The organism is Ectopseudomonas alcaliphila (assembly GCF_900101755.1).
Classification (GTDB): Bacteria; Pseudomonadota; Gammaproteobacteria; order Pseudomonadales; family Pseudomonadaceae; genus Aquipseudomonas; species Aquipseudomonas alcaliphila.
The window spans coordinates 483,926-540,114 of the sequence record NZ_FNAE01000002.1; the positions used below are offsets into that span (position 1 = coordinate 483,926).

Annotated in this window: 52 protein-coding genes (2 of these 52 running past the window's edge); 36 read left to right on the forward strand and 16 right to left on the reverse strand. The window is 64.3% G+C overall.

What is annotated here, in order from left to right; all coding sequences use genetic code 11:
• The 11 genes from BLR77_RS10970 to glcD form a co-directional block, all read right to left on the reverse strand.
• Positions 1-46, reverse strand: the start of a protein-coding gene (locus BLR77_RS10970; protein ID WP_074677664.1) for a hypothetical protein. The gene continues 422 nt to the left of window position 1, outside the view; the window shows 46 of its 468 coding nt (coding positions 1-46); it begins with the start codon at positions 44-46; its stop codon lies beyond the left edge, outside the window.
• The gene (locus BLR77_RS10975; RefSeq protein WP_074677666.1) at positions 43-879 is read right to left on the reverse strand and encodes a winged helix-turn-helix domain-containing protein; all 837 of its coding nucleotides are present in this window, start codon (positions 877-879) and stop codon (positions 43-45) included. Before BLR77_RS10975 ends, BLR77_RS10970 begins: the two co-directional genes overlap by 4 nt.
• Before the next feature lie 353 nt (positions 880-1,232).
• Positions 1,233-2,144: a lateral flagellin LafA gene (gene lafA / locus BLR77_RS10980; protein WP_074677668.1), complete on the reverse strand. Its 912-nt coding sequence runs from the start codon at positions 2,142-2,144 to the stop codon at positions 1,233-1,235.
• A gap of 139 nt (positions 2,145-2,283) precedes the next feature.
• Positions 2,284-3,123, reverse strand: a complete 840-nt coding sequence (gene lafA / locus BLR77_RS10985; protein ID WP_074677670.1) for a lateral flagellin LafA — start codon at positions 3,121-3,123, stop codon at positions 2,284-2,286.
• Between the two features lie 241 nt (positions 3,124-3,364).
• Positions 3,365-3,532: a rubredoxin gene (locus BLR77_RS10990; RefSeq protein ID WP_003242223.1), complete on the reverse strand. Its 168-nt coding sequence runs from the start codon at positions 3,530-3,532 to the stop codon at positions 3,365-3,367.
• Between the two features lie 139 nt (positions 3,533-3,671).
• Entirely contained in the window at positions 3,672-5,372 is a 1,701-nt protein-coding gene (locus tag BLR77_RS10995; protein WP_074677672.1) for an L-lactate permease, read from the reverse strand.
• Between the two features lie 290 nt (positions 5,373-5,662).
• A complete protein-coding gene (locus tag BLR77_RS11000; protein WP_074677674.1) occupies positions 5,663-7,840 on the reverse strand; it encodes a malate synthase G in 2,178 nt (725 codons plus the stop codon).
• 111 nt (positions 7,841-7,951) lie between these two features.
• Positions 7,952-8,350, reverse strand: coding sequence for a heme-binding protein (locus BLR77_RS11005; protein ID WP_074677676.1), 399 nt, complete (start codon positions 8,348-8,350; stop codon positions 7,952-7,954).
• Positions 8,351-8,439: 89 nt separating this feature from the next.
• Positions 8,440-9,657, reverse strand: coding sequence for a glycolate oxidase subunit GlcF (gene glcF, locus BLR77_RS11010; RefSeq protein WP_074677678.1), 1,218 nt, complete (start codon positions 9,655-9,657; stop codon positions 8,440-8,442).
• 3 nt (positions 9,658-9,660) lie between these two features.
• Positions 9,661-10,716 (reverse strand): glycolate oxidase subunit GlcE, encoded by a 1,056-nt coding sequence (glcE, locus tag BLR77_RS11015; protein ID WP_074677680.1) that lies wholly within the window; start codon positions 10,714-10,716, stop codon positions 9,661-9,663.
• Positions 10,716-12,215: a glycolate oxidase subunit GlcD gene (gene glcD, locus BLR77_RS11020; protein WP_074677681.1), complete on the reverse strand. Its 1,500-nt coding sequence runs from the start codon at positions 12,213-12,215 to the stop codon at positions 10,716-10,718. Before glcD ends, glcE begins: the two co-directional genes overlap by 1 nt.
• A gap of 239 nt (positions 12,216-12,454) precedes the next feature.
• Between glcD and glcC the strand changes: the two genes are divergently transcribed.
• On the forward strand, positions 12,455-13,228 hold the full coding sequence (glcC, locus tag BLR77_RS11025) for a transcriptional regulator GlcC (protein ID WP_074677683.1): 774 nt from the start codon (positions 12,455-12,457) through the stop codon (positions 13,226-13,228).
• A 51-nt stretch (positions 13,229-13,279) separates the two neighbouring features.
• On the opposite strand, the gene flgA is transcribed toward glcC, so the two are convergent.
• On the reverse strand, positions 13,280-13,984 hold the full coding sequence (gene flgA, locus BLR77_RS11030) for a flagellar basal body P-ring formation chaperone FlgA (RefSeq protein WP_074677685.1): 705 nt from the start codon (positions 13,982-13,984) through the stop codon (positions 13,280-13,282).
• A 192-nt stretch (positions 13,985-14,176) separates the two neighbouring features.
• Here flgA and BLR77_RS11035 point away from each other — a divergent pair, with 192 nt between their 5' ends.
• The 13 genes from BLR77_RS11035 to BLR77_RS11095 all read left to right on the forward strand — a co-directional run bounded on the left by BLR77_RS11035 (position 14,177) and on the right by BLR77_RS11095 (position 26,008).
• Positions 14,177-14,530, forward strand: a complete 354-nt coding sequence (locus BLR77_RS11035; RefSeq protein WP_072423633.1) for a flagellar basal body protein — start codon at positions 14,177-14,179, stop codon at positions 14,528-14,530.
• A 2-nt stretch (positions 14,531-14,532) separates the two neighbouring features.
• Positions 14,533-14,961 carry a flagellar basal body rod protein FlgC gene (gene flgC / locus BLR77_RS11040; protein ID WP_017676466.1) on the forward strand — a complete coding sequence of 143 codons (429 nt, stop codon included), beginning with the start codon at positions 14,533-14,535 and terminating at the stop codon, positions 14,959-14,961.
• Positions 14,961-15,638, forward strand: coding sequence for a flagellar hook assembly protein FlgD (gene flgD, locus BLR77_RS11045; protein ID WP_074677687.1), 678 nt, complete (start codon positions 14,961-14,963; stop codon positions 15,636-15,638). Before flgC ends, flgD begins: the two co-directional genes overlap by 1 nt.
• Before the next feature lie 36 nt (positions 15,639-15,674).
• Complete coding sequence (gene flgE, locus BLR77_RS11050; protein ID WP_074677689.1) at positions 15,675-16,862, forward strand: flagellar hook protein FlgE; 1,188 nt, start codon at positions 15,675-15,677, stop codon at positions 16,860-16,862.
• A 9-nt stretch (positions 16,863-16,871) separates the two neighbouring features.
• Positions 16,872-17,603, forward strand: a complete 732-nt coding sequence (locus tag BLR77_RS11055) for a flagellar basal body rod protein FlgF (protein ID WP_074677691.1) — start codon at positions 16,872-16,874, stop codon at positions 17,601-17,603.
• 207 nt (positions 17,604-17,810) lie between these two features.
• A complete protein-coding gene (flgG, locus tag BLR77_RS11060; RefSeq protein WP_074677693.1) occupies positions 17,811-18,596 on the forward strand; it encodes a flagellar basal-body rod protein FlgG in 786 nt (261 codons plus the stop codon).
• Positions 18,597-18,601: 5 nt separating this feature from the next.
• Entirely contained in the window at positions 18,602-19,264 is a 663-nt protein-coding gene (gene flgH, locus BLR77_RS11065; protein ID WP_074677695.1) for a flagellar basal body L-ring protein FlgH, read from the forward strand.
• Positions 19,265-19,274: 10 nt separating this feature from the next.
• The gene (locus tag BLR77_RS11070) at positions 19,275-20,369 is read left to right on the forward strand and encodes a flagellar basal body P-ring protein FlgI (RefSeq protein ID WP_074677697.1); all 1,095 of its coding nucleotides are present in this window, start codon (positions 19,275-19,277) and stop codon (positions 20,367-20,369) included.
• A gap of 3 nt (positions 20,370-20,372) precedes the next feature.
• Positions 20,373-21,497 (forward strand): lytic transglycosylase domain-containing protein, encoded by a 1,125-nt coding sequence (locus tag BLR77_RS11075; RefSeq protein ID WP_074677699.1) that lies wholly within the window; start codon positions 20,373-20,375, stop codon positions 21,495-21,497.
• Between the two features lie 3 nt (positions 21,498-21,500).
• Positions 21,501-22,868: a flagellar hook-associated protein FlgK gene (gene flgK / locus BLR77_RS11080; RefSeq protein ID WP_074677701.1), complete on the forward strand. Its 1,368-nt coding sequence runs from the start codon at positions 21,501-21,503 to the stop codon at positions 22,866-22,868.
• Between the two features lie 24 nt (positions 22,869-22,892).
• Positions 22,893-23,810 carry a flagellar hook-associated protein FlgL gene (gene flgL, locus BLR77_RS11085; RefSeq protein ID WP_083366058.1) on the forward strand — a complete coding sequence of 306 codons (918 nt, stop codon included), beginning with the start codon at positions 22,893-22,895 and terminating at the stop codon, positions 23,808-23,810.
• A gap of 13 nt (positions 23,811-23,823) precedes the next feature.
• Positions 23,824-24,846, forward strand: coding sequence for a hypothetical protein (locus BLR77_RS11090; protein ID WP_074677942.1), 1,023 nt, complete (start codon positions 23,824-23,826; stop codon positions 24,844-24,846).
• A gap of 379 nt (positions 24,847-25,225) precedes the next feature.
• Positions 25,226-26,008: a type IV pili methyl-accepting chemotaxis transducer N-terminal domain-containing protein gene (locus BLR77_RS11095; RefSeq protein ID WP_074677703.1), complete on the forward strand. Its 783-nt coding sequence runs from the start codon at positions 25,226-25,228 to the stop codon at positions 26,006-26,008.
• A gap of 61 nt (positions 26,009-26,069) precedes the next feature.
• Here BLR77_RS11095 and BLR77_RS11100 read toward each other — a convergent pair whose 3' ends face one another.
• The gene (locus BLR77_RS11100) at positions 26,070-27,050 is read right to left on the reverse strand and encodes a DctP family TRAP transporter solute-binding subunit (RefSeq protein WP_074677705.1); all 981 of its coding nucleotides are present in this window, start codon (positions 27,048-27,050) and stop codon (positions 26,070-26,072) included.
• Between the two features lie 420 nt (positions 27,051-27,470).
• On the opposite strand from BLR77_RS11100, the gene mdcA reads away from it, so the two are divergent.
• The 9 genes from mdcA (at position 27,471) to madM (ending at position 34,855) form a co-directional block, all read left to right on the forward strand.
• Positions 27,471-29,138 carry a malonate decarboxylase subunit alpha gene (gene mdcA / locus BLR77_RS11105; protein WP_074677707.1) on the forward strand — a complete coding sequence of 556 codons (1,668 nt, stop codon included), beginning with the start codon at positions 27,471-27,473 and terminating at the stop codon, positions 29,136-29,138.
• On the forward strand, positions 29,138-30,016 hold the full coding sequence (locus tag BLR77_RS11110) for a triphosphoribosyl-dephospho-CoA synthase (RefSeq protein WP_074677709.1): 879 nt from the start codon (positions 29,138-29,140) through the stop codon (positions 30,014-30,016). The genes mdcA and BLR77_RS11110 overlap by 1 nt, the downstream gene beginning before the upstream one ends.
• A gap of 1 nt (position 30,017) precedes the next feature.
• On the forward strand, positions 30,018-30,317 hold the full coding sequence (locus tag BLR77_RS11115; RefSeq protein WP_072423620.1) for a malonate decarboxylase subunit delta: 300 nt from the start codon (positions 30,018-30,020) through the stop codon (positions 30,315-30,317).
• Positions 30,310-31,161, forward strand: a complete 852-nt coding sequence (locus tag BLR77_RS11120) for a biotin-independent malonate decarboxylase subunit beta (RefSeq protein WP_074677710.1) — start codon at positions 30,310-30,312, stop codon at positions 31,159-31,161. Before BLR77_RS11115 ends, BLR77_RS11120 begins: the two co-directional genes overlap by 8 nt.
• Positions 31,162-31,163: 2 nt before the next feature.
• Positions 31,164-31,970, forward strand: a complete 807-nt coding sequence (gene mdcE, locus BLR77_RS11125; protein ID WP_074677712.1) for a biotin-independent malonate decarboxylase subunit gamma — start codon at positions 31,164-31,166, stop codon at positions 31,968-31,970.
• 94 nt (positions 31,971-32,064) lie between these two features.
• Positions 32,065-32,700 carry a malonate decarboxylase holo-ACP synthase gene (locus tag BLR77_RS11130; RefSeq protein WP_074677714.1) on the forward strand — a complete coding sequence of 212 codons (636 nt, stop codon included), beginning with the start codon at positions 32,065-32,067 and terminating at the stop codon, positions 32,698-32,700.
• Entirely contained in the window at positions 32,697-33,623 is a 927-nt protein-coding gene (gene mdcH, locus BLR77_RS11135; protein WP_074677716.1) for a malonate decarboxylase subunit epsilon, read from the forward strand. Before BLR77_RS11130 ends, mdcH begins: the two co-directional genes overlap by 4 nt.
• 60 nt (positions 33,624-33,683) lie before the next feature.
• Complete coding sequence (gene madL, locus BLR77_RS11140) at positions 33,684-34,085, forward strand: malonate transporter subunit MadL (RefSeq protein ID WP_074677718.1); 402 nt, start codon at positions 33,684-33,686, stop codon at positions 34,083-34,085.
• A 5-nt stretch (positions 34,086-34,090) separates the two neighbouring features.
• Entirely contained in the window at positions 34,091-34,855 is a 765-nt protein-coding gene (gene madM / locus BLR77_RS11145) for a malonate transporter subunit MadM (RefSeq protein WP_074677720.1), read from the forward strand.
• Between the two features lie 159 nt (positions 34,856-35,014).
• Here the strand turns inward: madM and BLR77_RS11150 are convergent, their stop codons facing one another.
• Positions 35,015-35,926, reverse strand: a complete 912-nt coding sequence (locus BLR77_RS11150) for a LysR family transcriptional regulator (RefSeq protein WP_074677722.1) — start codon at positions 35,924-35,926, stop codon at positions 35,015-35,017.
• A 220-nt stretch (positions 35,927-36,146) separates the two neighbouring features.
• On the opposite strand from BLR77_RS11150, the gene BLR77_RS11155 reads away from it, so the two are divergent.
• Positions 36,147-36,599, forward strand: coding sequence for a PaaI family thioesterase (locus BLR77_RS11155; RefSeq protein ID WP_074677724.1), 453 nt, complete (start codon positions 36,147-36,149; stop codon positions 36,597-36,599).
• Entirely contained in the window at positions 36,596-37,612 is a 1,017-nt protein-coding gene (locus BLR77_RS11160) for a zinc-dependent alcohol dehydrogenase (protein WP_074677726.1), read from the forward strand. The genes BLR77_RS11155 and BLR77_RS11160 overlap by 4 nt, the downstream gene beginning before the upstream one ends.
• Before the next feature lie 5 nt (positions 37,613-37,617).
• Here the strand turns inward: BLR77_RS11160 and BLR77_RS11165 are convergent, their stop codons facing one another.
• Positions 37,618-38,085 (reverse strand): MarR family winged helix-turn-helix transcriptional regulator, encoded by a 468-nt coding sequence (locus BLR77_RS11165; RefSeq protein WP_074677728.1) that lies wholly within the window; start codon positions 38,083-38,085, stop codon positions 37,618-37,620.
• Positions 38,086-38,308: 223 nt separating this feature from the next.
• On the opposite strand from BLR77_RS11165, the gene BLR77_RS11170 reads away from it, so the two are divergent.
• The 9 genes from BLR77_RS11170 (at position 38,309) to BLR77_RS11210 (ending at position 53,467) form a co-directional block, all read left to right on the forward strand.
• Positions 38,309-38,914, forward strand: coding sequence for a glutathione S-transferase (locus BLR77_RS11170; RefSeq protein WP_074677730.1), 606 nt, complete (start codon positions 38,309-38,311; stop codon positions 38,912-38,914).
• Between the two features lie 372 nt (positions 38,915-39,286).
• Positions 39,287-42,058, forward strand: a complete 2,772-nt coding sequence (locus BLR77_RS11175; protein ID WP_083366060.1) for a bifunctional glycoside hydrolase/polysaccharide deacetylase family protein — start codon at positions 39,287-39,289, stop codon at positions 42,056-42,058.
• Positions 42,033-45,635, forward strand: a complete 3,603-nt coding sequence (locus BLR77_RS11180; RefSeq protein ID WP_074677732.1) for a tetratricopeptide repeat protein — start codon at positions 42,033-42,035, stop codon at positions 45,633-45,635. Before BLR77_RS11175 ends, BLR77_RS11180 begins: the two co-directional genes overlap by 26 nt.
• A gap of 27 nt (positions 45,636-45,662) precedes the next feature.
• Complete coding sequence (locus BLR77_RS11185) at positions 45,663-46,181, forward strand: penicillin-binding protein activator LpoB (protein ID WP_074677734.1); 519 nt, start codon at positions 45,663-45,665, stop codon at positions 46,179-46,181.
• A gap of 5 nt (positions 46,182-46,186) precedes the next feature.
• Positions 46,187-47,554 (forward strand): PelD GGDEF domain-containing protein, encoded by a 1,368-nt coding sequence (locus tag BLR77_RS11190; RefSeq protein WP_139202948.1) that lies wholly within the window; start codon positions 46,187-46,189, stop codon positions 47,552-47,554.
• Positions 47,532-48,521: a HEAT repeat domain-containing protein gene (locus tag BLR77_RS11195; RefSeq protein WP_074677738.1), complete on the forward strand. Its 990-nt coding sequence runs from the start codon at positions 47,532-47,534 to the stop codon at positions 48,519-48,521. The genes BLR77_RS11190 and BLR77_RS11195 overlap by 23 nt, the downstream gene beginning before the upstream one ends.
• The gene (gene pelF / locus BLR77_RS11200) at positions 48,518-50,044 is read left to right on the forward strand and encodes a GT4 family glycosyltransferase PelF (RefSeq protein WP_074677740.1); all 1,527 of its coding nucleotides are present in this window, start codon (positions 48,518-48,520) and stop codon (positions 50,042-50,044) included. Before BLR77_RS11195 ends, pelF begins: the two co-directional genes overlap by 4 nt.
• Positions 50,045-51,415, forward strand: a complete 1,371-nt coding sequence (gene pelG / locus BLR77_RS11205; protein WP_074677742.1) for an exopolysaccharide Pel transporter PelG — start codon at positions 50,045-50,047, stop codon at positions 51,413-51,415.
• 468 nt (positions 51,416-51,883) lie between these two features.
• The gene (locus BLR77_RS11210) at positions 51,884-53,467 is read left to right on the forward strand and encodes an aldehyde dehydrogenase (NADP(+)) (protein ID WP_074677744.1); all 1,584 of its coding nucleotides are present in this window, start codon (positions 51,884-51,886) and stop codon (positions 53,465-53,467) included.
• A gap of 69 nt (positions 53,468-53,536) precedes the next feature.
• Here the strand turns inward: BLR77_RS11210 and BLR77_RS11215 are convergent, their stop codons facing one another.
• Positions 53,537-54,316 carry an alpha/beta fold hydrolase gene (locus BLR77_RS11215; protein ID WP_074677746.1) on the reverse strand — a complete coding sequence of 260 codons (780 nt, stop codon included), beginning with the start codon at positions 54,314-54,316 and terminating at the stop codon, positions 53,537-53,539.
• Positions 54,317-54,417: 101 nt separating this feature from the next.
• Here BLR77_RS11215 and BLR77_RS11220 point away from each other — a divergent pair, with 101 nt between their 5' ends.
• Positions 54,418-55,842 carry an HD domain-containing phosphohydrolase gene (locus BLR77_RS11220; RefSeq protein WP_074677748.1) on the forward strand — a complete coding sequence of 475 codons (1,425 nt, stop codon included), beginning with the start codon at positions 54,418-54,420 and terminating at the stop codon, positions 55,840-55,842.
• A gap of 102 nt (positions 55,843-55,944) precedes the next feature.
• Positions 55,945-56,189, forward strand: the 5' portion of a protein-coding gene (locus tag BLR77_RS11225) for a YceK/YidQ family lipoprotein (protein WP_049767415.1). It continues 55 nt past the right edge of the window; the window shows 245 of its 300 coding nt (coding positions 1-245); the start codon lies at positions 55,945-55,947; the stop codon falls past the right edge of the window.

Sequence of the window (56,189 nt, forward strand, 5' to 3'; positions counted from 1 at the left end):
TCAGCAACCAGCCGCCGCTGATACCGCACTGTTTGCCCTGGCTCATGGCAGGCACCTGCTCAGTTGGGCATCGGCCACCTGATTCAGCTGGCTTTCGTGCAACATCAGCGAGCGTGCACCACCGTTGGCCTGCAAGCACAGCAGTTCATAGAAACCGCCGCGCAGGCTCAGCACCAGGTTGGCCGGTTTGCTGGCCAGTACCGTAAGCCGGCTGGTCAGGCCGTGCGTCTGCAGAATCAGCTGCTGCAGCCTTTGTGGGTCCTGATCGATGTAGCGCACGTGCAGTGAGCCCAGATTCATTTCGCTGCTGTGCAGATCGTCGGGCTGGCTGATCGTGTACAGCGCCGTGAACAAGGCGATGCCGATGACGCTGAACAGGCTCAGCAGCATCAGCCAGGATGCCCGCTGACGACTGTGGCGGCGCAGAAAGGCTGGCTGCGGCGCCGGCGTATCGAGGGTTTCGCTGACTGCGCCGATGTCGTCGATGTTCGGTGGGTAGACCAGATAGTTGGGGTTCAGCAGATAGCCGCGGCGCGGCAGGGTCTGGATGATCTCGCGGCTCTTTTCGTCGCCCAGTACCTGGCGCAGGGTGTAGATCTGCTGGTTCAGACTGCCCTGGCCGACCACCCGGTCGGCCCAGGCGTGGCTCATAAGCTCCTCGCGCGAAACCACTTCGCCGGGCTCCTGCAGCAAACGCTCGAGCAGACGGCTGCCGGAGTAGCCAAGATCGATCTTCTCTTCGATGCCGCTCTTTACCAGGGTCAGCTGATACAGCGCCGGGTAGAAGTGCGCGTAACAATCACTGCGTCCGGTCCTGATGATCAGGCACGCAATGTTGCTTTCCGGCTCGGCTAGCGGCGTTTCTGGGCTGGTGTTCATGCGGTCCTTGAGGCGAGCGGCAATTCCATGCGGGAAATTTTCCGGCGATAGACGGTCGGCATTCTGGCGCCAGGGGAATGTACTGGCAAGTCTTGTGCCAGCCGCTTGATGCTGGAGGCAGGTGCCGTTCGCTGGGGGCGCTTACTCAATACTAGCCAGTCTGTGGGCGAAGTCGACGATATCGCCGAGATTCGCCGAAGCCGTATCGATCATGTCCAAGCTTGATGACAGTTGATCAATGTGCCTGATAAGACGGCATGGGGCGGGGGCCGCAGACAATAAAAAACGCCCCGCTGGAGCAGCGGGGGCGTTGGGGGGATCGGCGCAATCCTTTGCGCCTGGATGACGCGGGATCAGCCCAGCAGGGACATGACCATGCCCGGCATCTGGCCGGCTTGCTTGAGCATGGAGATGCCCGACTGCATCAGCATGGAGTTCTTGGTCATGTTGGCGCTTTCCTTGGCGAAGTCGGCATCCATGATGCGACCTTTGGCCATGTCGGTGTTGTCCTTCATGTTGCCCAGGTTGTTGGCGGTGTGATTCAGGCGGTTGATGTTGGCACCGAACTGGGCACGCAGTGCGCCGATATCGTCCAGCGCGTTGCTCAGGGTGTCGATCATCGCGTTGGCGGTGGCGTTGGTTGCGGTCGTCGGGTCCTGGGTGCTGGCCAGCTCAGTGCCCGGAGTACCAGGGGTGGTGTAAGTATCGGAAATCCCCGCCAGGGCGGTACCCAGAGCAGTCAGCTTGGCGCTGGCGTCCAGTTCCAGGGTCTCGGCGGAGCTGGAACCGATCTGGAAGTTCACCGCAGCGGACAGCTTGCCACCAGCACCGGTCACGGTAGTGCCGTCGCTGAACAGGTTCTCGCCAGCGTACTTGGTGTTCTTGACGATGTTGGCCATTTCCTTGCCGAGTTCGTCGTACTCGTTCTGTAGGGCGATCAGGTCGGCGCCGCTGTTGGTGGCGTTGGAGGCCTGGGTGGCCAGATCCTTCATGCGCTGGACGATGTCGGTCATCTCGCTGAAGGCGCCTTCGGCGGTCTGCAGCAGGGAGATGGCATCGCCGGTGTTGCGCATGGCCACGTCCATGCCGCGCGACTGGGCGTTGAGGCGGGTGGCGATCTGCAGGCCGGCAGCATCGTCGGCGGCGCTGTTGATGCGCAGGCCGGTGCCCAGGCGCTGCTGGTTGGTGCCCAGGGCGTTGTTGGTCTTGCCCAGATTGGTCTGGGTCACCAGCGAGGAGTAGTTGGTATGAATCGAGAGAGCCATATGTGTATTCCTTCGTGCGTGAACGCCTGGAAGCGGTGCTGTAGGTACAGGGCGACCGTTTTCTCGAATGCCTTAAGGGCGATGGCGTTCAGTCGTGAAATGGGGGTGGCGCAGTCCCTTGCGCCGGCCAAGCGCGTGATCAGCCCAGCAGGGACATGACCATGCCCGGCATCTGGCCGGCTTGCTTGAGCATGGAGATACCGGACTGCATCAGCATGCTGTTCTTGGTCATGTTGGCGCTTTCCTTGGCGAAGTCGGCATCCATGATGCGACCCTTGGCCATGTCGGTGTTGTCCTTCATGTTGGCCAGGTTGTTGGCGGTGTGGTTCAGGCGGTTGATGTTGGCGCCCAGCTGGGAACGCAGGGTGCCCACAGCGTCCAGAGCGGTTTCCAGCTCGTCCATCGCGCCACCAGCGTTGGCTGCAGTGTCGAGGGTCTCGGCCTTGATGGTGGTGATCGCGCCGGTGACGGTGGTCAAGTTGGCCGTGGCGTTGAACGTCAGGGTTTCAGCGCTGCTGGAGCCGATCTGGAAGGTCATCGCGGCAGTCAGCTTGCCACCGGCAGCGAAGAGGGCTTCGCCGGCGTACTTGGTATTACTGATGATGTTGGTCAGCTCGTTGCCCAGTTCGTCGTACTCGGCCTTCAGCGAAGTGCGGTCGTCGTCGCTGTTGGTGTCGTTCGCCGCCTGGGTGGCCAGATCCTTCATGCGCTGCATGATGTCGGTCATCTCGCTGAAGGCGCCTTCGGCGGTCTGCAGCAGGGAGATGGAGTCACCGGTGTTGCGCATGGCCACGTCCATGCCGCGCGACTGGGCGTTGAGGCGGGTGGCGATCTGCAGGCCGGCGGCGTCGTCGGCGGCGCTGTTGATGCGCATGCCGGTGCCCAGGCGCTGCTGGTTGGTGCCCAGGGCGTTATTGGTTTTGCCCAGGTTGGTCTGGGTGACGAGCGAGGAATAGTTGGTGTGAATCGACAAGGCCATGATCGTAATCCTTCGTGCGATGAGCGCGGAATGAAGCTGGCTGTGATTGCCTGCTGTAGGTGAAGGGCGACCGGCTTCTGACGCTGCTTAAATGACGCGGATGATTTTTCCCGAGTTGCATCGCAGGTTTTGCCACTTACCCTGGCAGGCCGTTGAAGGAGCGAGCGATGCGGCGCGCGTGCCAGGCAGGAATGAAAAACGGCGACCCTCGGGTCGCCGTTTTTTTGAAAACCAGGCGTGATCAGCCGATTTCGATCATCTCGAAATCCATCTTGCCGACGCCGCAGTCAGGGCAGAGCCAGTCTTCCGGCACGTCTTCCCAGCGGGTGCCGGGAGCGATGCCGTCATCCGGCCAGCCCTGGCTCTCGTCGTAAATCAGTCCACAGACCACGCATTGCCACTTTTTCATATAAACCTCAGGCCAATCTCACGGTGTTGCGCGACGCAAGCTACCGCAATTGCACTGACGCGCCAAGCCGGCTGGCGGCAAACGCCGCCAGCCAGGGGCCAACCAAAGTCGGGTCGTGTCGCGCACGACCCGTGAGGTGTCAGCGACTGGTCATCAGCGGATCGGTCAGCGCCATGCCGTACATCGCCACCAGCGCGATCACGCCGGCCATGGCGAGATAGTAGAGCGTCGGCAGGATGGTCTTGCGCAGGGTGATGCCTTCACGCCCGAGCAGACCTACGGTCGCCGAGGCCGCCACCACGTTGTGAATGGCGATCATGTTGCCCGCGGCTGCGCCCACCGACTGCAGCGCCACCATCATCGCCCCGGACACGCCGAGCAACTGCGCCGCGTTGAACTGGAACTGCGACAGCATCAGGTTGGATACGGTGTTGGAGCCGGCGATAAAGGCACCCAGGCCACCCACGGCCGGCGCGAAGAAGGGATACACGCCGCCGACACTGTCGGCCACCAGTTGCGCCATGGCCACCGGCATCGACATCAGGTCACTGCCGTTGACGCCCGAGTTGATCAGGATGCGCACCATGGGAATGGTGAAGATCAGCACGAAGCCGGCACCGAGCAGGGTCTTGCTCGACTCGCCCACCGCCGCCTTGAGCTCGGAGAAGCGCATGCGGTGCAGGAAGAAGGTCACCAGTACCACCATGCACAGGATGCCCCCTGGCAAATACAGCGGCTCGATGGTGCCGGATACGCCGGTTTCACCGAGGATGTCCTTCCAGCCGAAGCTCAGGCTCATCAGCGCCGCTTTCACCTCGGGGAAGGTGCGCGAGATCACCAGGAAAACGGCCAGCAGCAGGTAGGGCGCCCAGGCCATCGGCACCGAGATGGGGGTCTTGCCGGCGATGTCGTCGAGCTTCATCTCGATCTTGCCCATCCAGTCGGACGGCCAGTCCTTGGGGTCCGCGAAGTCCCAGGTGTCCTTTGGCAGCAGGAAGCCGGCCTTGGCCGCCGGTACCACGATGGCCAGGCCGACCAGGGCACCGATCATCGAAGGGAATTCCGGACCGAGGAACACGCCGGCGGCCATGTACGGCAAGGAGAAGGCGAAGGCGGTGAAGATGGCGAACGGGGCGATGGCCAGACCTTCCTTCCAGCTCTGATTCTTGCCGAAGAAGCGCGTCATGATCATCACCATGATCAGCGGCATCAGCAGGCCGATCAGGCCGTGGGTGATGGCTACCCGTGAGTAGATCAGGTGGAAGAAGGTTTCCCAGCTGCTGCCGTTGGCCACCAGTTGCTCGGTGATGCCGGTTCTGTCCAGACCCGCACCGACACCGACCAGAATCGGCGTACCCACCGCACCGAAGGACACCGGCGTGGACTGCACCATCATCCCCAGTACCACCGCGGCCAGGGCCGGGAAGCCCAGCGCTACCAGCAGCGGTGCGGCCACGGCAGCCGGAGTGCCGAAGCCGGAGGCGCCCTCGATGAAGCAGCCGAACAGCCAGGCGACGATCAGCGCCTGCACGCGGCGATCCGGACTGATGTTGGAGAAGCCCCGGCGAATCGCCGCGATGCCTCCCGAGTGCTTGAGGGTGTTCAGCAGCAGGATCGCGCCGAAGATGATCCACAGGATCGCGGCCGTGAGAATCAGTCCCTGCAGGCTGGAGGCGATGACCCGGTTGAGGGACATGTCCCAGGCCAGCAGACCGATAAGGGCGGTGAGGACGAACACCAGCGGCATCGCGTACTTGGCCGGCCAGCGAAAGCCGATCAGCAGTACCCCCGCCAGCACCAGCGGCACGAAGGCCAGGATGGACAGCAGCGTTTGACTCATGGGTTGGTTCCTTCTTTTTCTTGTGAACCACAGTTTTCCGGGGCTACCCGGCGCCACGCATCTGGATCGGCCGGGCGCTACGGCACCGACCTTTCCGTGAGCCGCGCTGGCAGGGGTCGCCCACCACCGCGTTCATGCTCGAAAGCCCCGACGGTCAGAAACCGTCAGGGCTTGTTTCGTGGAGGCTTTCGGCTCCGTCCACGATGGTTAGTCTGCTTTTTGTGGGAGGGGCTTTAGCCGCGACAAGGAAACTACAAACAGCTCGCGGCTGAGGCCCCTGCCACAGTCGTTCAAACCTCCTCTTTGAAACGCAAACGCCATGCATGCAGCAGCGGCTCGGTATAGCCGGACGGCTGCTCGCGGCCCTTGAACACCAGGTCGCAGGCGGCACGGAAGGCGTGGGATTTTTCAAAGTCGGGCGCCATCGGGCGGTAGGCCGAGTCGCCGGCATTTTGTCCGTCGACCACCTGCGCCATTCGCTGCAGCGCCTCGCGTACCTGGGCCTGGTCGACCACACCGTGGTGCAGCCAGTTGGCAATGTGCTGGGCGGAAATCCGCAATGTGGCGCGGTCTTCCATCAGGCCGACGTTGTGGATATCCGGCACCTTGGAGCAGCCCACGCCCTGTTCGACCCAACGCACCACGTAACCGAGGATGCCCTGGCAGTTGTTGTCCAGTTCCTGCTGGATGTCGCTGGCGCTCCACGGCCGTTCGGCGCTCACCGGTACGCTGAGCAGGTCGCCCAGCAGGCTGTCGCGCTGGCTGGCCAGGTCGATCAGCTCCAGCTCGCTCTGCACCGCCTGCACGTCGATCTTGTGGTAGTGCAGGGCGTGCAGCACGGCGGCGGTCGGCGACGGCACCCAGGCGGTGTTGGCGCCGGCTTTCGGGTGGCCGATCTTCTGTTCGAGCATGGCCGCCATCAGGTCCGGCATGGCCCACATGCCTTTGCCGATCTGCGCCTTGCCCCGTAGCCCGCAGGCCAGGCCGACCAGCACGTTGTTGCGTTCGTAGGCCTGGATCCAGGCGCTGGATTTCATATCGCCCTTGCGCAGCATGGCGCCGGCTTCCATGGCCGTGTGCATCTCGTCGCCGGTGCGGTCGAGGAAACCGGTGTTGATGAAGGCGACGCGCTCGCTGGCAGCCTCGATGCAGGCCTTGAGGTTGACGCTGGTGCGCCGCTCCTCGTCCATGATGCCCATCTTCAGGGTATTGGTCGGCATGCCCAGCAGTTGCTCGACGCGGCCGAACAGCTCGTCGGCGAAGGCTACTTCGAACGGGCCGTGCATCTTCGGCTTGACGATATAGACGCTGCCGGTGCGCGAGTTGCCGCGACGCTTGAGGTCGTGCAGGGCGATCAGGCTGGTGATCACTGCATCGAGAATGCCCTCGGGAATCTCGAAGCCTTCGCCGTCGATGATCGCCGGGTTGCTCATCAGGTGGCCGACATTGCGCACGAACAGCAGCGAGCGGCCATGCAGGGTCAGTTCGCTGCCATCGGCGCCGATGTACACGCGATCCGGGTTGAGGCGGCGGGTGATGCGCTTGCCGCCCTTGTCCAGCTCCTCGGCCAGGTCGCCCTTCATCAGGCCAAGCCAGTTGCGGTAGATCACCACCTTGTCGGCGGCGTCGACGGCAGCCACCGAGTCCTCGCAGTCCATGATGGTCGACAGCGCCGCTTCCATCAGCACGTCCTTCACGCCGGCGGCGTCGGTGCGGCCGATGGGGCTGCTGGCGTCGATCTGAATCTCGAAGTGCAGGCCGTTGTTCTTCAGCAGCACCGCGCTGGGCGTGGCCGCGTCGCCCTGGTGGCCAACGAATTTCTCCGGCTGTGCCAGGGACGTTTGCGCGCCGCCGCTCAGGGTTACCTGCAACTGGCCGGCGACCACCGCGTAGGCGCTGGCGTCTGCATGCGAGCCTTTGGCCAGTGGCGCGGCCTGGTCGAGGAAGGTGCGGGCGAAGGCGATCACCTTGGCGCCGCGTACTTCGTTGTAGCCGGGGCCTTTGCTGGCGCCATCTTCTTCACTGATCGCGTCGGTGCCATACAGCGCATCGTACAGCGAGCCCCAGCGGGCGTTGGCGGCGTTCAGCGCGTAGCGTGCATTCATCACCGGCACCACCAGCTGCGGGCCGGCCTGGCTGGCGATCTCGCTGTCGACGTTGGCGGTGGTTGCCTTGACCTTCTCCGGCTGCGGCAGCAAATAGCCAATGGCGCCGAGGAAGGCGCGGTAGGCGCTCATGTCGCGGATCGGGCCGGGGTTGGCGCGATGCCAGGCATCCAGCTCGGTCTGCAGGCGGTCGCGCTCGGCCAGCAGGGCACGGTTACGTGGTGCCAGGTCATGCACCAGCGCGTCGAAACCGCTCCAGAAGGACGCAGCCTCGATACCGCTGCCGGGCAGCACTTCGTTTTCGATGAATTGCTTGAGCTCGGCGGCTACTTGCAGGCGCTGACATTGCACGCGTTCGGTCATTTTTCTGTTCTCCTGTCTGCATCCGGGTTGTCTGGGATGCCTGTGAAATTCGTCTGGCCTCGATCAGCCCCCTCGCCCCTTTGGGGAGAGGGGGGAAACGGTGCGCGCTGCTTACAGCGCCGCGATACCCGCCTTGGCCACTTGCGCATCCTGTTCGGCCTTGACCCCGGAGACGCCGACGGCACCCACCACCTGGCCATCCACTAGCACCGGCACGCCACCTTCCAGCGAGGTGATCAGTGGCGCGCTGAGGAAGGCGCTACGGCCACCGTTGACCATCTCCTCGTAGCCCTTGGTTTCGCGGCGGCCGATGGCGGCGCTGCGCGCTTTCTCGGTGGCGATGTAGGCGCCTATCGGCGCGCAGCCATCGAGGCGCTCCAGGGCCAGCGGGTGGCCGCCGTCGTCGACCACGGCGATGGCCACGGCCCAGCCCTGTTGCTGCGCTTCGCTGCGCGCTGCCTGGAGGATCTGGCTGACTTCGTTCTGGCTGAGTACGGCTTTGTGGTGCATGGCATACCTCGTATTCGTGGTTTCGTAGCCCGGATGCAATCCGGGATTTACGACGTTCGTTGTCCCGGATTTCATCCGGGCTACGGCGATCAGTGCATGGCCTCTTCGACTATTTCGATCCAGTGCCTGACCGGCGTGCGCCCGGCGCCATCGAGATGGCTCTGGCAGCCGATGTTGGCGGTGACGATGGCGTCGGGCTTGCCGCTTTCCAGTGCGTTCAACTTGTTGTCGCGCAACTGTCGCGACAGTTCTGGCTGAGTCAGTGAATAGGTGCCGGCCGAGCCGCAGCACAGATGACCGTCCGGCACGGCAGTGAGGCCGAAACCAAGGCGGCTCAGCACGCCTTCGACGGTGCCGCCGAGCTTCTGCGCGTGCTGCAGGGTGCAGGGGCAATGGAAGGCCAGGCGCTGCTCGGCGCGTACCTGGAGCTTTTCCAGCGCCTCGTTCTGCAGCACCTCGACCAGGTCCCTGGCCAGGGCGCTGACCCGCGTCGCCTTGCTCGCATAGGCCGGGTCGCCGGCCAGCAGGTGGCCGTAGTCCTTGACGAAGGCGCCGCAGCCGCTGGCTGTCTGCACGATGGCTTCGGCACCGGCTTCGATGGCCGGCCACCAGGCGTCGATGTTGTGCCGGGCACGTTGCAGCCCCGCTTCCTGGGCGTTGAGGTGATAGTCGACGGCGCCGCAGCAGCCGGCCTCGCGGATCGGCGTGACGCTGATGCCCAGGCGATCCAGCACGCGCGCCGTGGCAGCGTTGGTGTTGGGCGACAGCCCCGGTTGCACGCAGCCTTCGAGCATCAGCACGCGGCGCGCGTGCTGCTGCGTCGGGCGTGGCTTGGCCGGGCGTACCTGGCGCGGCAGCTTGGCCTTGAGCGTGGTCGGCAGCAGCGGACGCAGCGCCAGGCCAGTCCGGGTCAGCGCCTTGAACAGCGCCGGATGCGGCACCACGGCGCGCAGGCCCTGGCGCAGCAGGCGCTCGTTCAGCGGCCGCGGCACCGCCTGCTCGACCACTTCGCGGCCGATATCCAGCAGGTTGTGGTACTGCACGCCGGAGGGGCAGGTGGTTTCGCAGTTGCGGCAGGTCAGGCAGCGATCCAGATGCTGCTGGGTCTTGGCGGTCACCTCGTTGCCTTCGAGCATCTGCTTGATCAGGTAGATGCGCCCGCGCGGGCCGTCCAGCTCGTCGCCGAGCAGCTGATAGGTCGGGCAGGTGGCGTTGCAGAAGCCGCAATGCACGCAGGAGCGCAGGATGCGTTCGGCTTCCTCGGCGCGCGGCAGGCGTTTGGCCTGTTCACTCAAATTGGTCTGCACGTCTTATACCTCGGCGTACATGCGGCCAGGGTTGAAAATTCCCTGGGGGTCGAGCTGGTTCTTCAGCTGGCGCTGGTAGCGCAGCAGCGGCGCCGCCAGCGGCTGGAATGGGGTGGCGTGGCCGGCAGCGAAGCAGGTGGCATGGCCGCCGAGCTTGGCCGTCACGCGCTGGATCAGCTCGCCATCGGCGTCTGTCTTGAGCCAGCGCTGCGCGCCGCCCCAGTCGATCAACTGGCGACCGGGCAGGTCGAGCAGACCACTGTTGGCTGGCAGCGACAGGCGCCATAGCGTGCCGCTGGCGCTGAAGAACGGCAGGCGCTGTTCGCGCAGCTCATGCCAGTAGCCGTTGTCGATCTCTTCGCCACCGAGGCGTTGGCGCGCGGCCAGAACCGAGCCTTCGCCACCTTCCAGACGCAGATGCAGCGCCGCACCGTCATGGCTGGCGGCGCTGATCGGCAGCGGTTGCTGGCCCCACTCGGCGAGCTTGTTCAATGCCTGCAGGGCGTCCACTTCCAGGCGCAGGCTGAGTACCTGGCGCGGCTTGGGCAGCACCTTGATCGACACCTCGGCGAGCAGGCCCAGGCAGCCGAAGCTGCCGGCCATCAGGCGCGACAGGTCGTAGCCGGCGACGTTCTTCATCACCTCGCCACCGAAGCGCAGCAGCTTGCCCTGGCCGGTGATCACGCGGGTACCGAGCACCTGGTCGCGCACCGAACCGGCCCAGGGCCGACGCGGGCCGGACAGCCCGGTGGCGACCATGCCGCCCAATGTGGCGCCATCGCCCAGATGCGGCGGCTCGCACGGCAGCATCTGGTTGTTGGCGTCCAGCGCCGCCTCGATCTCGGCCAGCGGCGTGCCGGCGCGGGCGGTGAGTACCAGTTCGGTGGGGTCATAGCTGACGATACCGCGGTGCATACGGGTATCCAGCACTTCGCCGGTTGTGGCACGACCCAGATGGGCCTTGCTGCCGCTGCCCTGGATGCGCAGCGGGGTGGCGCTGTTCAGCGCGTGGTTGACCTGTTCCAGCAACGCGGCGCTGGCATCGAAATCATGCTGCATCAAAAGCGCTCCAGTTCCGGGAAGGGCAGTTGGCCGTGGTGCACGTGCATGGCGCCGAACTCGGCGCAGCGGTGCAAGGTGGGAATGTTCTTGCCCGGATTGAGCAGGCCGCTGGGGTCGAACGCCGCCTTCACCGCATGGAACAGGGTGATCTCGTCGCTGTTGAACTGCGCGCACATCTGGTTGATCTTCTCGCGGCCCACGCCGTGCTCGCCGGTGATGCTGCCGCCGACCTTGACGCAGAGTTCGAGAATCTTGCCGCCGATGGCTTCGGCGCGCTCCAGCTCGCCCGGCACGTTGGCATCGAAGAGGATCAAGGGGTGCATATTGCCGTCGCCGGCATGGAACACGTTGGCCACGCGCAGGCCGTATTCGGCTGACAGCTCGGCGATGCCGCGCAACACGCCCGGCAGCTCGCGGCGCGGAATGGTGCCGTCCATGCAGTAATAGTCCGGCGAGATGCGCCCGACTGCGGGGAAGGCGTTCTTGCGCCCGGCCCAGAACTTCACCCGCTCGGCCTCGTCGCGGGCCAGGCGTACTTCGGTGGCGCCGGCTTTCTCCAGCACCTCACGTACCCGTTCGCAGTCGTCGGCGACGTCGGCTTCGACGCCGTCCAGCTCGCAGAGCAGGATGGCTTCGGCCTCCACTGGGTAGCCGGCGTGGATAAAGTCTTCCGCCGCCCTGATCGCCAGGTTGTCCATCATCTCCAGGCCGCCGGGGATGATGCCGGCGGCGATGATGTCACCGACCGCGCGGCCGGCCTTTTCCACCGAGTCGAACGCCGCCAGCAGCACCTTGGCCACCTGCGGCTTGGGTAGCAGCTTGACCGTCACCTCGGTGACGATGCCGAGCATGCCTTCGGAGCCGGTGAACAACGCCAGCAGGTCGAAGCCGGGGGCGTCCAGGGCGTCGCTGCCGAGGGTCATGAACTCGCCTTCGACGGTGAGGATGTCGACCTTGAGCAGGTTGTGCACGGTCAGGCCGTACTTCAGGCAGTGTACGCCGCCAGCGTTTTCGGCGACGTTGCCGCCGATGGAGCAGGCGATCTGCGAGGACGGGTCGGGGGCGTAATACAGGTCGAAGGGCGCGGCGGCCTGGGAGATCGCCAGGTTGCGTACGCCGGGCTGTACCCGGGCAAAACGCCCTTCACGGTTGATCTCGAGAATCTGGTTGAAGCGCGCCATCACCAGCAGGATGCCCTTTTCCAACGGAAGCGCGCCGCCGGACAGGCCGGTGCCGGCGCCGCGTGCCACCACCGGCACGCGGCGGGCGTGGCAGAGCTGGAGCAACTGCTGCACCTGTTCGATGCGCTCGGGCAGCACCACCAGCATGGGGGTGGTGCGGTAGGCGGACAGACCATCGCACTCGTAGGGTTTGAGGTCTTCCTGGGTGTGCAGGATGTCGAGGTCGGGCAGGCACTGGCGCAACTCCGCCAGCAGGGCGGCCTTGTCGACCGTGGGTAGCGCGCCGTCGACGCGCTCGTCGTACAGAATGCTCATGGCAGGCTCAATTGGGAACGTTGTTTTTATTGGCGGTCATGCCGAGACCTTGGAGCGCATGTTTAGGCGCGCATTGCCCCGGCGTCCACTTTCTCCAGTGCTGGTAGGACCAGTTTCTTTCGCCAGGCTTTCACGTCCGGTTGGCCGAACGTCTTATCCCTGTTGGCTTGTGCCCTATGCATGGAGGGGCTAAGGTCAAGGTCGAAAAATTGGTACGACCAGTGCTGCGGAGGTGGCGAATGGATGGGCAACAGCTGGGTGCGCGGCGTCAGGTGAGCGATGTGGTAGCCGAGCGCATCGAGCGGCTGATCGTCGACGGCGTGCTCAAAGTCGGCCAACCGCTGCCGTCGGAGCGGCGCCTGTGCGAGAAGCTGGGCATCTCCCGTTCGGCCTTGCGTGAAGGGCTCAAGGTGCTGCGCGGGCGCGGCATCATCGACACCGCCCAGGGCCGCGATTCACGGGTGGCCAAGCTCAGCGGCGAGCGCGACGCCAGCCCGCTGATGCACCTGTTCAACTCGCAACCGCGCACCCTGTATGACCTGCTGGAGGTGCGCGGCCTGCTCGAAGGCGAGTCGGCACGCCTGGCGGCGCTGCGTGGCACCGAGGCGGATTTCGTCCTGCTGACCCGGCGTTACGAGGAAATGCTGGCGGCCCATGCACAGGAAAATCCGGTCGACCCGCGCGAGCATGCACGCCTCGACCATGCCTTCCACCTGGCCATCTGCGAGGCCTCGCACAACCCGGTGCTGGTGCACACCTTGCAGTCGCTGACCGACCTGATGCTCAGCACCGTGTTCGCCTCGGTGAACAACCTCTACCACCGCCCGGCGCAGAAGCGGCAGATCGACCGCCAGCACTCACGGCTGTATCACGCGGTGATCGAACGTCTGCCGGAGCAGGCCCAGCGCGCCGCACGCGACCATATCCACAGCATCCGCGACAACCTGCAGGAGATCGAGCAGGAGGAGCAGCGTCTGGTGCGCGCGACCATGCGCCTGGAAGGCTGGGCGTAGGGCGGGTGAAACCCGCCTGATGACGGTGGCGGGTTTCACCCGCCCTACGCGTCAGCGAAAGGTGCTGGTCACCACCCCTTCTTCCACTACCTGCGCCTCGATCACCTTCTGGCTGCCAAGGTTGCGCACGCGAATCACCTCACCCTCGCGGCCGTTGGCCAACGCCTCGCCGGTGGCCGAGGCGGAGATGCCATCCTGGCTGGCGATGATGGTCACCTGCTGGCCGCGGCGGATCAGCAGGGGCGCGGCCAGCAGGTTCGGCGCGATCAACTGGCCGGCACGCACGCGGCGCTTGGCGCCCTGGCCGACCACTTCGTCGAGGCTGTTATAGAAGCCGCGTGATGCCCTGCCGACGTTCACTTCCTGCAGTTGCAACTGTTCGGCAGCGATGGTCTGGCCGCGCTCGATCACGCGTGCGGCATGCACGGCCGGCAGGAACACGCTGGCCTGCACCAGGGCCGTGACGCTCCAGCCGGGGGCGTCTGCGCAGCTCAGGTCCAGGCGTTGACGTGACAGGGGTGAGGGATCGTCGCTGCTGACCGTCACGCTCAGCGCCTGGGCACAGGCCGGCAGGCGTTCGGCGCTATTGAGCAGGGTGATATTGAGGCTGTGGCGCTGCCCTTGCCACGCCTGGCGCTTGGCTTCCTCGGCCAGCATCTGCTGCATGTGTACCGCCACGGCCTGATCGATCTGGCTGGCGGCATCGGTCTCGGCGCGCGCAGCGCTCAGCGGCAGCAGGGCAAGGAGGAAAAGCATCGACGCACAGGCGGAAAAAACCTTTCCGCTTTTCCTCCAGGCCGCGCTTCGATGCGGAAGGAAGGCGACGCGGAAGTCGTCTTTCGATCTTGTGAATGCCTTGAAAATCAATGTGATACGGCTCTCTTCTGGGTTGGGCACGCTTTGTGCTGAAGGCACCAGGGCACAACCTTGGGTTAAGGGTACCGGTAAATGAGTATACGGATTGATGACGTGGTGGGCGTGCATTCGCGAGCGCTCGAACTGCGCATGCAGCGCAGCGAAATCCTCGCGGCCAACCTGGCCAACGAAGACACGCCTGGCTTTCTCGCTCGCGACATCGATTTCGCTGGCGAGATGCAGCGAGTCGATCCGCAGCAGGCGTTCGCCGCCAGCAGCGCCGATCTCAAGTACCGCGTACCGACCCAGCCGTCGCAGGACGGCAACAGCGTCGAGCTGAGTGTGGAACAGGCCGCGTTCTCCAAGAACAGCATGGACTTCCAGACCAGCCTGACCTTTCTCAGCATGAAATTCAGGGGCCTGAAACAGGCCATCGAGGGGCGCTGATCATGGCTTTCGACTCCATCTACCGCATCGCCGGCTCGTCGATGAATGCACAGACCGTGCGCCTGAACACCGTGGCCAGCAACCTGGCCAACGCCGATTCGGCTGCGGCCAACGCCGAGGACGTGTACCAGGCGCGCAAGCCGGTGTTTGCCGCCGTCTACAACAACGACCAGCTGACCCGCAGCGTGGGCATGGGCGGCGCCCATGTGCAGGTGCTCGACGTGGTCACTGCGGGGCGTGAACCGGTGCGCCGCTACGAGCCGGACAATCCCCTGGCCGATGACCAGGGCTACGTGTTCTACGCCGATATCGATCAGATCGAAGAAATGACCGACATGATGTCGGCCACCCGCAGCTTCGAGACCAGCGTCGAAGTGCTCAATCGCCTGAAAAGCATGCAGCAGGGTCTGCTCAAGCTCGGAGAATCCTGATGGCCACGGTCAGCAATAACAGCCAGAACAATCCCGCTTACAGCATCGACGAAGCGGTGAAGCAGTCGGTCAACGTCAGCGACGCGACCCAGCTGGAAAACAACTTCCTCACCCTGATGGTCGCGCAGATCCAGAACCAGGACCCGACCAAACCGGTGGACAGTACCGAGTTCCTCAACCAGTTCGCCGCCATGAGCCAGGTCAAGAGCCTGGAAAACATGGCCTCGCTGAGCAAGAGCAATCTGGTGCTGCTGGACAACCTGCAGACCCTCACCGCCGCTGGCCTGGTCGGCCAGGAAGTGAAGGTGGCGACCGAGCAGCTGGAGCTGGGCACGGACAAGGTCAAGGGTGAGATCAACCTGGAGCATGCCGCCGGCAAGCTGGCCCTGGTGGTGACCGACAGCAATGGCGTGAAAAAGGAAATCGACCTCGGTTCCCAGGCGCCGGGTCGCGTGCCCTTCGAGCTCGATCCCAAGGCCCTTGGCCTGGCGCCGGGCAGCTACAAGGTCGAGGTCAAGAGCGACAGCGGCGAGTACCCCAAGGTCGAGGTGGCCGGCCGCGTCACCCAGGTGCGCGTCAGTGCCCAGGGCCCGGTGCTGGAAGTCGTCGGCGTCGGCTCCGTGCCCTTCTACAACATCACCGAATTCGGCCAGACGCAGACCGCCGGTCTGCTCTGAACCCTCCAACTCGTTCAATTCAAAGGTCCAGTCGCCATGAGTTTCAACATCGCCATGACCGGCCTCAGCGCCGTCAACGAACAGCTCAACACCATCAGCCACAACATCGCCAACGCCGGCACCACCGGCTTCAAGTCCTCGCGCACCGAGTTCGGCAGCATCTACGCCGACAGTCAGGCGATGGGCGTGGAAGTGCTGGCCACCACCCAGAGCATCAGCCAGGGCGGCTCCCTGGTGACCACCGGGCGCAGCCTGGACCTGGCCATCTCCGGCGGCGGCTTCTTCGTCACCCGTGATACCAATGGCGACCTGAGCTACACCCGCGCCGGCGTGTTCGGCGCCGACAAGAACAACAACATCGTCAACGCCGCCGGGCAGACCCTGCAGGGTTATCCAGTGGATGCCGCCGGCAATCTGTTGGTCGGTGCCATGGGCGACCTGCAACTGCAGAACGCCAACCTGCCGGCCCGCGCCACCGATACTCTGGCCTTCGTCATGAACCTGGACTCCAACCAGACCGTGCCGGCCACCGCGCCGTTCGACCCGGCGGATGTGAACACCTACAACTCCACCTACACCACCAAGGTGTTCGACTCCCAGGGCAAGGAACACACCCTGACCCAGTACTTCGTCAAGACCGGCGACAACACCTGGGATGCCCACTACTACCAGGGCAACACCGCAGTCGGCGGCCCGCAGGCGCTGACCTTCGGCACCAATGGCACGCTCACCGCGCCGGTCGGCCCGGTCAACGTCGGCTTCGCTCTGCCGGGCGTCGACCCGATGAATATCGCCATCGACTACAGCAACTCCAGCCAGTACGGCTCCGACTTCGTCGTCACCAACAACCGCGCCAGCGGCTATGCGGCGGGCGAGCAGACCGGCCTGTCGGTGGAGAAGGACGGCATGGTTTACGCCAACTACAGCAACGGCCAGCGCATGCTGCAGGGCCAGGTGGCGCTGGCCACCTTCGCCAATGCCGGCGGCCTGAAGAACATCAGCGGTACCGCCTGGGTGGAAACCGCCGACTCCGGCGCCGCGCTGATCGGCGTGCCCGGCGTCGGCCCGTTCGGCGCGCTGGTGGCCGGTTCGCTGGAGAACTCCAACGTCGACCTGACCCAGCAACTGGTCGGCCTGATGGAGGGCCAGCGCAACTACCAGGCCAACACCAAGGTGTTGACCACCAACAAGGAACTCACCCAAGTGCTGTTCGGCGCGATCTGAGGCTGACCCATGGACCGTCTCGGTTACACCGCAATGACCGCCGCCAGCCGCACCATGAGCTCGCTCACGGTGCGTGCCAACAACCTGGCCAACGTCAACACCCCCGGCTTTCGCGCCGACCTGGAGCAAGCCCAGGCTGTGACCGTGGAAGGTTATGGCTACGACAGCCGGCACCTGGCGCGGGTGAAGAACAACGGCGTCAACCTGGCACCCGGCGCGCTGATGGCCACCGGCCGTGATCTCGACGTGGCGATCCAGGGCCGCGGCCTGTTCACCGTCGAAGGTGATGGCGGCGCTGAGCGCTACACGCGCAACGGCGCGCTGCAGGTCGATGCCGAGCTGCGCCTGACCCTGAACGGCCGTGCCGTGATGGGCGAGGGCGGCCCCATCGTGCTGCCCGAGTACGACAGCCTGCACATTGGTCGTGACGGCACCGTATCGGTGATCCCGCGTGGCGATTTCGTCACCGCCGAGGTCGATCGCATCCGTGTGGTGGATGTCGACGCCGCCGACCTGACCAAGGATGCCAGCGGCCTGCTGGCGCGAACCGATGGCCAGCCGGCCGAAGATATGGAAGCGCCGGTACTGGTTTCCGGCTATCTGGAAGCCAGCAACGTCGGCGCCATCGATCAGCTGGTGGCGACCATGAGCCTGAACCGCCTGTTCGAGACCCAGGTAAAGATGATGAAGGCCGCCGAGGACCTGTCCGAAGCCGGCAACCGGATGATTCGCGGTTCGTAGCACCGTAGGACCGTAGGGTGGGCTTCAGCCCACCGGCGTGCTCTGCAATGGTGGGCTAAAGCCCACCCTACGCACTGAAACCCACCCTACAGCGAATCGCCGCCTGGCCCACCCTACGGCTGACAGAACACGACGAGTAGCCCGGATGCAATCCGGGAGCATTTTCCCCGGATTGCATCCGGGCTACAGGTACAGAGGAGACACGACATGAGTTCCGCACTTTGGGTCAGCAAGACCGGCCTGGCCGCCCAGGACAAGGCCATGAGCGCCGTGGCCAACAACCTGGCCAACGTCAACACCAACGGCTTCAAGAGCGACCGCGTGGTGTTCGAGGACCTGTTCTACGCCATCGAGTTGCAGCCGGGCGCGCAGGCCGATGAGGTCAACACCGTACCCTCGGGCATCCAGCTCGGCAGCGGTGTGCGCGTGGCCGGTACGCAGAAGGTGTTCACCGAAGGCAGCATCCAGACCACCGGCCAGCCGATGGATCTGGCCATCATCGGCGCCGGCTTCTTCCAGGTGGAAGCGCCCAATGGCGACATCTACTACACCGAGAACGGCCAGCTGCAGCTCAATGCCGAAGGCATGATCGTCAACTCCCAGGGCCTGCCGTTGACGCCGGCCATCGAAGTGCCGGCCGGCAGCAGCCGCTTCACCGTCGGCAGCGACGGCATCGTCACCGCCGTGCTGGCCGGCGATACCCTGCCTTCGGAGCTGGGCCAGATCACCCTGGTCAACTTCACCAATCCGAGTGGCCTCGAAGCGCTCGGCGGCAACCTCTACCGTGAAACCGTGGCCAGCGGCGAGCCGGTCGAAGGCGTGCCGGGTGAAGAAGGCCTGGGCAACCTCAAGCAGGGTGTGCTGGAAGGCTCCAACGTGCAGGTGGTCGAGGCCATGGTGGCGATGATCTCCATCCAGCGCGCCTACGAGGCCAACGCCAAGGTGCTCGACGCTGCGTCGGGCATGCAGCAGTTCCTCAACCAGACCGTGTGACCGCCATGAAGCGCCTGATCCCGCTCGCTCTGCTCCTGACCCTGGGTGGTTGTGCCAGCTTCAACGAGATGCTGCCCGACGAAGACTCGAGCCATTACGAACCCTTGCAGCTGGACTACAGCGTACCGCCGAGCACCGGTGGCGGGCTGTTTCGCAGTGGCTACAGCGGCTCGTTGATCGGCGACAAGCGTGCGGTACGGGTCGGCGACATCCTCACCGTGGTGCTCGACGAATCCACCCAGTCGAGCAAGAGCGCCGGCACCAGCTTCGGCAAGAAGTCCGGGGTGTCCGTCGGCATTCCCACCGTACTGGGCAATACCTACGACCGTCTGGAAAGCTCCGCCGAGGCCGAGCGTGATTTCAACGGCTCGGCGCGCAGCTCGCAGCAGAACACCCTGCGCGGCTCCATCGCGGTGACCGTGCACCAGGTGCTGCCCAACGGCACGTTGCTGATCAAGGGCGAGAAGGCGCTGCGTCTGAACCAGGGCGACGAGTACATCCGCCTGGTCGGCCTGGTGCGCATGGACGACATCAACCGCGCCAACCAGGTGTCTTCGCAGAACGTGGCCAACGCGCGTATCTCCTATGCCGGGCGCGGCGTGCTCAATGACAGCAACTCGGCGGGCTGGCTGACGCGCTTCTTCACCAGTCCGCTGTTCCCGCTCTGAGGCCCAGACCATGATCAAACGTATTCTCGTCGCCTGTGTCCTCGGCTGGCCGCTGTCGACCAAGGCCGTGCCGCTGATGGACCTGGTGGACATCGAAGGCATTCGCGGCAACCAGCTGATCGGTTATGGCCTGGTGGTCGGTCTCGACGGTACCGGTGACAAGAACCAGGTGCGCTTCACCAGCCAGTCGGTGGCCAACATGATCAAGCAGTTCGGCATCAACCTGCCGCCGAACGTCGACCCCAAGCTGAAGAACGTCGCGGCGGTGACCGTTACCGCAGAAATTCCGCCGTCCTACAGCCCGGGGCAAACCGTGGATATCACCGTCGCCTCGCTGGGCGACGCCAAGAGCCTGCGCGGCGGCCAGTTGCTGATGACCCCGCTGCAGGGCGTCGACGGTGAAACCTATGCCCTGGCTCAGGGCGCCGTCGTCGTCGGTGGCCTCAATGCCACCGGGCAGAGCGGCTCCAGCGTGGCGATCAACTCCGCCAACAGCGGCCGCGTGCCTAACGGCGCCACCGTCGAACGCATGATCCCCAGCGACTTCAGCACGCGCGAAGAGGTCATGCTCAACCTGCGCCAGCCCAGCTTCCAGACTGCCGCGCGGGTAGTCGAAGCGGTCAACGGCCGCTTCGGCAGCGGCACTGCCAGCGCTCTGAACTCGACCAAGATTTCCATCCGCGCGCCGCTCACCAGCACCCAGCGCATCGGCTTCATGGCCATGCTCGAAGGGCTGGAGGTGGAAGAGGGCCGCGAGCGGCCACGCGTGGTGTTCAACAGCCGTACCGGCACCGTGGTGGTCGGTCAGGGCGTGCGCGTCAAGGCTGCCGCCGTGGCTCACGGCACGCTGACCGTGACCATCAGCGAGAACCCCCAGGTCAGCCAGCCCAATGCTTTCTCCGGCGGTCAGACTGCCGTGGTGCCGCGCTCCGACGTCGCCGTCAGCCAGGACAAGAACGCCATGTTCAAGTGGCCCGACGGTGCCAGCCTGGACAGCATCATCAACACCGTGAACAGCCTCGGCGCCACCCCGGACGATGTCATGAGCATCCTCCAGGCGCTGGAACAGGCCGGTGCCCTCAACGCTGAACTGATCGTGATCTGAGCCATGAGCATCGTTTCCCTCGCCCAACACATGAACAGCCATCGCGGCAGCGCCGACGGCATCGGTACTGCCCGCGAGCAGCAGTTGCAGGCCGCCGCCGAGCAGTTCGAGGCGCTGTTTTTGCAGCAGATCCTCAAGCAGATGCGCAAGGCCAGCGATGTGCTTGCCGAAGGCAACCCGATGCGCAGCCGCGAGATGGACACCATGCGCGACTTCTACGATGAGGTGCTGGCCGAGACCCTGGCCGGGCGCAAGCAGACCGGCATCGCCGACATGCTGGTCAAGCAGCTGTCCGGCTCGGCGTCCCAGGCGCCGGACCTGGAGATGGCCGCCGCCGCTGCCCGTTCGGCGGAGCTGCCGCAGCGCTCCTCCAGCAGCCTGCTGGAGCCGCTGCGCGCGACCTGGCAGCGCGGCGTCGATGGTCTGGGCAAGGTCTGGGACAAGGGCTCGGCGGGCTTTATTGCGCTGGTCGATCGCGTCATCCAGCAGGAGTCGGCCGGTCGTGTCGACGCCGTATCGCCCAAGGGCGCGCGCGGCCTGATGCAGCTGATGCCGGACACCGCACGCGAGATGGCCGCCGAACTCGGCCTGCCGTTCGATGAGGCGCGCCTGACCAAGGACGCCGCGTACAACAAACGCCTGGGCAGTGCCTATCTGAACAAGATGCTGCAGCGTTACGACGGTCATCAGGCGCTGGCGCTGGCGGCCTATAATGCCGGCCCCGGCCGCGTCGACGAGTGGCTGAAGGTCAATGGCGACCCGCGCAGTGGCGAGATCGCCACCGGTGCCTGGATCGAGCGCATTCCCTTCCAGGAAACCCGCGATTACACGCGCAAGATTCTTGGCGACCTGGCCAGCCGCGAAACACCGGCCAAGGACGAAGTACAGCAGCAGACCTCGCTCAGCGCGCAGACCCGCCAGCAACTGGCCAGTGCTCTGAGTGCCGACAGTGGCCTGCTGCTCGGTGCCGTCGCCGGCAAGCAGGCGCTGGTACGTGACGAATTTAAGTCCACCGCCGATTCCGTCGCCCTGTCTTCAGTAACAGCCCAATTCGCTGCCGACGACGCCCGAGCGCCGCGTCTGGCGGCCTTCGCTCAGCCGATGCGCTTCGAGCGTCAGGAGTCCTAAGTCGTGACCATCCTCAACCAGATCGCCTACAGCGGCGTGCGTGCCAGCCAGGTGGCCCTGGCCACCACCGGGCAGAACATCGCCAACGTCAATACGCCCGGTTTCAGCCGCCTGCAGACCATCACCGGCTCGCTGGCGGGGCAGGGTGGCTTGAGCGTCGGCGGCGGTGTCGAGGTGATCAGCATTCGCCGCATGACCAACGAATTCCACAACCAGCAGCTGTGGCGCGCGACCACCGAGCAGAACTTCTACGGTGCCTCGCAGCAGTACCTGACCGCGCTGGAAGCGCTGATGGCCGGCACCGGTTCGAGCATCAGTGCCGGCCTCGACCAGTTCTTCGCCGCGCTCAGTGAAGCCAGCGCCACGCCTGGCTCCATCGCCCTGCGTCAGCAGATCATCAGCGAGGCTGGCAACCTGGCGCAGCGCTTCAACGGCCTGAGCAGCAACATCGACGCACAGGTCAAGGCGCTGCAGGAGCAGCGCACCGCCATGGCCACCGAAATCAACGGCCTGACCGAGAACATCGCGCTGCTCAACAAGAAGATCGTCGAGACCGAGTCGGTCAAGGGTGACAGCACCGCGCTGCGCGATCACCGCGAAAGCCTGATCGGCCAGCTCAGCCAGTTCGCCAAGCTGCGCGTCAACGAAACCCCGGACGGCTCGGTCAGCGTTGCCCTGGCCAACGGCCAGCCGCTGGTGGCCGGCCCCACCGCCGGCCAGCTCAAGGTGGCGATGACGGCCACGGGTGAACAGGAAGTCAGCCTGGCCTTCGCCGGCACCAGCTTCCCGTTGCGTCAGGATGGCTTCGGCGGCGCGTTCGGCGGCCTTTACGATGTCGAGTACAACAGCCTGCGGCCAAACCTGGACGCCCTGCACGACATGGCCAGTCAGTTGGCGCAGATGGTCAACGATGTACTCGCCACGGGTTTTGACCTCAATGGCAACCCTGGCCAGCCGCTGTTCGTCTACGACCCCACCAGCACCACTGCATTGCTGCGGATCGAGCCGCTGACCGCCGAACAGCTGGCGTTCTCCTCGACGGCGGGGGAGAGCGGCAACAACGGGGTGCTGCTGGACCTGCTCGGCCTGAAGAACCAGACCATTACCCTGGGTGGCAGCCAGGTCACCCTCAACGACGCCTACGCCGGCCTGCTTGGCCAGGTCGCCAGCGACAGCCGGCAGAACCAGGCCGACTTCAAGTCCGCCACCGCCGTGACCCAGCAGGCTCAATCCCAGCGCGACAGCGTCAGCGCGGTTAGCCTGGATGAAGAAGCGGTGAACCTGATGACCTACCAGCAGGCCTACCAGGCCAACATGAAGGTGATCAGTACCGCCAACCAGTTGTTCGACGACATGCTTGCCGCGTTCTGACGCACTTTCCAGAGAGATTCAGCCATGATGCGCATCACCAACTCGCAGATCACCTCGCTGATGCACAACTCGATGAACACCAGTTCTGCCGAGTTGGGCAAGCTGATGCAGCAGATGGCTACCAGCAAGCGCATCCTGCTGCCCTCTGACGACCCCATCGCCAGCGTGCGGGTGCTGCGCGTACAGCGTGAAGAGGCGAGCCTGGAACAGTTCCGCAAGAACATCGCCAACGTCTCCGGCAGCCTGTCGACCCAGGAAGCCAACCTCAAGTCCACCTCCGACGCCATGCTCAGCGTGCGCGACCTGCTGCTGTGGGCGGCCAACGGCTCCAACACCAGCGAAGACCTGGCCGCCATGGCCGGTGAGCTGTCGATCATCGAGGACACCATCTTCAGCTTCGCCAACGTGCGTGACGAGGAGGGGCGCTACCTGTTCTCCGGCACCCTCAGCGATACCCCGGCGCTGAGCTTCGATGCGGCGACTCAGACCTACGGCGTCACCGGCAACGACAAGCATCGTCAGGCTGCCGTCGCCAACGGCGTGCTGGTCGACGAGAACGTCACTGCGGCCAGCGTCTTCGGCGCCGGGGCGGGCATGCTCAACGAACTGCGCGGCCTGATCAACACCCTGCAGGACCCGGCGCTGGATGCCAGCGACCCAGCGGTGCGCCAGCAGATCGTCGATGCGCTGGCGGCCCTGGACGATACCCATGGCCGCGTACTCGGCTCGATCACCGAACTGGGTGGCCGGCAGAACGCCCTGACCCTGCTGACCGACAGCAACGAAGACGTCTCGCTGGTCAACCAGAAGATCGAAGGCGAGCTGTCGCAGCTGGACTATGCCGGCGCCACCATTGCCCTGAACAACTACCAGCTGGCGCTTGGCGCGACGCAGAAGACCTATCTGAAGATCAACCAGATGTCGTTGTTCAGCCTGCTGTAAGGAGCCTGCTGTGATCAAGGTCGATAAACAGCTTCCGGTCGTCACCGCGCTCGATCCGCAGGCCCGCCGTCCGGTACAGGGCGAGCAGCCCGTGCAGCGCCAGCGCAAGCAGTTGCCCGCTGAACCGGCGTCACAGCCGCGTGGCAAGAGTGCTACTTTCAATCTGCAGCTCAACCAGCAGTTGACCTCGATGCAGGCGGCCGACAGTTACCTCGGCGAGCTGGCCGGGCGACTCGGCCAGCTCAAGCTCAGCCTCAGCCGCGAGCTGAGCAATGCCCAGGCCGGTGAGCGCGACGGCATCAAGCGCGAGCTGGACCAGGTACGCAAGCTGCTCGCCGAACGCAGCCAGCGCTCCGGCGAAGCGCTGGATGCCAGCTTCAAGTTGCGCCTCAGCGAGCCGGTGCGCAGCCGCTTCAGTCTGCAAGGGCTGGACTCCATCGCCGCGGTGCAGCAGGCCGGCAAGGAAACCCTGTTGTTCAGTGCCGGGCGCAAGCTGGCCGAGCCGCTGGCGGTGGTGCTGGACGAGGGCCTGAGCGAGCAACAGATTCTCCGTCGTTTCAACGCGGGGCTCGGTCCGGCCGGCATCCGCGCCGAAATCGATCACGGCGGGGCGCTGAAATTCAGCGCCCGCGAGAGCGAATGGCAGCAGCTCAAGGGCGAGCTGCGCGTGCAGGGCGAAGGCAAGCTGGCGAGTCAGGCCCAGGCGAGCGTGGTCAGCCACGAGGAGCAGATGTTGCGCCTGCCCGACGCGGCGCGCCTGGATGGTGCCCGCGAACTGCGCCGGGCGCTGGACGAAGTGGTGGCGGCGCTGGACCGGATCGGCACGCTGCGTGAGCAACTCAGCCACCGTCAGGAAGAGATTCGCGACTTTCTCGCCCGTCATGCCGATCACAACGAGCGTGAGTGGGCCAAGGAGTTTGCCGGTGAAGTGTTCAGCCTGATGCGTCGCAGCCCCAGCAGCTACGCGGCGGTGACTCAGACCGTGGTCGCCCAGGCCAATATCAGCCGCTCCAGCGTGGTCAGTCTGCTGTCCTGATCGGTGGTTCCAGGTTTTCCTCTCCTCAGCCGTCGGTCGCCCTCCCCCTTTTTTGGCGACTGACGGCTTTTTTAATCCCCAAGCGGATGGCCGCCGAGCGCAGGCGTTCTGGCTGCATGGTTATTGGCCTTCAGGGAAAGGGCATCGGGACCTGATGCCAGTCAGCTGATTTGACCATTGGTCCGCTTTTTGACCGGTCGCACAGAATGATGGCCTTTTAACAGCTATTATCGCACCCTCTCCGCAGTGTATGGGCCCGACGCCCGTCGTATCTGCCCTCTCGCATTCCAATAAAAACCCCGCATTCAAAGGGTTCAACCCGTTCCGGTGGCTTGTGCTTCCGGTGCATTGCCTCGTTCCCGAATTTTGGAGTACCGACGTGTTGAAGAAGTACCTGACTCTCCTCCTGCTTGCCTGTACCGCGCTGGTCAGCGTGCCCAGCCTGGCGCAGTTGAGCGATTCCGAAGCCATGAACATGACGGGCCTGCAGCGTTCGCTGACCCAGCGCATGGCCAAGAACTACCTGATGATCGGCGCCGATGTACGCGTCGATGCTGCCCAGCGCCAGCTGCAGGAAACCATCCAGCGTTTCGATGACAGCCACAAAGCGCTGACCGCTTACGCGCCGACTGCCGAGATCAAGGCTGCGCTGGCCAGGATCGATGGCACCTGGGCCGCCTACCGTCAGCAGCTGGAAGCCAAGCCGGAGCAGGCCAAGGCCGCCCAGATGCTCGCGACCAGTGAGGAACTGCTGCAGCAGACGCAGACCGTCAGTGACCTGATGGGCAAGCACCTGGGTGCCATGGGCGCATCGGTGCACCGTACCGGCTGGGCGCGCGTGCAGACTCAGCGTATCGCCATGCTCTACATGGCCAAGTCCTGGAATATTCAGGCGCCAGACCTGGACGCCAAGCTGGACACCGCCGTGAGTGACTTCGAGACTATTCTCAAGGAGCTGGAAGCTCGCGGCGCACCGAGCGAAGAAATCGCTGCGACCCAGCGTCGTGTGCGGGCGAACTGGGGCTTCACCCTCAAGGGTATCGACCTGCACGCCAGTCAGGGTTTCGTCGGGACTGCAATCACCATCAGCACCGATTCGTTGTTCCGTCATCTGAACGAACTGACCCGCCTCTACGCGGGCCTGCAGGCCAAAGAAGCCTGAGTGCCTGTCGACCTGCAACGGCGCCTGGTAGCGCCTGTTGCAGGTCGTTGGCAGAGCACGGTCAGCGTCGGTTGACCGTCTGCGCCGCGCGCAGCACATCGCTGCCAATCTTGCCCTCATATTCCTGCCACAGCGGCTGCATCGCCGCACGCCACGCCGCGCGTTGTTCGCTGTTGAGGCTGACGACCTGATTGCCGGCTGCGACCAGACGCTGGCGATCACGGGCATTGAGCGCTTCGGCCTCGAGGTTCACTGCCAGGGTGACCTCATCGATGATCGCCTCCAACTGCACCCGCACCTGATAGGGAATGCTGATCCAGAAGCTGGAGTTGCTCACCAGCATGTAGCTCAGCACGCCATGGTCGGTTTCGGTGACATAGGGCTGCAGCGCGCCGAGCTCCTGGCTGACGATGTTGGACCAGGGATTCTCCGCCCCCTGTACCCGGCCGGCCTGCAGCGCTGCCTGGGTCTCTGCAAAAGGCAGGCGCAGGCTGCTGGCGCCGACGCGGGCGAACTGCTGCTCGAGAATCGCCGAGGGCTGGATGCGGAAGGTCAGGCCTGCGGCGTCGGCCGGGGTGTGCAGTGCGCGAGTGGCCGAGAGCTGCTTCATGCCGTTGTTCCAGTAGGCCAGGCCGTAGATGTTGTGGTTGGCCATCGAGCGCAACAGTTCGCGGCTCTTCTCACGTTTCTGGAAGCGCTTGACCGCCTCCAGGTCGTCGAACAGGAAGGGCAGGTCGAACACCTGCAACTGAGTGGTGTACTGCTCGAACTTCGACAGCGACGGCGCCAGCAGCTGCACCTTGTTGTCACGCAGTGCCTGCAGCTCGTCGGCGTCGCCGAACAGCGTGGAGTCCGGGTACACCTCCACCTGCACCTTGCCGGCCAGGCGCTCGTCCACCAATTTCTTGAACAGCAGGGCGCCCTTGCCCTTTGGGGTGTCCTCGGCCACCACGTGGGAGAACTTGATCAGGATCGGTTCGGCCAGTACCGGCGCGGAACACAGCAGGGCGGCGAAAGCAGCCGCCAGAGAGGTCTTGAACATCGACACACCTTTTTACGGAAAACGCAGAGCCGAGGCCGGCGCCGAGAGTGGCGGGCCTGGGTACGGATCGGGATGGCTTGCAAGATTCGACCTGACGAAGGATGTCGGCCTAGCCTCGTTGGGGACTACCGGGTCGATGCCCGGTTATTGTTGGCATGCTGCCCGTGACCGTGCGGTCAATGGCAGGGGGCGGCATTCTTGCGGATGGGGATTGCCGGCACAAGGCTGGTTTCATGAACCGGCGCGCATTCCGGGGAATTGCTCGGTGACGGTCTGGCTCGGGCGTCGACGCACGGGGCTACTGCCCGACCTTGAGCGATCGTTAACCTGGGCGTAACGATTGCGCTGGCTGCTTGATTGATGACTCAGGGGTCACGCTCCTAAGGTGCCTCCACGACAGCGGAACTCGTGGAGTCTTCAATGACAACAACAATATCCCCACCGCCGCAGTGGTCGCGTCGTCGTGCTGAAAAAGCCCGGCGACTCGATCAGGTGCGCAACCTTGCCGATGGCGTGGTCCTGCCCAGCGACCAGATTGTCGCGGCCCTTGAGGCGCTGATCGCCCCCGGTGATCGCGTGGTGCTCGAAGGCAACAACCAGAAGCAGGCGGATTTTCTTTCCCGCTCGCTGGCCCAGGCCGACCCCGGCCGCCTGCACGACCTGCACATGATCATGCCCAGCGTCAGCCGCGCCGAGCACCTCGATCTGTTCGAGCGCGGCATCGCCCGCAAGCTCGACTTCTCCTTCGCCGGGCCGCAGAGCCTGCGCATCGGCCAACTGCTCGAAGACGGGCAGATGGAAGTCGGCGCCATCCATACCTACATCGAGCTGTACTCGCGCCTGCTGGTGGATCTGATTCCCAATGTCGCGCTGGTCGCCGGCTTTCAGGCCGACCGCCACGGCAACATCTACACCGGGCCGAGCACCGAAGACACCCCGGCGCTGGTCGAGCCCACGGCGTTCAGTGACGGCATCGTGATCTTCCAGGTCAATGAGATCGTCGACGAGCTGCCGCGGGTGGACATTCCCGCGTCCTGGGTCGACTTCGTGGTGGTGGCCGACAAGCCGTTCTATATCGAGCCGCTGTTCACCCGCGACCCACGTCATATCAAGCCGGTGCACGTGCTGATGGCGATGATGGCGATCCGTGGCATCTACGAGAAACACAAGGTGCAGTCGCTCAACCATGGCATCGGTTTCAACACCGCCGCCATCGAGCTGATTCTGCCCACCTACGGCGAGTCGCTGGGCCTGAAAGGCAAGATCTGCCGCAACTGGACGCTCAACCCACACCCGACGCTGATCCCGGCCATCGAGACCGGCTGGGTCGAGAGCGTGCACTGCTTCGGCACCGAGCTGGGCATGGAGGGCTATATCGCCCAGCGCCCGGACGTGTTCTTCACCGGCCGCGACGGCTCGATGCGTTCCAATCGCATGATGTGCCAGCTGGCCGGGCAGTACGCGGTCGACCTGTTTATCGGCGCCACCCTGCAGGTCGATGGTGACGGCCATTCCTCCACCGTCACTCGTGGCCGCCTGGCAGGTTTCGGCGGGGCGCCGAACATGGGCCACGACCCGCGCGGTCGTCGGCACCCGACCCCGGCCTGGCTGGACATGGCCATGCCGGGTGGTGAAGCGCCGGTGACCCTGCTCGAACGCGGCAAGAAGCTGGTGGTGCAGATGGTCGAGACCTTCCAGGAAGGCGGCAAGCCCACCTTCGTCGAACAGCTCGACGCGGTGGGCATGGCGAAGAAGGTCGGCATGCCCCTGGCCCCGGTGATGATCTACGGCGACGACGTCACTCACCTGCTTACCGAGGAAGGCATCGCCTACCTGTACAAGGCACGCTCGCTGGAAGAGCGCCAGGCGATGATCGCCGCGGTCGCCGGCGTCACCGCCATCGGCCTGCGCCACGACCCGAAAGACACCGCACGCATGCGCCGTGAAGGTCTGATCGCCCTGCCCGAAGACCTCGGCATCCGCCGTACCGATGCCAGCCGCGAACTGCTTGCGGCCAAGAGCATCGCCGAGCTGGTCGACTGGTCAGGCGGCCTGTACAACCCGCCCGCCAAGTTCAGGAGCTGGTGATGAATGCACTGACTGCAATTCAGCCGCAGCTTTCGCTCGGCGACTGGCTGGCGGACCTGGCTGTCGACGCGCTGATCGACGAGGCCGACCTGTCGCCCAAACCGGGGCTGGTGGATCGTCGTGGCAGCGGCGCTCATACGGATTTGCACCTGGGCCTGATGCACGCCTCGGCGCTGGCCCTGTGGCCGAGTTTCAAGGCCATGGCCGAGGCCGCGCAGCAACGCGGCGAGATCGACCTGCACCTGCGTGAAGAGGTGGGCCGCATAGGCCGTGAAGGCGAGGTGGAAATGCTGCGCGTCACCGGCGGCGTCAACACCCATCGCGGGGCGATTTGGGCGCTAGGGCTGCTCAGCGCCGCTGCGGCGCTGGACGTCAGCGCGCTGGCTCCGGCCCAGGTCGCCCTGCGCGCGGCGCGCCTGGCCCTGCTCGATGACCGCGCCGCGCCTGTCACCGGCGATAGCCATGGCGCTCAAGTCTGTCGCCTTTACGGCGTGCATGGCGCGCGCGAGGAAGCGCAGCTTGGCTTCCCCGCAGTGATCCAGCAGGCGCTGCCACAACTGGCGCGCAGCCGCGTCGCCGGGGTAGGGGAGCAGAACGCCCGCCTGGATGCGCTGCTGGCGATCATGACCCAGCTGGCTGATACCTGCGTGCTGTACCGCGCCGGTATGGCCGGGCTAGTCAGCATGCAGAGCGGCGCCCGTGCGGTGCTCGCCGCCGGTGGTTGCGCCAGCCTCGATGGCCGTCGCCGTCTGCGTGATCTCGAACGCGACATGCTGCGCCTGCGCGCTTCGCCTGGCGGCGCTGCCGATCTGCTCGCCGCCACCCTGTTCCTCGACCGCCTGCAGCATGGCCTGCCGGCGCAGCTTGGGAGTCTGTGAAATGGAAACCCTGTCTTTTCAATTCCCCGCCGGGCAACCGGCCAAGGGCCGCGCGCTGGTGGGCTGCGTCGGTTCCGGCGATCTGGAAGTGCTGCTCGAACCCGGTCAGGCCGGCACCCTGGCGATCGAAGTGGTGACCTCGGTCAACGGCAGCGCGCCGCGCTGGCAATTGCTGTTCGAGCGCATGTTCCGCGAGCAGCAGCTGCCGGCGCTGAATATCGCCATTCATGATTTCGGCGCCACGCCTGGCGTGGTGCGCCTGCGCCTGGAACAGGGCCTGGAGGAACTCAACCATGGCTGATCAGAACATTGCGCGCCTGTTGGCGCAGCGCAGCTTTACCGAACTCGGTGCCCGCGAGCGCGCTCGCGCATTGCTCGATGCCGGCAGCTTCCGCGAATTGCTTGACCCCTTTGCCCGGCTGATGTCGCCCTGGCTGCCCAAACAGGGCATCGTGCCCCAGGCCGATGACGGCGTGGTGGTGGCCAAGGGTCTGATCGACGGCCAGCCTGCGGTGGTCATCGCCATCGAAGGTGCCTTCCAGGGCGGCAGCCTCGGCGAAGTGGGCGGGGCGAAGATTGCCGGCGCCCTGGAGTTGGCCGCCGAAGACAACCGCAAGGGCACGCCGACCCGCGCCGTGCTGCTGCTGGAAACCGGCGGCGTGCGCCTGCAGGAAGCCAACCTGGGCCTGGCGGCCATCGCCGAGATCCAGGCCGCCATCGTCGAGCTGCGTGAATTTCAGCCGGTTATCGGCCTGGTCGCCGGGCCGGTCGGCTGCTTCGGCGGCATGTCCATCGCCGCCGGGCTGTGCAGCTACCTGCTGGTGACCCGCGAAGCGCGCTTGGGCCTCAACGGTCCGCAGGTGATCGAGCAGGAAGCCGGCCTGGACGAATACGACTCGCGCGACCGCCCCTTTATCTGGAGCCTGACCGGCGGCGAGCAGCGCCACGCCAGCGGCCTGGTCGACGGCTACGTGGCCGACGATGTGGAGGCGATTCGCCGCGAGCTGCACGGGTTGTTCGCCCAGGGCAAGCCGGCCCAGGAGCGCAGCCGTCGCCACGCCTGGTTCCTGCAGCGTCTGCGCGACGTCGACACCTCGGTCCAGGCCGATGCCGCTGCCGTGCGCAGCGCCTACCAGGGAGCATGAACATGACAACTGCACAGGAACAACGCGGCCTGCACTGGTTCCAGGCGCTGGCCGGCGATGGCCAGCCGCTGAGCGGGCTACCTGTCTCGCTGCGCGTGGCCGATGGTGAGCTGGCGGGCCAGGCGGTGCGCTACCTCGCGGTGATCGCTGACGCCAACAATCCCTTCCCCCGCGCCCGCAATGGCGAGGTCGGTCTGCTCGAAGGCTGGGGCCTGGCCCAGGCCTTGGACGAAGCCATCGAGGCGGATCGCAACAACCCGCACAAGCGCGCGCTGATCGCCATCGTCGATGTGCCGAGCCAGGCCTATGGCCGCCGCGAGGAAGCCTATGGCATCCACCAGGCGCTGGCCGGAGCGGTAGACGCTTATGCCCGTGCCCGCCTGGCCGGGCATGCGGTGATCGGTTTGCTGGTCGGCAAGGCGATGTCCGGCGCCTTTCTCGCCCATGGCTACCAGGCCAATCGCCTGATCGCCCTGCGCGACGCCGGGGTGATGGTGCACGCCATGGGCAAGGCCGCCGCCGCGCGCATCACCCTGCGCAGCGTCGACGAGCTGGAAGCGCTGGCCGCCAGCGTGCCGCCGATGGCCTATGACCTGGACAACTACGCCTCGCTCGGCTTGCTGGCGGAGGTGATCGATGTGCAGCAGGCCGCGCAGCCGACGGCCGCCGACCTGGCCCGCGTGCAAGACGCCCTGAGCCGCGCCCTGGACGATATCGCCGACAGTCCGCGCGATCTGCGCAACCGCCTGGGCGCCGCCAACCGTGCGGCTTCCACGCAGGTGCGCGAGGCCTTGCGCGCGCAGTGGTGAACATGGAGCGCCGCCGTAGGGTGCGCCGTGCGCACCACAGCGGTATCTGCTGATAGCCCCGGTGCGCTCGGCGCACCCTACAGAGGAAGCATCGATGCACCCGACACCCCGTCCACATGATCTGCTCTGGGGCCTGCGCCCTGAGCAGCTGCCGCAGGAGGCGCCAGTCTGGGCTCGCGCCGCCCTGGGCGGGCATGTGCCAGTGGTGGTGCGGCGGGCGTCGGCCGAATCCGGCTGGGTCGCGGTGGGCGTGCGTGGCGCTGCGCGTGAGCAGCGTTATGCCGCCTGGATGCGCCTGAGTGATATCAGCCGGCTGGTCAGCCCTCAGGCGGTGGCCAGGGCTGGACGCTGGCGTAACCACCCTCAGCCGCATTGGCCGGCGCTACGTGCCCTTTGCCTAGTTGCGCCATGCCTCGACGAGCTGGGCTTGGCATGGGGCGTGACTGGCAGCCTGGGCTTCGAGCTGGCCAGCGGCATCGCCGCCGCGCATGCGGACAGCGACCTAGACCTGCTGCTGCGCGCGCCTGAAGCTGTTTCTCGAGCCGAAGCGCGGACATTGTGCATGCTGCTGGATCAAGCGCCGGGGCGCATCGACCTGCAACTGGAAACCCCGCACGGCGCCGTAGCGCTACGTGAATGGGCCGGCGAGACGCCACGCGTGTTGCTGAAAACCCAGAATGGCCCGCTGCTGGTCGGCGACCCCTGGCAATTGCAGCGGGTGGCGGCATGAGCACGTTGTGGGCCTTCCCCGGCCAGGGCGCGCAGCAGCCCGGCATGCTCCAGGCGCTGCCTGATGCGCCGCTGGTGCAGGCTTGCCTGGAGCAGGCCAGCGCGGCACTGGGCGAAGACGTGTGCCTGCTGGATTCGAACGAGGCCCTGCAAAGCACCCGCGCCGTGCAGCTCTGCCTGCTGATCGCCGGCGTGGCTGCCGCACGTCTGCTGATCGAACGCGGGCACCGGCCCGACTACGTCGCCGGCCTGTCCATCGGCGCCTATGCCGCCGCCGTGGTGGGCGGTGCGCTGGACTTCGCCGATGCCGTGCGCCTGGTCGCCCTGCGCGGCGAGCTGATGCAGCGCGCCTACCCCAGCGGCTATGGCATGACCGCCATCCTTGGCCTCGACCTGGCCAGCATCGAGCGTTTGCTGGTTGAAGCCGATGGCCCGGTGTACCTGGCCAATATCAATGCCGAGACGCAACTGGTGATCGCCGGCAGTGATGCCGCCATGGCGACGGTCGCCGAACGCGCTCGCGGCCTCGGTGCCGGTGCGGTCAAGCGCCTGGCCATGAGCGTGCCGTCGCACTGCGAACTGCTCGATGAGCCCGCCCGCGAGCTGGCCGCCGCTTTCGCCAAAGTCGAACTGCGCGCGCCACAGATGCGCTACCTGAGCAGTAGCTCGGCGCGCCTGATCCGTGATCCCGAAACCCTGCGCGACGACCTGGCCTGCAACATGAGCCGCGTCGTCGACTGGCAGGCCACGCTGGTCACCGCCTATGAGCGCGGTGTGCGCCTGCATCTGGAACTGCCTCCAGGCAGCGTGCTGAGTGGTCTCGCTCGCCGCGTATTCGCCCCCGGCCAGGCCATCGCCTTCGCCGGGGCGCGTCTGGATACACTCGACGCCATGTTGCGTCAGGAGGTAAGCCGCGACCGCTGAGCCGTAGCGTTTACCGAAGCACAAGAACAACAACTTCGATACGAAACGAGGACAACAACAATGATTATCTACGGTGTCGCCTTTCTGGCGTTCTGCACCCTGGCAGGCATCTTCATCGGAGAGCTGCTGGGCAAACTCATCGGCGTACCCGCCAACGTCGGCGGTGTCGGCATCGCCATGATGCTGCTGATCTTCCTGGGCAGTTACCTGAACAAGCGCGGCCTGTTCACCGGCAAGTCGGAACAGGGCGTGGAGTTCTGGAGTGCCATCTATATCCCCATCGTGGTTGCCATGGCTGCCCAGCAGAACGTCTACGGCGCCCTCAGCGGCGGCCCCATGGCGATTCTTGCCGGTACTGCCGCTGTCGCCGTGGCCTTCGCCCTGGTGCCGGTACTGAGTCGTGTCGGACAAAAGAAGTCCGATAGCGAAACAGCCTCCTCCCTGACCAAAGCGCCGCGGTGACTGCCATGTACGAATCTTTGATGAAAGTCATCTCCGGCTACGGGATGCTCAGCGGTTTCGCCATTATCGGCATCACCATGTGGGTGTCGTACTGGATCTCCGACAAGCTCACCAAGGGTCGCCTGCACGGCTCGGCCATCGCCATCCTGCTCGGGCTGCTGCTGTCCTATATCGGCGGTCTCTATACCGGCGGGCAGAAGGGCCTGGTGGACATCCCGCTGTTCGCCGGGATCGGCCTGCTGGGCGGCGCCATGTTGCGTGACTTCGCCATCGTCGCCACCGGCTTCGGCGTCAGTGTCGAAGAGCTCAAGCGCGCCGGTTTCGCCGGGGTGCTGGCACTGTTCGTCGGCGTGTTCGCCTCCTTCGTGGCGGGTGTCGGGGTAGCCATGGCCTTCGGCTATACCGACGTGGTTAGTCTCACCACCATCGGTACCGGCGCGGTGACCTATATCGTCGGCCCGGTGACCGGCGCGGCGATTGGCGCCAGTTCCGACGTGATGGCGCTGTCGATTGCTGCCGGCCTGATCAAGGCGATTCTGGTGATGGTCGCCACGCCCTTCGTCGCGCCCTATATCGGCCTGAACAACCCGCGCAGCGCGGTGATCTTCGGCGGCCTGATGGGCACTTCCAGCGGTGTCGCCGGCGGCCTGGCGGCGACCGATCCGAAGCTGGTGCCCTACGGCTGCCTGACTGCCGCTTTCTACACTGCGCTGGGCTGCCTGCTTGGCCCATCGTTGCTCTACTTTCTGATGCGAGGCCTGCTGGGCTGACCTTTGCCCGCCGTCATGGCGGGCTTTTTTCACTGCCCCCGCGACCATGTAGGAGCCCGCTTGCGGGCGATGCTCTTGCCCTGATCGCCGGCAAGCCGGCTCCTGCATCCGTGCCACATCTAGGCAGGCAAGTTCACTCTTGGTGGTGTGGTAATGCCCCTACGACTGCCGGCTATACATGCGGCATTCGGCGAGCAACGCCAGCAGGTTCGGGTCGCGCTCCTTGGCCTTGAGAAACACCACGCCGATATGCTGCTGCAGGTGGTACTTGGCCTGCAGCGGAATCAGTTTCACCCGGTTCTCGTACACCGCCGCCACCCGGCCCGGCAGCAGGGCATAGCCGACGCCGGAGCTGACCATGCTGAGCAGGGTGAAGATGTCCTTCACCTGCATCGCCACCTTGGGCTCGAAGCCGGCCTGTTGAAACACCCGCTCGCCGTCGCGGAAGGTGGCGTAGCCCTGGGTCAGGGTGATGAAGGTGTCGTTGCGCAGATCGGCCAGATCCACCTCGGCCTGCCCTGCGAAGGGCGAATCGTTGGGCGCGGCGAGGAAGATGTCGTCGGAGAACAGCGCCAGTTGCTCGCAGTCCGGGTCGCTGACGCTGTCGTCGAGGGCGATGAGGATGGCATCCAGTTCCATGTTCTTCAGCTTGTACAGCAGGTCGACGTTGGAGCCGAGCACCAGATCGATGTTCAGCTCGCTGCGCCGCAGCTTCAGGCCCATGATCAGCTGCGGCACGGTCTTCACCGTCAGCGAATAGAGCGAGCCGAGCTTGAAACGCTCGGCACCGAAGCCCGCCGCCTCGCGGGTCAGGCGCACCATTTCCTGGGCGTCGTGAATCAGCTTCTGGGCTTTCTCTTCCAGCACGTAGGCGCTTTCCAGCGGGATCAGGTTGCGCCCCTCGTGCTTGAACAGCGGGCAGCGCAGGGCGTTCTCCAGCGAATGGATGGCGCGGTGCACGCTGACATTGCTGGTCTGCAGCTCGCTGGCGGCACGCGCCAGGTTGCCGCTGCGCATGAAGGCGAGAAAGACCTCCAGCTTCTTCAGAGTCAGTTCTTCATCGATCAGCATCGGCCTGTCCTTTTCCTGCGATGGCTGATTGTGCCGTATCCGCATGGGCGAGCGGCGATGCGTCGCTGCGACTTTGGTTGCAGGTCTCGCGTATCGGTAAATGTCTGGAATGCCCGCCCCTTTGTCAGTTAAACAGTGTTGATGTGATGGGGTGGCAGGACTACCGTACGAACATCTGCGAGCCGATCCCGTGCCAGCTTCCATCCCCAGGAGAACCGTCATGAACGACTTCACCTCGTTGCCCGCGACGTCGGGCCTGAAGGCCCTGCAAGCGCTGATTCGCGGCGACCTGCCGGCGCCCTCCATCGGCGAGACCATGGGCATTCGCGCGGTGCAGGTGGAGGCGGGCAGCATCGTTCTGGAAGGGCGCCCGGACCAGCGTCACCTCAATCCGGCCGGCGCCGTGCATGGCGGGTTCGCCGCTACCTGTCTGGACGGCGCTGCCGCGTTGGCGCTGTTCTCCACCCTGGAGGTGGACGTGCCGCACTCGACGGTGGATCTCAACGTCAAGTACGTACGTCCGTTGCGTCCGGGCGATACCTACCAGGTGCGCGGCTGGATGGTCGAACGCACCCGCAGCCTGGCGATCTGCGACGCGCAGATCGACGATGCACAGGGCAAGCTGTGCGCCAAGGCCACCACCACTTTCGTCATCGGAGTGGCCAAGGCATGAAGGAACTCATCGTTCAGGGCCCCGGCCAACTGGCTTGGGTCGAGGCGCCCGAGCCACTGCTCGCCAGCCCGGTCAGTGCGCTGGTCAGGCCCATCGCCTCGGCTTCCTGCGACCTGGATCGGCGCCTGATCGCCGGCACTACGCCGTTCAAGCCACCTTTCGCGCTGGGCCACGAATGCGTGGCCGAGGTACTCGAAGTAGGCTCGGCGGTGCAGAGCGTACGCCGCGGTGATCTGGTGTCGGTGCCCTGGAAGATTGCCTGTGGCACCTGTGCCCAGTGCCTGGCCGGGCGCTCCAGCGCCTGCACGGCGGTACCGCGCATGGCCGCCTACGGTGTGCCGGCCGGGGGGCATTGGGGCGGGCTGTTCTCCGAGCTGGTGCAGGTGCCGTTCGCCGACGCGATGCTGGTGCCCCTGCCGGCAGGGCTCGACCCCGTGGCCGTCTCCAGCGCCAGCGACAACCTCACCGATGCCTGGGTCGCCGCCAGTCGACCGCTGGCCACGCGGCGGGACGCCCGCGTGCTGGTGGTCGGCGGTACGGAAAGCCTCGGCGTGCTTGCCGTGCAGATGGCGCGGGCTGCCGGGGCGGGCAGCGTGGATTACCTCGACGAGCATCCATTGCGCCAGCAGCTCGCCGCGCGCAGTGGTGCCGGTGTCGATCTGGGTGGGCGCGATCTCGATCGCAGCTATGACCTGGTGATCTCCGCCACTCGCGATCATCAGGCGCTGCGGCGCGGTCTGCTGGCGCTGGCGCCCGGCGGGCATTGCTCATGCATCGGCATCATCTTCGACGATCCGAAGATTCCGCTGTTCGACATGTACCTGCGTGACGTCACCTTCTCGGTCGGTGCCTGCAGCGTGCAGCAGCATATCCCCAAGGTGCTCGATCTGGTGCACAGCGGCCGTTGCGACCCGCTGCTGGTCAATCCGCAGGTGGTGGGGTGGGAGGAGGCGCCGCAGGCGCTGATTCAGCCGCTGACCAAATGTATCGTGGTGCGCGAGCGCATCACCTGATGCCTTCAGTTGAGCTGTTCGGCCAGTGCCTGCATCACCCGCCGCCAGGCCTCCTGGCCATCGCTGTCGGTACTGGCCAGAGCATCGCGCAGCGTGCGGCGCTCCAGTTCGGTGGCCTCGGCCTCCAGCGCCGTGCCGGCATCGCTCAGGGCCAGCAGCTTGAAGCGATGCCGGCCCGCTTCGCGGCTGTACTGCACCAGCTGTTGATCGAACAGGTGCGACAGCGGGCGGTGCAGCGCCTGGTTGCTCACTCCCAGCGTGGCGGCCAGTTCGCCGATGCTGATTGCCTCGCTGCGGGCGATCACATACAGAATGCGATGATGGACGCGGGAAAGACCGTGGGTTTCGAGAAAGCGGTCTGCCGCCACCGTCAGGCCGCGGAAGCCGAAATGCAGTAGTTCGAGGCCGTGGTCGAGTGGATCCAGCGACTTGAGGTTCACGGACGCGGTATTGATCTTTTTCTCGATGACCATGGGATATTCGCGCTGGATTGAAGTGACGCACAGCCTAAGAGCCTGCTCAAAGTCTCGCGAGCTAGAGCAATGCAAGGCAAAAGCAGGCGAGGAAGCGGAGTTTACAGGTGTAAATGAGCATTCCGAGCCTGTTTTTAACGCAGCAGTGCCGACGCGCAGCAGACTTTGAACATGCTCTAAGGCCTGCACCAGCCTCCTCACAACACGACACAGGAACACGCGCATGCAACTGATCTACGCCGCTGCCTCACCCTTCGCCCGCAAGGTCCGCGTGCTCGCCCATGAAGCCGGGCTGCTGGAGCGAATCGAACTGCTCGATACCGCGGTGCTGCCGACCACCCTCAACGAGAAGGTCAACGCGCGCAATCCACTGGGAAAGATTCCGGTGCTGCTGACCGATGACGGTGAGGCGTTGTACGACAGCCGGGTGATCTGCGAATACCTCGACACCCTCCATCAGGGGCGTAGGGTACTGCCGGAGGGCGCCGCGCGCTGGCAGGTGCTACGCCTGGCCGCCCTTGCCGACGGTCTGATGGACGCGGCCTTGCTGGCTCGCTACGAGCGCGGCGTGCGTCCGGCCGAGCTGCAATGGTCGGCCTGGCTGGATGGGCAACTGGGAAAGGTGCAGCGAGCGCTGGCGGAACTGGAGCGCCAGGTCGGGCAGTTGCAGGGGCCACTCGATCTGGCGCAGATCGGCGTTGCCTGTGCGCTGGGCTATCTGGATTTCCGCTTCGCCGACATCGACTGGCGCGTCAGTCACCCTGGTTTGGCTGCATTCCAGCAGGCTTTCGCCCAGCGGGACTCCATGCGGTCCAGCGCGCCGGTGTGAGTGTTTCGCGCTGGTGTGGCGGGTTTCATGCGCTGGCCAGCCTGGCATTTGTATTGGATGAAATCGCGTCGCATCTTTGACGTAATATGTTCTGTTTGCGACATCATTGTGCCATTATTCAGGCGTTTCTAATGGCTGAATTTGACGTTTAATTGACGATTAATCTGTATTTCTCCGTCCATCTGCTTTTGTGATCAAAAAATTGACATCAAATCGATTGAACTGATTCAATGCCGACACATATAAGCGTCACGATTGTGCTCCAGGTCCAGGGCTCGACTAGAGTTTCAGTACGTGACAGGGGGACGCCTCGCCAGAGGTTTCTGTGAGATGTAGGCGTGCAAGCGCTTTCCAGTTCAGTGGGTTGATCAGTTGAAATTCTCAAAGGGAATAGCCGGGCTTTTCAGCCTGGCCGTTGCGTTTTTCGCTAGTACAGCATTTGCCCAGCCCTCCAGTGTGGCTTTCTGGTACGCCGACGAGCCGCCATTACCCGAGCTTTCGCAGTTCGATTGGGTGGTTGTTGAGCCTGGGCATGTCTCCGCTTCCGACCTCGCTTATCTCAAGGCCCAGGGCCGCACCGTGTTCGCGTACCTGTCGGTAGGTGAATACGACGGTGATCTCGTCGCAGCCGGGCTGAAGGGCGCTGCCAGTGCCATCAGAAACAGTGCCTGGAATAGCCAGGTCATGGATCTCGAGGCATCCACCTGGCGCGACTATCTTCTTGACCGAGCCAGTGCTCTGAAACGGCAAGGCTATGACGGCGTTTTTCTCGATACGCTGGACAGCTTCCATCTTCAACCCAAAGCCGTTCAGGAGCCGCAGCGCCTGGCCCTGAAGAGTCTTCTGCAGCAGATGCATCGTCGCGAGCCCGAGCTCAAGCTGTTCTTCAATCGGGGCTTCGATGTTCTGCCTGAGCTGCCGGGCGTGGCTTCTGCCGTAGCCGTAGAGTCCCTTTACGCTGGGTGGGACGCTGCAGGTGGCGGTTATCGCCGGGTGCCTCAGCGTGATCGCGACTGGTTGCTGCCGCACCTCGATGCCGTCCGGTCAAAAGGCATTCCGGTCGTGGCAATCGAATACCTGCCCCCAGAGCAGCGCGAGGAGTCTCGCGAGCTTGCGGCTCGCCTGGTTCGTGAGGGCTTTATTCCCTACATTACTTCGCCTGCACTGAATGCGCTGGGGATGAGCTCCATCGAGGTCCAGCCACGTCGTATCGGTTTGGTCTACGACCCACGGGAAGGCGAGGTCGAGGACAACCCGGGGCATATCTATCTTGGCGGGCTGCTTGAGTACCTGGGCTATCGCGTCGACTACTGGCCTGCGGACGCATCGCTGCCGCAGCGCTCGCTCAAGGGACTGTATGCCGGCGTCGTGGTATGGATGACCAGTGGCGCCCCGGAAAAGCGCGATATCTTCGAGGATTGGCTGAACAAGCGGCTCGATGAACAGGTTCCGCTGGCGTTCTTTTCCGGCCTGCCGCTGGACAACGACAGCCTGCTCAGTCGTCTTGGCATTCGCACCCTGTCGCAGCCAATTAGCGATGACGCGGTACTGGAGTCGCATGATGCGGCGCTGATCGGCGGGTTTGAGGCGCCCATGCGCTTGCGTACCCGAGAGTTGCCAGCGCTGACGGTTACCGACCCGGAAGTCACTCAGGCAGCCGTGGTGCTACGCGGTGGCGATAAGCGCTATGTGCCGGTTGCGACGGGCAGCTGGGGCGGTTTTGCGCTGACGCCCTATGTGTTCGAAGAGGGAATGGATCACCGTCGCTGGATCGTCGACCCGTTCGCTTTCCTTCAGCGCGCCTTTGCCTTGCCCCCCATACCAAGACCTGACACCACGACTGAAAACGGTCGGCGTATCGCCACCGTGCACCTGGATGGCGACGGTTTCGTTTCGCGGGCTGAGGTGACCGGTACGCCTTACTCCGGCATTCAGGTACTGGACGATTTCATCACCCCCTATCCGTTGCTGACTTCGGTTTCGGTCATCGAAGGCGAGGTCGGTCCCAAGGGCATGTATCCACACCTGGCTCGCGAGCTGGAGCCGATTGCCCGCAAGATCTTTGCCGATCCCAAGGTCGAAGTCGCCAGCCACACCTACAGTCACCCGTTCTTCTGGCAGCCCGAGAAGTCGTCCCAACGTGAGGACTTCGAGGCGCAGTACGGCTACATGATGGCCATTCCGGGCTACAAGACGCTGGACATGCAGCGCGAGGTCGTTGGCGCGCGCGATTACATCAATCAGCGCCTGACCACGCCTGAGAAGCCGGTGAAGATGATCTTCTGGTCGGGTGATGCCATGCCCAGTGCCGAGACGCTCAAGCTGGCGTATGACAGCGGTCTGCCCAACGTCAACGGCGGCAACACGGTTCTGACCAATGCGTACCCTTCTCTGACCGGCCTCTATCCATTGATTCGTCCGACCTCCGGGGGCCTGCACTTCTACGCGCCGGTGATCAACGAGAACGTCTATACGAACCTGTGGACGGGCCCCTACTACGGCTTCCGTGGTGTGCAGGAAACATTCGCGCTGACGGATAGCCCGCGACGGCTGCGTGGCTTTCACCTGTATTACCACTTCTATTCGGGGACCAAGCAGGCCTCCATTCGCGTGATGAAGCAGACCTATCAGGCCATGGTCGACAGCCAGCCGCTGTCGCTGTGGATGAGCGATTACATCCAGCGGGTAGAGGGCCTTTACCGAGCGAGTCTGGCCAAGCGTAGCGATGGCGCTTGGTTGGTGAGGGGGCTCGTGGGTATGCGTACGCTGCGTCTCGACCCGGCTTTGGGCTGGCCCGATCTGTCGCGCTCCGAAGGCGTCGCGGGCGTGCGAGACCTGCCTCAGGGCCGTTACGTGCATCTCAGCGGGGCGGAGGCTGTGTTGGTGCTGCGCGAAACGCGTGATCCACGCCCGTCTCTGGAAGAGGCCAACATCCCGCTGACTGCCTGGCGATACAGCGATGATGGAAATGTCACGTTTTCGTTCGAGGGAGAGTTCCCACTGACGTTCAGTGTGCGTTCGAACAAGGCGTGTCAGGTACAGGTGGGTGGGAGTCGCTTTCAGGCGAAGGCTGACAATGGTATCTGGCACTTCGAGTTGCCAATGAAGCGGGTGAGAGATGGAAAGCTTATCTGCAACCAGTAAACGCGAGCGCCAGACGCGCCTGCTCAACCCATGGATGATCGTGCTTGTCGCGCTCTTCGTGATTGCGCTGCTGGCTCTTTCCTATAAGAGTGAGGACGTATTTCTCCCCTCTGCCGACTCCGCCCCTGACGCTGTTGCCATCAGCTATACCGAGTTGCTGATCAAGGCACACCCTGAAGATGACCAGCTGCGGTTGAGATTGATCGATCAGTTGATTCAGGTCGGTGACTTCAAGCGTGCCCGTGAGTACCTCGAACAGCTGCAAGGCCGCCTTTCGACCGTTACGCCATTCTATGTCGTGATGCTGGATATCCTCCGGGCCCAGGCCGATCCAGCAGGGATCAGCGAGGCGCAGCGTGCGCAGTTGATCGATGAGTTGCGCACGCTGCACGTTGCTGACCTGGATAACTCCATGCTGGAGCGTACGGCGCGTTACGCACTGGAGATCGGTGGTCTGGATGTTGCCGTTGCGTCCTACAGGGAACTCGCTGAGCGTGATGCTGCACGGCGCACTCACTGGCTTGGCGAGGCCGCCCTGTGGAGTCTGGCTAACAATGACCAAAGTGGGGCTGCGCAACTCTACGTGCAGTTGGCTGAGGCGGAGCCGGATGCGCAAAAGCGTGTCGAGCACTTGCGTGAAGCATTCAACGCACTGCGTGCCGCCAACCACTCCGTACAGGCTGCGGAACTGCTGGCTCAGCATCTAGGTGAGTTGAATGCCGAGCAGGAGTCGCTGGATTGGCTGGCCGAAGGCGTGGACGCTGCTCAGGCGGGGCAGCGCTTCGATCTTGCCGACATCTTCATCCAGCACTGGTTGAGTCTGAAATCCGATGATCATCGGGCACTCAATGCCGACTTCCGCCTCAGCCTGGCATCCGGCGCCATTGATCGCGCATGGCAGCTCGGACCGCAGCTGCTGGCGCAGGCACCCGATGATTTCGAGTTGATGGCTGAACTGGCACGCCTGGCAGAATGGACCGGGCATACGCAGCAGGCATTGAACTATTGGGTGCAGATGCTGGCTCATCAGGAAGACCCGGCAATGCGTGAGCGTGTCTGGCGCTACGCATTGCAGCTGTTCGATTTCGATCAGGTGGTCAGTACGCTCTCGGCCATCGACCGTCAGCGACAGATGACGGATCTGGAGGTGGACACGCTGGTATACAGCCATGAAGTCCGCGGTACCCCTGAAGACGCGGAGTCCTGGCTGCGAGCTTACCTGCAGCGCTATCCCAATCATCTGTTTGCCCGCAAGCGCCTGCGCATGCTGCTGGAGAACACCCAGCAGCTCGATAAGGAAGCCGAGCTTTGGACCAGCATGGCTGAGCGCACGAGCCTGACCACGAAAGACCGTATCCGCTGGGCCAAGGTGCATTGGAACCTCTTTCAGCCGGAGCGGGCGTGGGCAGTATTGAGCGCTGCGGATGCGAGCGCGGCGGATGATCCGGAATACTGGCAATTGCGCGCTGACCTTGCCTGGAAGCTCGAGCGTGATGCCGATGTCCGCGAGGCATACGAGCGCCTGGTCGCTCTCGACGTGCCGCTGGGCAGGGACGATGAAGATCGTCTGATACGGATCTACTGGGACCAGGAGCCGCGTCGTGCCCTGCAGATTCTCGTCGATAGCTGGAGGCGTACCGGCAGCTTGGCGCGGCTGACCGTTGCATTGCAGCTGGCCGAAAACTTGCGTGACTGGGATACGCTCAGAACGCTGCTGGCTGAAGCGGAGCAGTCGTCGGCGGGCCGTGATAGTTCGCACTACTGGCTCGCCCGTGCAGCGCTCGCAGCCCAGGACGGACAATACGATCAGGCCAACGAGTTCTACAAGCAGGCCCTGGCTCAGTTCCCGGAAGACAACCTGGTACGTCAGCGCATTCTCTGGTTCTACATCGACAATGCTCAGCGTGATGTGCTCGCAGCGCTGCTGCCGCAATGGCGCTCACGGGCCGTCGCTGACAGTCGTTTGTGGCTGCCCTATGCGACCGGCCACATGATGCTCAACAACACACGTGAGGCCTTGCTCTGGTTCCGGCAGCACCTCAAGTCCAATCCAGGCGATCGCCTGGCGCTGGCTGCTTACGCCGATGCCGCCGAGGCTGCGGGTTATGCCGACCTGGCCTGGCGCCTGCGTCGTCAATTGCTCAAGGACATGGACCGTACGCGGGTCATCGCGACGCCGGAAGGGTATGCCATGTACCTGCGCCTGCTCGCCGGTAGCCAGGGCTCGCTGGTTTCGCTGGCGCAGGCCAGGCAGTTGTGGAACGGCGAGCAGGCGACGCTGCAACTCTGGTTCGAACATTTCCTCGAGCGGCTGGACGCCGGCAACCAGGCGGCGCTCAAGGACGACTGGCTGGCGTGGGGGGCTGCGCGTGGCCTTGAGCCAGGCAACTACGATCAGATTCAGCAGGCGCTACGCAGCGATAACCGCGAGCAGATGCAGCGTCTTCTCCAGCACGGCGGCCTGGACGTGGCGCATCAGGTCGAGGTTCTTGCGCGTCTTGGGCATGACGGCGAGGCATTGGCCACCGCGCTCAACGCCCAGGGTGACGAGCAGCCAGCGTCCATTCGCCAGCAATTGCTCTATCAGGCCACCGGCATGCTGGAGCGCTCACCGCAGGGCATCCAGCTGGGTTGGCACAAGATGGACTTCGGCGACCTGGATATCTCCGGGCCTCGTTTGCGCGTCGCGCGCAATCTGGGCGACGACTGGTATGCCGATCTGCAGCTCGATCAAATGCGTTATGACAGCGCCAACCTGGACAGCGCGGTGCTGGGTAATGAGCGCAATCTCAAGCTGCATACCCGTCGAGAACTCTCCGATGGCGACCTCAGCCTGTACCTCGACAGCAGTCTGCGCGATGACGATGATCGTCATGGCCTGGGGCTTGAGCGGACCTGGCGCCTGAGTTCGCGAGACGAATTGGGTCTCGCCGTGGATTGGCACAGGCAAGCCGAAGACACCGGGCTATTGCGCGCCCTGGGTATGCGTGACGGCCTGGGCCTGAGAGGTCAGCACGGCTTTTCCGCGCGTGACCAGCTGAGCTGGTCGATCACTCACAGCCGCTACAGTTCGAGAGGCGGCGATGCGCTCGGCACGGGCAATGGCGTATCCGTCGAGTGGGGGCACATGCTGTTCTTCGACGATCCCTCCTGGCTGCTGCGCACCGGGCTCGATTACCAGAAGAACAGCGTCGAGAGCGAAATTCCCCGTGAGCTTCTGAGCGCGAACGGAGGCGCTTACATACCCTTCGATACCACCCCGGGGGCGACGATTCTGGGCGAGGAGCTCATGCAGGATCGCTATGGTCAGGTGTATGTCGCCAGCACCTGGCGTCGCGGCTTCCCCGGTGCGTTGAATCGGACGCGACCGCAGTTCACCTGGATGGTCGATACCATTGCCGGCTGGCAGTGGACGGAAAAGCAGTTCAACTACGGCATCAGCGTGGGTGTTGGCGTCGAGTTGTTCGGTGATGACGAGTTGGCTATGACCCTTGGCTATCAATCCGCTCCCCGTGGTGGAGAAGGTGATGCCGGCGGGTCCATGGGTATTACCTACAGCACCCGCTTTGGGCGCTAAGCAAGGATTCTCAAAGGAGGAATGACGATGCAAATCATCCGTTGCCTGACCCTGGCGGTCATTGCAGCACTCGCTACCGGGTGCTCGAGCTTCACCCGCGAAAGTGGTCAGACACTGCCGCGTGACGCCTCCTGGGGCGTGGCGCCGCTGGTCAACTATGCCCAGACTCCGCAGGCCGGTGAGCGTGCCGAGCAGATCCTGATCAGCATTCTGGCTGAGGAGGGCGTACGTCCGCTCATGTATCCCCAGCCGCCACGGCAGGACCTGCTGCTGCAGGACGATCGCGAGCGCCAGATCCAGGCACTCGACTGGGCGCGCCAGCAGCGCCTGGCTTATGTGATCACGGGCAGCGTCGAGGAGTGGCAGTACAAGAATGGCCTCGATGGTGAGCCCGCCGTAGGCCTCAGTCTGCAGGTGCTGGAGCCGGCCACCGGTCGCGTGGTCTGGAGCTCCAGTGGTGCTCGTGCGGGCTGGTCGCGCGAGAGTCTGGCGGGGGCAGCGCAGAAGGTGCTGCGTGAGCTGGTCGGCAACCTCGACTTCGAGTAATGACGATGCAGTCTGCCCATAAGGATTTCATACTTGCGCCGAGGGCCAGTGGCCGTGTGTCCTGGTGGGAAACCTGCCTGCTGAGCCTCCTCGCTCTAGGTTTCGGCTACTGGCTATCGCCGGAAGACCCCCTGCTCGTGGTGGCGTCGTTCCCCTGGATGATTCTCGTACCGATACTGCTCGGCGTTCGTTACGGATTCCTGCAGGGGCTGTTCAGTGCCGCATTGCTGATTGCCGCGCTGTTCGTGTTTCGGCTGTCGGGGTGGGCGCTCTATCTGGATATCCCGGCGTCCTTCATCGTCGGCATGTTGCTCTGCAGCATGCTGGTGGGTGAGTTCCGCGACATCTGGGAGCGCCGTCTCGAGCGACTCAGTCTGGCCAACGAATATCGCCAGCTGCGGCTCGATGAATTTACCCGTTCGCACCATATTCTGCGCATCTCGCATGACCGCCTGGAGCAACGCGTAGCGGGCAACGATCAGAGTCTGCGCAGCTCACTGCTCAGCCTGCGCGAACAGCTGCGTGCCTTGCCGGGTGATCGCGATGCGCTGAAGACCCTGGCCGATACGGTCATCTCCCTGCTTGCCCAATATGGCGCGCTGCGAGTGGCGGGGCTCTATCGGGTCATGGACAACGGTCATGTCGACCCTCGAGCGCTGGCCACGCTGGGGGAAATGGGCGAGCTGAACGGCAACGATGTGCTGTTGCGCCAGTGCCTGCAGCGCGGTGAGCTGGTCAGCGTACGTTCCGAGGTATTGGATCGCGGAGAGGGCGCGCGGCATTCCGCGCTGCAGGTCTGTGTGCCGCTGATCGATACCGAAGACCGCATTCTGGCCGTGCTGGCGATTCAGCAGATGCCATTTTTCATGTTCCACGAACGCAGTTTCAGTCTGTTGGCGATTCTGGCCGGGCATGTCGCCGATCTGCTGATGAGCGATGCCCAGGCCCTGCAGCTGCCGGACGCCGATGCCCAGCACTACTCGCAATTGCTCAAGCGCTCGCTTACCGATGCGCGCGACCACGATTTGCCGGCCAGCCTGTTTGCATTCGAGCTCTCCGAGGAAAACGGAGAAGAGATCCAGCGACTGCTGGAGGCGAGTCAGCGTGGTCTTGATGTACAGCTGAAGGTTATCAACAGCCGTGGTAATCGCCTTGTGCTGGTGCTTTTGCCGCTGACCTCGGGCGAGGGCTCGCTTGGCTATCTGGTGCGTTTGCGGCAGCTTTTTGCCGAGCGCTTTGGCCAGGGCCGAGAGCTCGATTCGCTGGGCGTACAGACGCATCAGTTCCTGTTCGAGGGAGGTGATGAGCGTGATGCATTGAGACACTTCCTCTTCAACGAGTGCGCATTGAATGATCAGCAAGTGGCTGTTTAGCGGCGCCGCGCTGCTTGAGGTCGGGAGCTGGGCCAGTGCGGTCAGCGATCTCCAGGTACCTCAGGCCGCGTTGCTTTATGCCTCTTCTCATGGCTTGGGAAGCGCCATGCTGGCTGCAGGGATCTGGCTGCTGCTGCCGCGCCGCTATCGCTACCCCTTGCCCTGGAGCCCGCTGTTCATTTTCAGCGTCTCGTTCTTCATTCCCTTGATTGGGATGATCGGCGTAGCGCTGGCGCTGTTTCCGGCCCTCTACTTGCCGCGCAAGCGCAAGGTGCAGTCCTGGGAGGCTACTGCCGTTCCCGAGCTGCCTTTCCGGCCGCGCGAGCGCAAGCGTGAGCTGATGTTCAGCGATGGCGGGCTGCAGGATGTGTTACGCCATGCGCGCGACCCCGATCAGCGTCTGACGGCCATCTTCGCGACACGACGCATGCGCAGCAAGGAGGCCATCCCGATTCTCAAGCTGGCGCTGCGCGATCCATCTGACGATGTTCGCCTGCTGGCCTATTCGATGCTCGATCAGCGTGAAAGCCGAATCAACCAGCGTATCGAGCGTGCGCTGGCAGATATGGAGAGCGCCAGCACGGACCGTAAGTTCGCCCTGCATGGGCAACTGGCGCGCTGGTACTGGGAGCTCGCCTATGTCGGCCTGGCCCAGGGCAGTGTGTTGGAGCACGTGCTGCAGCAGGCCTGGAGCCATGTGATGGCGGCGCTGCAGGGTGGCTCGGGTGGCGAACTGCACTTGCTTGCCGGGCGCATCGCCATGGAGCAGGGCAATCTCGATGAGGCGTTGGCGCAGTTCGACCAGTCGGCGCTGGCCGGGATGGATGCGGTGCAATTGGCGCCGTATCGGGCTGAAATCGCGTTTTTGCGTCAACGCTATGAGGAAATTCCAGAAATGCTGGCGACGATGCCGGCCGAACTGTTGCAACGTCCCCCCTTCGCGGCCTTGGCTAGATATTGGTTATGAGTGAGAAATCTGCTGTTCCTGACGTGCAGAGCGTCGATGTCTGCCTGTTGCTCGAGGGAACCTGGCCGTACGTGCGCGGGGGGGTATCGAGCTGGATCAACCAACTGATCCTGGGGCTGCCGGAACTGACCTTCTCGGTGCTGTTCATCGGGGGGCAGAAGGAGGCCTACGGCAAGCGCCACTACGCCATCCCGGATAACGTGGTGCACATTCAGGAGCATTTCCTCGAAGATGCCTGGAGCTCGATTCCCACGACCAGTACGAGTTCGAGTCAGGAACTAGCCGAGCTGATGCAGGATGTGCACCGTTTTCTGCACAACCCAGAAGAGCCCAGCGCGGACCAGGGTGATGCGTTCGTAGACACTCTTGCTGCCGGTCGAATCGGGCGTGAGGCTTTCCTGCAAAGTCGCGCCAGCTGGGAAGCCATCGTCGAGGGTTACAAGCAGCACTGTGCCGATCCGTCGTTCGTCAATTATTTCTGGACGCTGCGCTCCATGCAGGCGCCGCTGTTCATGTTGGCCGAGGTCTCCAGAACGCTACCGCGCGCGCGTATGCTGCATTCCATCTCTACCGGGTATGCGGGCATGCTGGGCAGCGTCCTGCAGCGCCGTTGGGACTGCTTCTACCTGCTCAGCGAGCACGGCATCTATACCAAGGAACGCAAGATCGATCTGGCACAAGCGGGCTGGATCGCCGAAAGCCCCGACGAGCGCCTGAGCACCGGTCTCGATGCGGAGGTCAGCTACATCCGCAGATTGTGGATCCGCTTCTTCGAGCGTATTGGGCTGATCACCTATCGATCTGCACACTCCATCATCGCGCTTTACGAGGGCAACCGGCGGCGCCAGGTACTCGACGGCGCTCCCGAGGAGCGTACTCGGGTCATCCCCAATGGCATCGATCTGGCCAGTTGGGATCAGGCACTACTCAGCCGGCCAGAAGGCGTGCCGCCGGTGGCCGGCCTGGTTGGGCGGGTGGTGCCGATCAAGGACGTCAAAACCTTCATCCGTGCAATTCGTGGCGTGGTCAGCGTCATACCCGAAGCCGAAGGCTGGATCGTGGGGCCGGAAGAAGAAGATCCGGACTACGCGGCCGAGTGCCACAGCCTGGTGGCCAGTCTGGGGCTGCAGGACAAGGTGCGTTTTCTCGGCTTCCGCCAGGTGCGTGAAGTCGTGCCGCAACTGGGGGTAATGGTGCTGACGTCGATCAGTGAGGCGCAGCCGCTGGTGGTGCTCGAGGCCTGGGCGGCCGGCACGCCGGTGGTGACCAGTGATGTCGGCTCGTGTCGCGAGCTGGTCGAGGGCTCCACGGAGGAAGATCGCCAGCTTGGCTCGGCGGGTGAAGTGGTAGCCATCGCCGACCCTCAGGCCACCTCGCGCGCCATTCTCTCGCTGCTACGCAATCCCGAGCGTTGGAAGGCGGCTCAGGCGGTCGGCCTGGAGCGCGTGCGACGTTACTACACCGAAGAATTGATGCTCGCGCGCTACCGCGAGTTGTACCGCGAAGGCACGGAGAGCGCGTAAATGGCAGGTATAGGATTTGAACTGAGGAAGATCCTGTCCAAGGACTCCTACACATCGACGATGCGCGCCTACCTGTATGCCGGCCTGATCAGTTCCGGCCCTTGGGTATTGTCGATCATCAGCGTGATGCTCATCGGCGTACTGAGCCTGGGGGCGGTGCTGCCGGAAACGCTGATCGGTCAGTTCCTGGTCACCGTGACGTACCTGATGGCCACGTCGCTGATTCTCACCGGCGGACTGCAGCTGTTCTTCACCCGCTTCGTCTCCGACCGGCTGTTCGAGCGGCGCCTGGACCTGATCCTGCCCAATCTGATCGGGATACTGCTGCTGGTGACGATCTTCTCGGGGCTGCTGGCGGTCTGTGTGATGGGCCTGCTGTTCGATCAGTCGTTTACCTATCGCCTGCTGGTGATGGCCAACTTCGTGGTGCTGTGCAACCTCTGGCTGGTGATCATCTTCCTGTCGGGGATGAAGGCTTATAACCGCATCCTGGGGGTGATGTTTCTCGGCTACTCGCTGATGGTCGCCTCGGCCTATCTGCTGCGCTTTCTGAATATCGACGGCTTGCTGCTGGGCCTGCTGATCGGTCATTCCAGCCTGCTGTTCATCTTCCTGTTCGACATCCTGCGCGAGTACCCGGCCGAGCGCCTGGTCGCGTTCGATTTTCTCAAGCGTCGCCAGGTGTTCGGCAGCCTGCTGCTGACAGGACTTTGCTACAACCTGGGCATCTGGATCGACAAGTTCATCTTCTGGTTCAACCCCTCGACTTCCGAAGCCGTGATCGGCCCGTTGCGGGCCTCGATCCTCTATGACCTGCCGATCTTCCTTGCCTACCTGTCGATCATCCCCGGCATGGCGGTGTTCCTGGTGCGTATCGAAACGGACTTCGCCGAATGGTACGAGCGGGTCTATGACGCGATCCGCGGCGGTGAAACCCTGCAGCACATCGGCTGGCTCAAGGAGCAGATGATCCTGGCGATTCGCCAGGGCCTGATGGAGATCTGCAAGGTTCAGGGGCTGACCCTGGTTCTGCTATTCCTGCTCGCGCCGCAGTTGTTGTCCTGGCTGGGCATCTCGCACTACTACCTGCCGCTGTTCTACATCGACGTGATAGGCGTGAGCATTCAGGTGGTGTTCATGGCCTTGCTCAACGTGTTCTTCTATCTGGACAAGCGTGCCATCGTCCTCGAACTCTGCGTTCTCTTCGTCCTGGCAAACGGCGCGTTGACCCTGTTCAGCCAGATGCTTGGCCCGACCTTCTTCGGCTATGGCTTCACCCTGTCGCTGCTGCTGTGCGTACTCCTCGGGTTGTATCGTCTCAACGAGGCGCTTGATGATCTCGAGTTCGAAACCTTCATGCTTAGCCGCTGACCGCGGCTGGGCAAGGCCCTGCACCTGAGCCGGGGAGTCTCAAGGCCCCGGTTGATCACGGCGCAGTGCGTTGCCTGCTCCTGATAATCCGCTGGCCGTGCCGGCCCTCTGGCGGCGGGGGCGTATGCCGTCGTTGCTGGGTGAGCGCAATCCCTACCTGACCTGCCGAACGAGCAGGTTCGAGCGTGGCGCCGCCTCCTTGCGGCCCTGTGCCGTCGTCTGGTGTGCCTGCCGCTCTTCTGCGTGATGAACGTGCGCATCTGTCTTACCTGGCCTGTCGCGGATTCCCGGAAAAAGATTTTCAACTTAAGCCCGGCTTCTACGTTCGTATGGGGGGACAAAAGGTTAGGTTGTCACTTATCATACGTCCTACAACTGCGCAGGCGGTTGTGCATCCCGGCACCGCAGCCGGGTCTCATTCAATGTCCCGGTGGCGCCTTGTTCGCCATCCACTGACAGGAGAACGCCATGCTGAGTCTGACTGGCCACAATTACATCGGTGGTGAGCGCCGCGCCGCCGGCACCACCCTCCACAAGAGCCTCGACGCCAGCAGCGGTGAAGCGCTGCCCTATACCTTCATCCAGGCCACGCCGGAAGAAGTCGATGCTGCCGCCCAGGCCGCCGCTGCTGCCTACCCGATCTACCGCAACCTCTCGGCCGTGCGCCGCGCCGAGTTCCTCGAGGCCATTGCCGACGAGATCGATGCCCTCGGTGACGACTTCGTTGCCCTGGTCTGCCGCGAAACCGCGCTGCCGGCTGCCCGCATCCAGGGCGAACGTGGTCGTACAAGTGGCCAGATGCGCCTGTTCGCCAAGGTGCTGCGTCGTGGCGACTTCTACGGCGCGCGCATCGACCGCGCCCTGCCGGATCGTCAGCCACTGCCGCGCCCGGATATCCGTCAGTACCAGATCGGTGTCGGCCCGGTCGCCGTGTTCGGCGCCAGTAACTTCCCGCTGGCCTTCTCCACCGCCGGTGGTGACACCGCGTCGGCCCTGGCTGCCGGTTGCCCGGTGGTGTTCAAGGCGCACAGTGGCCACATGGCCACTGCCGAGTGCGTGGCCGATGCGGTGATCCGCGCGGCCGAGAAAACCGGCATGCCCAAGGGCGTGTTCAACATGATCTTTGGCGGCGGTGTCGGCGAGCTTCTGGTCAAGCACCCGGCCATCCAGGCCGTCGGCTTCACCGGTTCGCTGAAAGGCGGTCGTGCCCTGTGCGACATGGCCGCTGCCCGTCCGCAGCCGATCCCGGTGTTCGCCGAGATGTCCAGCGTCAACCCGGTGATCGTCCTGCCGGGCGCGCTGAAGGCGCGTGGCGCCACCGTGGCCAAGGAGCTGGCCGGCTCCGTGGTGCTGGGCTGTGGTCAGTTCTGCACCAACCCGGGCCTGGTCATCGGTATTCGTAGCGCCGAGTTCAGTGAGTTCGTCGCGGGCCTGGCCGATGCGATCGGTGCCCAGCCGGCGCAGACCATGCTCAATGCCGGCACCCTGCGCAGCTACGCCGGTGGCGTCGCGCAGCTCAACGACCATGCCAAGGTCACTCATCTGGCGGGTAACGAGCAAGCCGGCAACCAGGCGCAGCCACAGCTGTTCAAGGCCGACGTCAGCATGCTGCTCGAAGGCGACCACCTGCTGCAGGAAGAAGTCTTCGGCCCGACTACCATCGTCGTCGAAGTCGCCGACAGCGCCGAGCTGACCCGTGCCCTGCAGAGCATGCACGGCCAGCTGACCGCCACCCTGATCGCCGAGCGTGACGACCTCATGGCCTTCCGCGATCTGCTGCCGCTGCTGGAAGTCAAAGCTGGTCGTGTGCTGCTCAACGGTTATCCGACGGGTGTGGAAGTGTGCGACTCCATGGTCCATGGCGGCCCGTACCCGGCAACGTCCGACGCCCGTGGTACGTCGGTCGGCACCCTGGCCATCCACCGCTTCCTGCGCCCGGTGTGCTATCAGAACTACCCGGACGAGGTACTGCCGCAAGCACTGCAGAACGCCAACCCGCTGGGTATCCAGCGCCTGGTCGATGGCGTGCACAGTCGCGATGCGCTGAGCTGACCGGAGCGCTGCAACAAAAAATGCCGCACCCGTGAGGGTGCGGCATTGTTCATTCAGGCGGCTGCGTCTTTATTTGGCGGCGGCCTGGGTTTTTTCCACTGCCTGGATGATCACCTTGGCCACATCGCCCGGACGCGACTGCTGCGGCACGTGGCTGGCGGCGATCTCGGTGGTCTGTGCAGCGATCTTCTTGGCGAAGTCGCGCTGCATCTCCGGCACGATCATGCGGTCGTCGCTGGCGACGAGGTACCAGGACGGCTTCTGCTTCCAGGCCGCGACACTGGTGCGGTCATCGAAGGCTGCAGCGCGGATCGGGCCCTGGGTGGCGGTCATGATCGCCGTTTGCTCGGCCGACAGATCCTGAGCGAAGTCGGCTGCCATGCCCTGCGGCGTCAGGTAGAGGAAACCGTTCTTGTCGGCCGCGATCTGGCTCGAGCCCGGTGCGGTGGGATAGCCACCGTAGAGCTCGCCGGTGGATTGGCCCGCATTCGGCGCGAAAGCCGCGACATAGACCAGGCTGCGCACCTTGTCGTCGCTACCGGCCTGGCTGATCACCGTGCCGCCCCAGGAGTGGCCGACCAGTACCACGTCGCCGTCCTGGTTGTTCAGCACGCGCTGGGTGGCGGCGACGTCGTCGGCCAGCGAGGTCAGCGGGTTCTGCACCACGGTAACCTTGATGCCCTTATCCTGCAGCAGCGGCACGACCTTGGCCCAGTCGGAACCGTCGGCGAAGGCGCCGTGAACGATAACTACCGAAGGCTTGGCGTCGGCGGCCTGGGCACTGACTGCGAAGAAGGGGCTGGCGATGGCGAGGGCGATGGCGAGGATCAGCGGCTTGGTATTGAACATGATTGAATCTCCTGTGCTTGGGGGAGTTCAGTGTCGATAATGCGCCGGTGTCTCGGTATCGGTCGTTTATCCGAGGCCTGCAAATAAAGGAGAGCTGCAAGGTGAATGACGCCGTCGCGCTGGAAGACGTCATGCTGGCACTGGCCATGGTCGGCGATCTGAGCATGGGCCAGCCCATCGATCAGTCGCGGCGTACCGCGCGCCTGGCGCAATGGCTGGTGCAGGCCGGTGGCGGTGATCAGGCGCAAATCGATGCAGCCCGGCAGGTGGCGCTGCTGCGCTGGTCCGGCTGTACCGCCAACGCCGATGGCTTCATGCGTCTGCTCGGTGACGACGTCGGCGGTCGCCGCGCCATGCTGGCGCAAACCCTGGATGCTGCCGGCCAACGTGCCATGCTGCGCACCACGCCGCTGGCCCAGGTGCATTGCGAGATCGCCGGCGATATCGCCCGCACCCTGGCGCTGGGCGTGGAGGTCGAGCGAGGTTTGCGCCATATCTTCGAGTGCTTCGACGGCAGCGGCCGCCCGCTGGGCCTGCGTCACCCCGATGTCCCTCCGGTGGTGTATCAGGTCGTGTTGGCGGGCGATCTGGAAATCCTCTCGCGGGCCCACGGCCTGGACGCGGCGCTGGAGTGGATCGGCGTGCAGGGTGATCGCCGTTATCCCGCTGCTCTTGTCGACCTGCTCAGCCGCCATGCCGCGGATTGGCTGCAAGCGCTGCGCACCCCCGAGGGCGTGCAGCCTGTCGAAGGGGCGGAGGTTTCCCTGACCCTGGTGGGCGATGTGATCGACCTCAAACTGCCCTGGCTGGCCGGCTATTCACGCCAGGCCGCGAGCCTGGTGCGCGACGCTGCTCGGCTCTGGGGCTTGCCCGAAGCGCGCATCGAACTGCTGGCCAAGGCGGCGTTGATCCATGGCCTGGGCCGGGCGGCCGTGCCCAATCGAATCTGGAGCACGCCCGGCCCGCTGCTCGATGGTGACCTCGAAGCGGTGCGCCTGGTGCCCTACTGGACGCACCGCGCCTGCAGCCAGATCGGCGGCCTGAACGAAGCCGGACAACTGGCTGCGCATGCCTACGAACGACTGGATGGCAGCGGCTATTTCCGCTCGTTGAGTGGCGACGCCCTGCAGGCCGAACACCGTCTGCTGAGCGCCGCGCTGGCCTGGCTGGCGCTGCGTGGCGAACGCCCCTGGCGCGCTGCCTTCAGCGATGAGCAGGCCGCCCGCGTATTGCTGGATGAAGCCGAGCAGGGGCGCTTCGACCCACGCGCCTGCCAGGCGGTGATCAGCGCCGCGCATGGCGAGCAGGCGCCGCTGGCCGGCAAACCTGGCAACGGCCTGCTCAGCGAACGCGAGACGCAGATTCTGCAGCGCATCAGCAGCGGAGCCAGCAACAAGGAAGTGGCGCGCGACCTGGGCATCAGCCCGAGCACGGTGCGCACTCATGTCGAGAGCGTGTTCCGCAAGCTGCAGTGTTCGACGCGCGCGGCGGCGACCTTGAAGGCGCTGACGCTGGGCGTGATCTAAGCCGCGTCTTCAGGCTTGGAGGAGATAGTCGAGGTTGTGGCCTGGCATACAGATGCGTACCCTGCCTCGCGGCCATGATGGCCTCGAATGGAAAAGGATTTCATGCTCAAGCGTATTTATCGAATCTTCGCGCTGGCCGTTCTGGTGAGCGCACTGTCTGGCTGCGGCACTCTGTTCGGACGCTCCTCAGGTGGCTCTTACGGGCCCGATTACTATTCCGGCACTGCCTACAACTTTGGCCTGCTGTTCGGCTCCGATGAACTCAATCGCGGTTACTTTCCTGCCACCCTCTGGTGCTGGGCCTCGATAGCCTGCCCGGTGTTGACGGTTTATTCGATGCCCGTGGA

Bases quoted from the DNA above. Each gene is read 5' to 3' on its own strand.
- BLR77_RS10975 (WP_074677666.1), bottom strand. From the start codon at position 879: ATGAACACCAGCCCAGAAACGCCGCTAGCCGAGCCGGAAAGCAACATT.
- lafA (WP_074677668.1), bottom strand. From the start codon at position 2,144: ATGGCTCTCTCGATTCATACCAACTACTCCTCGCTGGTGACCCAGACC.
- lafA (WP_074677670.1), bottom strand. From the start codon at position 3,123: ATGGCCTTGTCGATTCACACCAACTATTCCTCGCTCGTCACCCAGACC.
- BLR77_RS10990 (WP_003242223.1), bottom strand. From the start codon at position 3,532: ATGAAAAAGTGGCAATGCGTGGTCTGTGGACTGATTTACGACGAGAGC.
- BLR77_RS10995 (WP_074677672.1), bottom strand. From the start codon at position 5,372: ATGAGTCAAACGCTGCTGTCCATCCTGGCCTTCGTGCCGCTGGTGCTG.
- BLR77_RS11000 (WP_074677674.1), bottom strand. From the start codon at position 7,840: ATGACCGAACGCGTGCAATGTCAGCGCCTGCAAGTAGCCGCCGAGCTC.
- BLR77_RS11005 (WP_074677676.1), bottom strand. From the start codon at position 8,350: ATGCACCACAAAGCCGTACTCAGCCAGAACGAAGTCAGCCAGATCCTC.
- glcE (WP_074677680.1), bottom strand. From the start codon at position 10,716: ATGCAGCATGATTTCGATGCCAGCGCCGCGTTGCTGGAACAGGTCAAC.
- glcD (WP_074677681.1), bottom strand. From the start codon at position 12,215: ATGAGCATTCTGTACGACGAGCGCGTCGACGGCGCGCTACCCACGGTC.
- glcC (WP_074677683.1), top strand. From the start codon at position 12,455: ATGGATGGGCAACAGCTGGGTGCGCGGCGTCAGGTGAGCGATGTGGTA.
- flgA (WP_074677685.1), bottom strand. From the start codon at position 13,984: ATGCTTTTCCTCCTTGCCCTGCTGCCGCTGAGCGCTGCGCGCGCCGAG.
- BLR77_RS11035 (WP_072423633.1), top strand. From the start codon at position 14,177: ATGAGTATACGGATTGATGACGTGGTGGGCGTGCATTCGCGAGCGCTC.
- flgC (WP_017676466.1), top strand. From the start codon at position 14,533: ATGGCTTTCGACTCCATCTACCGCATCGCCGGCTCGTCGATGAATGCA.
- flgD (WP_074677687.1), top strand. From the start codon at position 14,961: ATGGCCACGGTCAGCAATAACAGCCAGAACAATCCCGCTTACAGCATC.
- flgE (WP_074677689.1), top strand. From the start codon at position 15,675: ATGAGTTTCAACATCGCCATGACCGGCCTCAGCGCCGTCAACGAACAG.
- BLR77_RS11055 (WP_074677691.1), top strand. From the start codon at position 16,872: ATGGACCGTCTCGGTTACACCGCAATGACCGCCGCCAGCCGCACCATG.
- flgG (WP_074677693.1), top strand. From the start codon at position 17,811: ATGAGTTCCGCACTTTGGGTCAGCAAGACCGGCCTGGCCGCCCAGGAC.
- flgH (WP_074677695.1), top strand. From the start codon at position 18,602: ATGAAGCGCCTGATCCCGCTCGCTCTGCTCCTGACCCTGGGTGGTTGT.
- BLR77_RS11070 (WP_074677697.1), top strand. From the start codon at position 19,275: ATGATCAAACGTATTCTCGTCGCCTGTGTCCTCGGCTGGCCGCTGTCG.
- BLR77_RS11075 (WP_074677699.1), top strand. From the start codon at position 20,373: ATGAGCATCGTTTCCCTCGCCCAACACATGAACAGCCATCGCGGCAGC.
- flgL (WP_083366058.1), top strand. From the start codon at position 22,893: ATGATGCGCATCACCAACTCGCAGATCACCTCGCTGATGCACAACTCG.
- BLR77_RS11100 (WP_074677705.1), bottom strand. From the start codon at position 27,050: ATGTTCAAGACCTCTCTGGCGGCTGCTTTCGCCGCCCTGCTGTGTTCC.
- mdcA (WP_074677707.1), top strand. From the start codon at position 27,471: ATGACAACAACAATATCCCCACCGCCGCAGTGGTCGCGTCGTCGTGCT.
- BLR77_RS11110 (WP_074677709.1), top strand. From the start codon at position 29,138: ATGAATGCACTGACTGCAATTCAGCCGCAGCTTTCGCTCGGCGACTGG.
- BLR77_RS11115 (WP_072423620.1), top strand. From the start codon at position 30,018: ATGGAAACCCTGTCTTTTCAATTCCCCGCCGGGCAACCGGCCAAGGGC.
- BLR77_RS11120 (WP_074677710.1), top strand. From the start codon at position 30,310: ATGGCTGATCAGAACATTGCGCGCCTGTTGGCGCAGCGCAGCTTTACC.
- mdcE (WP_074677712.1), top strand. From the start codon at position 31,164: ATGACAACTGCACAGGAACAACGCGGCCTGCACTGGTTCCAGGCGCTG.
- BLR77_RS11130 (WP_074677714.1), top strand. From the start codon at position 32,065: ATGCACCCGACACCCCGTCCACATGATCTGCTCTGGGGCCTGCGCCCT.
- mdcH (WP_074677716.1), top strand. From the start codon at position 32,697: ATGAGCACGTTGTGGGCCTTCCCCGGCCAGGGCGCGCAGCAGCCCGGC.
- madL (WP_074677718.1), top strand. From the start codon at position 33,684: ATGATTATCTACGGTGTCGCCTTTCTGGCGTTCTGCACCCTGGCAGGC.
- madM (WP_074677720.1), top strand. From the start codon at position 34,091: ATGTACGAATCTTTGATGAAAGTCATCTCCGGCTACGGGATGCTCAGC.
- BLR77_RS11150 (WP_074677722.1), bottom strand. From the start codon at position 35,926: ATGCTGATCGATGAAGAACTGACTCTGAAGAAGCTGGAGGTCTTTCTC.
- BLR77_RS11155 (WP_074677724.1), top strand. From the start codon at position 36,147: ATGAACGACTTCACCTCGTTGCCCGCGACGTCGGGCCTGAAGGCCCTG.
- BLR77_RS11160 (WP_074677726.1), top strand. From the start codon at position 36,596: ATGAAGGAACTCATCGTTCAGGGCCCCGGCCAACTGGCTTGGGTCGAG.
- BLR77_RS11165 (WP_074677728.1), bottom strand. From the start codon at position 38,085: ATGGTCATCGAGAAAAAGATCAATACCGCGTCCGTGAACCTCAAGTCG.
- BLR77_RS11170 (WP_074677730.1), top strand. From the start codon at position 38,309: ATGCAACTGATCTACGCCGCTGCCTCACCCTTCGCCCGCAAGGTCCGC.
- BLR77_RS11180 (WP_074677732.1), top strand. From the start codon at position 42,033: ATGGAAAGCTTATCTGCAACCAGTAAACGCGAGCGCCAGACGCGCCTG.
- BLR77_RS11185 (WP_074677734.1), top strand. From the start codon at position 45,663: ATGCAAATCATCCGTTGCCTGACCCTGGCGGTCATTGCAGCACTCGCT.
- BLR77_RS11190 (WP_139202948.1), top strand. From the start codon at position 46,187: ATGCAGTCTGCCCATAAGGATTTCATACTTGCGCCGAGGGCCAGTGGC.
- BLR77_RS11195 (WP_074677738.1), top strand. From the start codon at position 47,532: ATGATCAGCAAGTGGCTGTTTAGCGGCGCCGCGCTGCTTGAGGTCGGG.
- pelF (WP_074677740.1), top strand. From the start codon at position 48,518: ATGAGTGAGAAATCTGCTGTTCCTGACGTGCAGAGCGTCGATGTCTGC.
- pelG (WP_074677742.1), top strand. From the start codon at position 50,045: ATGGCAGGTATAGGATTTGAACTGAGGAAGATCCTGTCCAAGGACTCC.
- BLR77_RS11210 (WP_074677744.1), top strand. From the start codon at position 51,884: ATGCTGAGTCTGACTGGCCACAATTACATCGGTGGTGAGCGCCGCGCC.
- BLR77_RS11215 (WP_074677746.1), bottom strand. From the start codon at position 54,316: ATGTTCAATACCAAGCCGCTGATCCTCGCCATCGCCCTCGCCATCGCC.